Source organism: Microbacterium hydrothermale, assembly GCF_004854025.1.
Taxonomy (GTDB): domain Bacteria; phylum Actinomycetota; class Actinomycetes; order Actinomycetales; family Microbacteriaceae; genus Microbacterium; species Microbacterium hydrothermale.
In genome coordinates this window covers 341,701-399,252 of sequence record NZ_STGM01000002.1, presented here as the reverse complement: position 1 = coordinate 399,252, position 57,552 = coordinate 341,701, and the positions used below count along the sequence as shown (strand labels likewise).

Annotated in this window: 53 protein-coding genes (2 of these 53 cut by a window edge); 22 read left to right on the top strand and 31 right to left on the bottom strand. The window is 71.1% G+C overall.

Features of this window, described 5'->3' with window-relative positions:
* The 7 genes from FB047_RS05515 to FB047_RS05485 form a co-directional block, all read right to left on the bottom strand.
* Positions 1-332, bottom strand: the 5' portion of a protein-coding gene (locus tag FB047_RS05515; RefSeq protein ID WP_136586189.1) for an ABC transporter substrate-binding protein. The gene continues 670 nt to the left of window position 1, outside the view; only the first 332 of its 1,002 coding nucleotides appear in the window; the start codon lies at positions 330-332; its stop codon lies beyond the left edge, outside the window.
* A 109-nt stretch (positions 333-441) separates the two neighbouring features.
* Positions 442-1,227: an amino acid ABC transporter ATP-binding protein gene (locus tag FB047_RS05510; protein ID WP_136586188.1), complete on the bottom strand. Its 786-nt coding sequence runs from the start codon at positions 1,225-1,227 to the stop codon at positions 442-444.
* Complete coding sequence (locus FB047_RS05505) at positions 1,224-2,252, bottom strand: amino acid ABC transporter permease (protein ID WP_136586187.1); 1,029 nt, start codon at positions 2,250-2,252, stop codon at positions 1,224-1,226. The genes FB047_RS05510 and FB047_RS05505 overlap by 4 nt, the downstream gene beginning before the upstream one ends.
* Positions 2,253-3,082: 830 nt before the next feature.
* Entirely contained in the window at positions 3,083-4,360 is a 1,278-nt protein-coding gene (locus FB047_RS05500) for a M20/M25/M40 family metallo-hydrolase (RefSeq protein ID WP_136586186.1), read from the bottom strand.
* Positions 4,361-4,363: 3 nt separating this feature from the next.
* A complete protein-coding gene (locus FB047_RS05495) occupies positions 4,364-4,714 on the bottom strand; it encodes a carboxymuconolactone decarboxylase family protein (protein ID WP_136586185.1) in 351 nt (116 codons plus the stop codon).
* A gap of 265 nt (positions 4,715-4,979) precedes the next feature.
* Positions 4,980-5,687, bottom strand: coding sequence for an SDR family NAD(P)-dependent oxidoreductase (locus FB047_RS05490; protein WP_136586184.1), 708 nt, complete (start codon positions 5,685-5,687; stop codon positions 4,980-4,982).
* 97 nt (positions 5,688-5,784) lie between these two features.
* The gene (locus FB047_RS05485; protein ID WP_136586183.1) at positions 5,785-6,267 is read right to left on the bottom strand and encodes a pyridoxamine 5'-phosphate oxidase family protein; all 483 of its coding nucleotides are present in this window, start codon (positions 6,265-6,267) and stop codon (positions 5,785-5,787) included.
* A gap of 146 nt (positions 6,268-6,413) precedes the next feature.
* Here FB047_RS05485 and FB047_RS17060 point away from each other — a divergent pair, with 146 nt between their 5' ends.
* The gene (locus FB047_RS17060; protein ID WP_205822672.1) at positions 6,414-7,487 is read left to right on the top strand and encodes an alpha/beta hydrolase fold domain-containing protein; all 1,074 of its coding nucleotides are present in this window, start codon (positions 6,414-6,416) and stop codon (positions 7,485-7,487) included.
* 285 nt (positions 7,488-7,772) lie between these two features.
* Entirely contained in the window at positions 7,773-9,149 is a 1,377-nt protein-coding gene (locus tag FB047_RS05475; protein ID WP_136586181.1) for an amidohydrolase family protein, read from the top strand.
* Positions 9,150-9,173: 24 nt separating this feature from the next.
* Here FB047_RS05475 and FB047_RS17055 read toward each other — a convergent pair whose 3' ends face one another.
* The 12 genes from FB047_RS17055 to FB047_RS05410 all read right to left on the bottom strand — a co-directional run bounded on the left by FB047_RS17055 (position 9,174) and on the right by FB047_RS05410 (position 22,554).
* Positions 9,174-10,016, bottom strand: coding sequence for a hypothetical protein (locus tag FB047_RS17055; RefSeq protein WP_205822670.1), 843 nt, complete (start codon positions 10,014-10,016; stop codon positions 9,174-9,176).
* 236 nt (positions 10,017-10,252) lie between these two features.
* Positions 10,253-11,473, bottom strand: a complete 1,221-nt coding sequence (locus FB047_RS05460) for an MFS transporter (protein ID WP_167494160.1) — start codon at positions 11,471-11,473, stop codon at positions 10,253-10,255.
* A 265-nt stretch (positions 11,474-11,738) separates the two neighbouring features.
* A complete protein-coding gene (locus FB047_RS05455; RefSeq protein ID WP_136586177.1) occupies positions 11,739-12,518 on the bottom strand; it encodes a creatininase family protein in 780 nt (259 codons plus the stop codon).
* Positions 12,515-13,846 carry an FAD-binding oxidoreductase gene (locus tag FB047_RS05450; protein WP_136586176.1) on the bottom strand — a complete coding sequence of 444 codons (1,332 nt, stop codon included), beginning with the start codon at positions 13,844-13,846 and terminating at the stop codon, positions 12,515-12,517. The genes FB047_RS05455 and FB047_RS05450 overlap by 4 nt, the downstream gene beginning before the upstream one ends.
* Positions 13,847-14,036: 190 nt before the next feature.
* Positions 14,037-15,215, bottom strand: coding sequence for an ABC transporter substrate-binding protein (locus tag FB047_RS05445; protein WP_136586175.1), 1,179 nt, complete (start codon positions 15,213-15,215; stop codon positions 14,037-14,039).
* A 126-nt stretch (positions 15,216-15,341) separates the two neighbouring features.
* On the bottom strand, positions 15,342-16,232 hold the full coding sequence (locus FB047_RS05440; RefSeq protein WP_136586174.1) for an ABC transporter permease: 891 nt from the start codon (positions 16,230-16,232) through the stop codon (positions 15,342-15,344).
* Positions 16,229-17,005: an ABC transporter ATP-binding protein gene (locus FB047_RS05435; protein WP_167494159.1), complete on the bottom strand. Its 777-nt coding sequence runs from the start codon at positions 17,003-17,005 to the stop codon at positions 16,229-16,231. The genes FB047_RS05440 and FB047_RS05435 overlap by 4 nt, the downstream gene beginning before the upstream one ends.
* A gap of 27 nt (positions 17,006-17,032) precedes the next feature.
* The gene (locus FB047_RS05430) at positions 17,033-18,289 is read right to left on the bottom strand and encodes an amidohydrolase family protein (protein WP_136586173.1); all 1,257 of its coding nucleotides are present in this window, start codon (positions 18,287-18,289) and stop codon (positions 17,033-17,035) included.
* A 375-nt stretch (positions 18,290-18,664) separates the two neighbouring features.
* Positions 18,665-19,612: a PDR/VanB family oxidoreductase gene (locus FB047_RS05425; RefSeq protein ID WP_136586172.1), complete on the bottom strand. Its 948-nt coding sequence runs from the start codon at positions 19,610-19,612 to the stop codon at positions 18,665-18,667.
* 16 nt (positions 19,613-19,628) lie between these two features.
* A complete protein-coding gene (locus tag FB047_RS05420) occupies positions 19,629-20,285 on the bottom strand; it encodes a helix-turn-helix domain-containing protein (RefSeq protein WP_240752639.1) in 657 nt (218 codons plus the stop codon).
* On the bottom strand, positions 20,282-21,580 hold the full coding sequence (locus FB047_RS05415; RefSeq protein ID WP_136586171.1) for an amidohydrolase family protein: 1,299 nt from the start codon (positions 21,578-21,580) through the stop codon (positions 20,282-20,284). The genes FB047_RS05420 and FB047_RS05415 overlap by 4 nt, the downstream gene beginning before the upstream one ends.
* Positions 21,577-22,554 carry an XdhC family protein gene (locus FB047_RS05410; RefSeq protein WP_136586170.1) on the bottom strand — a complete coding sequence of 326 codons (978 nt, stop codon included), beginning with the start codon at positions 22,552-22,554 and terminating at the stop codon, positions 21,577-21,579. The genes FB047_RS05415 and FB047_RS05410 overlap by 4 nt, the downstream gene beginning before the upstream one ends.
* Before the next feature lie 51 nt (positions 22,555-22,605).
* Here FB047_RS05410 and FB047_RS05405 point away from each other — a divergent pair, with 51 nt between their 5' ends.
* The 12 genes from FB047_RS05405 to FB047_RS17200 all read left to right on the top strand — a co-directional run bounded on the left by FB047_RS05405 (position 22,606) and on the right by FB047_RS17200 (position 36,879).
* Entirely contained in the window at positions 22,606-23,175 is a 570-nt protein-coding gene (locus FB047_RS05405; RefSeq protein ID WP_136586455.1) for a nucleotidyltransferase family protein, read from the top strand.
* A gap of 122 nt (positions 23,176-23,297) precedes the next feature.
* Positions 23,298-24,767 carry a family 43 glycosylhydrolase gene (locus FB047_RS05400; RefSeq protein WP_136586169.1) on the top strand — a complete coding sequence of 490 codons (1,470 nt, stop codon included), beginning with the start codon at positions 23,298-23,300 and terminating at the stop codon, positions 24,765-24,767.
* A 43-nt stretch (positions 24,768-24,810) separates the two neighbouring features.
* Positions 24,811-26,148, top strand: a complete 1,338-nt coding sequence (locus FB047_RS05395) for an ABC transporter substrate-binding protein (protein ID WP_136586168.1) — start codon at positions 24,811-24,813, stop codon at positions 26,146-26,148.
* 76 nt (positions 26,149-26,224) lie between these two features.
* Positions 26,225-27,103 carry a carbohydrate ABC transporter permease gene (locus FB047_RS05390; RefSeq protein ID WP_136586454.1) on the top strand — a complete coding sequence of 293 codons (879 nt, stop codon included), beginning with the start codon at positions 26,225-26,227 and terminating at the stop codon, positions 27,101-27,103.
* Entirely contained in the window at positions 27,103-28,014 is a 912-nt protein-coding gene (locus tag FB047_RS05385) for a carbohydrate ABC transporter permease (RefSeq protein ID WP_136586167.1), read from the top strand. The genes FB047_RS05390 and FB047_RS05385 overlap by 1 nt, the downstream gene beginning before the upstream one ends.
* Positions 28,011-29,000: a LacI family DNA-binding transcriptional regulator gene (locus FB047_RS05380; protein ID WP_136586166.1), complete on the top strand. Its 990-nt coding sequence runs from the start codon at positions 28,011-28,013 to the stop codon at positions 28,998-29,000. Before FB047_RS05385 ends, FB047_RS05380 begins: the two co-directional genes overlap by 4 nt.
* A complete protein-coding gene (locus FB047_RS05375) occupies positions 28,997-30,388 on the top strand; it encodes a glycoside hydrolase family 32 protein (protein ID WP_276606267.1) in 1,392 nt (463 codons plus the stop codon). The genes FB047_RS05380 and FB047_RS05375 overlap by 4 nt, the downstream gene beginning before the upstream one ends.
* 236 nt (positions 30,389-30,624) lie before the next feature.
* Complete coding sequence (gene chvE, locus FB047_RS05370; RefSeq protein ID WP_136586164.1) at positions 30,625-31,743, top strand: multiple monosaccharide ABC transporter substrate-binding protein; 1,119 nt, start codon at positions 30,625-30,627, stop codon at positions 31,741-31,743.
* A 117-nt stretch (positions 31,744-31,860) separates the two neighbouring features.
* Entirely contained in the window at positions 31,861-33,390 is a 1,530-nt protein-coding gene (gene mmsA / locus FB047_RS05365) for a multiple monosaccharide ABC transporter ATP-binding protein (RefSeq protein WP_136586163.1), read from the top strand.
* A gap of 5 nt (positions 33,391-33,395) precedes the next feature.
* Positions 33,396-34,616: a multiple monosaccharide ABC transporter permease gene (gene mmsB / locus FB047_RS05360; RefSeq protein ID WP_136586162.1), complete on the top strand. Its 1,221-nt coding sequence runs from the start codon at positions 33,396-33,398 to the stop codon at positions 34,614-34,616.
* 99 nt (positions 34,617-34,715) lie between these two features.
* Complete coding sequence (locus FB047_RS05355; protein ID WP_136586161.1) at positions 34,716-35,927, top strand: ROK family transcriptional regulator; 1,212 nt, start codon at positions 34,716-34,718, stop codon at positions 35,925-35,927.
* Positions 35,928-36,042: 115 nt separating this feature from the next.
* Positions 36,043-36,879 carry a lytic transglycosylase domain-containing protein gene (locus FB047_RS17200; RefSeq protein WP_240752638.1) on the top strand — a complete coding sequence of 279 codons (837 nt, stop codon included), beginning with the start codon at positions 36,043-36,045 and terminating at the stop codon, positions 36,877-36,879.
* 88 nt (positions 36,880-36,967) lie between these two features.
* Here FB047_RS17200 and FB047_RS05345 read toward each other — a convergent pair whose 3' ends face one another.
* The 6 genes from FB047_RS05345 to purS all read right to left on the bottom strand — a co-directional run bounded on the left by FB047_RS05345 (position 36,968) and on the right by purS (position 41,793).
* Positions 36,968-37,897, bottom strand: coding sequence for a 2-hydroxyacid dehydrogenase (locus FB047_RS05345; protein WP_167494158.1), 930 nt, complete (start codon positions 37,895-37,897; stop codon positions 36,968-36,970).
* A 143-nt stretch (positions 37,898-38,040) separates the two neighbouring features.
* Positions 38,041-39,495: an FAD-dependent oxidoreductase gene (locus FB047_RS05340; protein WP_136586160.1), complete on the bottom strand. Its 1,455-nt coding sequence runs from the start codon at positions 39,493-39,495 to the stop codon at positions 38,041-38,043.
* Positions 39,492-39,986, bottom strand: a complete 495-nt coding sequence (locus FB047_RS05335) for an ureidoglycolate lyase (RefSeq protein WP_136586159.1) — start codon at positions 39,984-39,986, stop codon at positions 39,492-39,494. Before FB047_RS05335 ends, FB047_RS05340 begins: the two co-directional genes overlap by 4 nt.
* Before the next feature lie 124 nt (positions 39,987-40,110).
* Complete coding sequence (locus FB047_RS05330; protein ID WP_136586158.1) at positions 40,111-40,824, bottom strand: GntR family transcriptional regulator; 714 nt, start codon at positions 40,822-40,824, stop codon at positions 40,111-40,113.
* Between the two features lie 13 nt (positions 40,825-40,837).
* Positions 40,838-41,545: a phosphoribosylformylglycinamidine synthase subunit PurQ gene (purQ, locus tag FB047_RS05325; RefSeq protein WP_136586157.1), complete on the bottom strand. Its 708-nt coding sequence runs from the start codon at positions 41,543-41,545 to the stop codon at positions 40,838-40,840.
* Positions 41,542-41,793 carry a phosphoribosylformylglycinamidine synthase subunit PurS gene (gene purS, locus FB047_RS05320; protein WP_136586156.1) on the bottom strand — a complete coding sequence of 84 codons (252 nt, stop codon included), beginning with the start codon at positions 41,791-41,793 and terminating at the stop codon, positions 41,542-41,544. Before purS ends, purQ begins: the two co-directional genes overlap by 4 nt.
* A 270-nt stretch (positions 41,794-42,063) precedes the next feature.
* On the opposite strand from purS, the gene FB047_RS05315 reads away from it, so the two are divergent.
* From FB047_RS05315 to FB047_RS05295, 5 genes are all read left to right on the top strand, one after another.
* Positions 42,064-43,341 (top strand): ABC transporter substrate-binding protein, encoded by a 1,278-nt coding sequence (locus FB047_RS05315; protein WP_136586155.1) that lies wholly within the window; start codon positions 42,064-42,066, stop codon positions 43,339-43,341.
* A 99-nt stretch (positions 43,342-43,440) separates the two neighbouring features.
* Positions 43,441-44,529 (top strand): carbohydrate ABC transporter permease, encoded by a 1,089-nt coding sequence (locus tag FB047_RS05310; RefSeq protein WP_136586154.1) that lies wholly within the window; start codon positions 43,441-43,443, stop codon positions 44,527-44,529.
* A complete protein-coding gene (locus FB047_RS05305) occupies positions 44,526-45,431 on the top strand; it encodes a carbohydrate ABC transporter permease (RefSeq protein ID WP_136586153.1) in 906 nt (301 codons plus the stop codon). Before FB047_RS05310 ends, FB047_RS05305 begins: the two co-directional genes overlap by 4 nt.
* A gap of 29 nt (positions 45,432-45,460) precedes the next feature.
* Positions 45,461-46,915 carry a glycoside hydrolase family 1 protein gene (locus tag FB047_RS05300; protein ID WP_136586152.1) on the top strand — a complete coding sequence of 485 codons (1,455 nt, stop codon included), beginning with the start codon at positions 45,461-45,463 and terminating at the stop codon, positions 46,913-46,915.
* A gap of 34 nt (positions 46,916-46,949) precedes the next feature.
* A complete protein-coding gene (locus FB047_RS05295; RefSeq protein WP_205822668.1) occupies positions 46,950-47,963 on the top strand; it encodes a LacI family DNA-binding transcriptional regulator in 1,014 nt (337 codons plus the stop codon).
* 25 nt (positions 47,964-47,988) lie between these two features.
* On the opposite strand, the gene nhaA is transcribed toward FB047_RS05295, so the two are convergent.
* The 3 genes from nhaA to FB047_RS05280 form a co-directional block, all read right to left on the bottom strand.
* Positions 47,989-49,320 (bottom strand): Na+/H+ antiporter NhaA, encoded by a 1,332-nt coding sequence (gene nhaA / locus FB047_RS05290; RefSeq protein WP_136586151.1) that lies wholly within the window; start codon positions 49,318-49,320, stop codon positions 47,989-47,991.
* A 217-nt stretch (positions 49,321-49,537) separates the two neighbouring features.
* Entirely contained in the window at positions 49,538-50,875 is a 1,338-nt protein-coding gene (locus FB047_RS05285; protein WP_136586150.1) for a uracil-xanthine permease family protein, read from the bottom strand.
* Between the two features lie 106 nt (positions 50,876-50,981).
* Complete coding sequence (locus FB047_RS05280) at positions 50,982-51,914, bottom strand: phosphoribosylaminoimidazolesuccinocarboxamide synthase (RefSeq protein ID WP_136586149.1); 933 nt, start codon at positions 51,912-51,914, stop codon at positions 50,982-50,984.
* Positions 51,915-52,024: 110 nt separating this feature from the next.
* On the opposite strand from FB047_RS05280, the gene FB047_RS05275 reads away from it, so the two are divergent.
* The 3 genes from FB047_RS05275 (at position 52,025) to FB047_RS05265 (ending at position 56,291) form a co-directional block, all read left to right on the top strand.
* Positions 52,025-53,797, top strand: coding sequence for a BCCT family transporter (locus tag FB047_RS05275; protein ID WP_136586148.1), 1,773 nt, complete (start codon positions 52,025-52,027; stop codon positions 53,795-53,797).
* 293 nt (positions 53,798-54,090) lie between these two features.
* The gene (locus tag FB047_RS05270) at positions 54,091-54,711 is read left to right on the top strand and encodes a PadR family transcriptional regulator (RefSeq protein ID WP_136586147.1); all 621 of its coding nucleotides are present in this window, start codon (positions 54,091-54,093) and stop codon (positions 54,709-54,711) included.
* Positions 54,708-56,291, top strand: coding sequence for an MFS transporter (locus tag FB047_RS05265; protein WP_136586146.1), 1,584 nt, complete (start codon positions 54,708-54,710; stop codon positions 56,289-56,291). Before FB047_RS05270 ends, FB047_RS05265 begins: the two co-directional genes overlap by 4 nt.
* 82 nt (positions 56,292-56,373) lie before the next feature.
* Here the strand turns inward: FB047_RS05265 and FB047_RS05260 are convergent, their stop codons facing one another.
* The 3 genes from FB047_RS05260 to FB047_RS05250 all read right to left on the bottom strand — a co-directional run.
* Complete coding sequence (locus FB047_RS05260) at positions 56,374-56,913, bottom strand: DUF6611 family protein (protein ID WP_136586145.1); 540 nt, start codon at positions 56,911-56,913, stop codon at positions 56,374-56,376.
* A 107-nt stretch (positions 56,914-57,020) separates the two neighbouring features.
* Entirely contained in the window at positions 57,021-57,263 is a 243-nt protein-coding gene (locus FB047_RS05255) for a hypothetical protein (RefSeq protein WP_136586144.1), read from the bottom strand.
* Positions 57,260-57,552: the 3' end of a class I SAM-dependent methyltransferase gene (locus tag FB047_RS05250; protein WP_240752637.1), read on the bottom strand. The gene runs 301 nt beyond the window's last position; only the last 293 of its 594 coding nucleotides appear in the window; the start codon falls outside the window, past its right edge; it ends in the stop codon at positions 57,260-57,262. Before FB047_RS05250 ends, FB047_RS05255 begins: the two co-directional genes overlap by 4 nt.

Here is a 57,552-nt window from a genome sequence, read left to right as displayed (position 1 = left end):
TCGGTGCCCGCGACGTCGGTCGCGGCGGTGGTGCCCTCGGGCTGGTAGCTGAGCGGCGGGACGAACGCGCCGACCGCCACCGTCAGCTTGCCGGGCTCGATCGGGGTGAAGCCGCTCGCCTTCAGGGCGGCGACGGCCTCGGGTACGGCTTCTCCGGTGATGCGGGGGATGTCGCCGGTGTCGGGGTTCGCCGACGCGGTGGTGTCCGGGGCGGCCGCGGCCTCCGCCTCGGCGGGGCGGTTGAAGATCGCGAGCGAGCCGATGCCGACGATCGCGGCCACCGCGACGACGGCGACGCCGATTGCGATGCCCTGTTTCTTGCTGAGTGCCATTGCTGTGTCTCCTTGAGGGGTGCGGTCGTGCCGCGTTTCGGGTGAGTGGGGGAGTTCGTCGGACGGAGCCCGAAGGGAGGGGGTGGGGTCGGCGCGAGGCGGACGCGCCTCAGCCGAGCACCTTCGCGAGGAACTCGCGGGTGCGCGGATGCTGCGGACGACCCAGCACCTCGTCGGGCGAGCCCTGCTCGATGACGCGGCCGTCGTCGAGGAACACCACGCGGTCGGCGACCTCGCGGGCGAAGCCGATCTCGTGCGTGACGATCACGAGCGTCGTCCCGAGCTTCGCCAGGTCGCGGATGACGTCGAGCACCTCGCCGACCAGTTCGGGGTCGAGTGCGCTCGTCGGCTCGTCGAACAGCAGCACCTTGGGCTGCAGAGCCAGTGCGCGGGCGATCGCGACGCGCTGCTGCTGGCCGCCCGACAGCTGCCGCGGGTACGCCTCCGCCTTGTGCGCGAGTCCGACGCGGTCGAGCAGACCGCGGGCGAGCTCGGCGGCGTCGTCCTTGCTCAGCCGCTTGAGGGCGAGCGGTGCCTCGACGACGTTCTCGAGGGCCGTCAGGTGCGGGAAGAGGTGGAAGTTCTGGAACACGATCCCCACCTGCGTGCGCCGACGCAGGATCTCGCGCTCGCGCAGCTCGTGCAGCTTGCCGTGGCGCAGTTCGTAGCCGATGAACTCCCCGTCGACGGTGACCGATCCGGCATCCACGGTCTCGAGGTGGTTGATTGTGCGCAACAGGGTCGACTTCCCCGAGCCGCTGGGACCGAGCAGCGCGACGACCTCGCCGGGTTCGACGGTCAGGTCGATGCCCTTCAGCACCTCGGTGCCATGGAACGCTTTGTGGACGTTGTGGATCTCGACGAGACCCCGGGTGGCGGTGGTGGTGGCGCTCATGCGCGGACTCCCTTCTCGGGCGCCGGGCGCGCGGCATCCGTCGCCCCCGGCGGTGCGTCGCCCAGGCGCGCCCACTGCGCGCTCACCCACCGGCGGGCCCGCTGCACGGGCGTCGGGGGCAGGGCGCGGGCTGAGCCGCGGGCGTAGTGGCGCTCGATGTAGTACTGGGCGATGCTCAGAATCGTGGTGATGAGCGTGTACCAGACCACCGCGACCAGCAGCAGCGGGATGACGCGGCTGTTGCGGTTGTAGATGACCTGCACGGCGTAGAACAGCTCGGGGATGGCGATCACGAACACCACCGAGGCGCCCTTCACCAGACCGATCACCTCGTTCGTCGCGTTGGGCACGATCGAGCGCATCGCCTGCGGCAGGATGATGCGGAACAGGCGACGGGATGCCGGGATGCCGAGGGCCGCAGCCGCCTCGTGCTGGCCGGGGTCGACCGAGACGAGCCCACCGCGGATGATCTCAGCCGAATACGCCGCCTGGTGCAGCCCGAGGCCCAGGATCGCGGCGGCGAAGGCGCTGACCAGCTGCACCGTGGGGAACTCCACGATCCAGAAGTCGGTGGTGAACGGCGTCCCCAGGCCCAGGGTCGGGTAGAGGTAGCCGAGGTTGTACCAGACGATGATCTGCACCACGAGCGGCACCGAGCGGAAGAACCAGATGTAGCCCCACGCGACGGCGTTCAGCAGCGGCGAGGCCGACAGGCGCCCGAGGGCGAGCACCGTGCCGAGGGTGAAGCCGACGACCGCCGAGATCGCGGTGAGGCTGAGGGTGTACCCGATGCCGATGAGCACCGGCTCGGAGAAGAAGTACTGCGCGAAGGTGCCCCACATGTAGCGGTCGTTCGTGACGAGGCTCCAGACGAACTGGGCGACGACGAACAGCAGCAGGGCGCTGAGGATCCAGCGCCACCAGTGACGGGTGGGGACCACGGCGATCGTGCCGAGGTCGACCTTGTCGGTCGACCCGGCGCGCGGGGCCGTGCGGTCGGCGGGGGCCGGCGCGGTGGTGGTCATGACGTGCTCCTCGGAAGGGCGGTGACGGCGCGGGGCGCCGGTGGGTTGCGTCACGGTACGACGGCGTCGGAGGAGGCCGCGAGACGGCCATTCACACGTCGAAACGACTTGTCGCGCATCGCAATGCGACGCCTCGGGCGGTAACACGCTGGACAGCGCCCGAGGATTCGGGGTAGGCGCGGCGCGGCGGCGGGGATGCTGCGCGGGGCCCTGCGGCGTCGGGTACGTCCGGCTCACGCCGCGGGGCCGCGCCCGCAGCACGGGGCGGCGCACAACTCCTGCATTACCGGTGCCGCGAGTGGTTGCGGGGCGCTGCACCCGCGGTTCTGCAGGAGTTATGCGCGCGTGCCCGGCGCCGCGTGCTGCGTGCCGGGCGTCGGCTCACGCTCCGCGCGGAATCAGCGCGGTCACGGGCGGCCGGCGGGTCGAGGCGGTCTGGGCCGCGCACAACTCCTGCATTACCGGTGCCGCGAGCGGTTGCGGGGCGCTGCACCCGCGGTTCTGCAGGAGTTATGCGCGCGTGCCCGGCGCCGCGTGCTGCGTGCCGGGCACCGGGCGTCGGCTCACCCTCCGCGCGGAACGCGCGCGGTCACCCGTGGCCGGGTGGCCGGCGGGCCGGGTGGCCGGCCGGTCAGGCCGGTCGGTGCCGCGCACAACTCCTGCATTACCTGCGCCGCGAGTGGTTGCGGGGCGCTGGATCCGCGGTTCTGCAGGAGTTCTGCGCACCGGCTCACCCCTCGCCGCGCCGCCCGCCGCCTCAGGCTCCGCGCCGCGCCGGCCGCCGGCTCAGGCTCCGCGCCGTCACCCGCGGGCCTGCCCCGCCCGCCGCCTCACGCTTCGCGCAGGATCCGCGCCGTCACCCGCGTGCCGAACGCGAGCGCCTCCACCGGCACGCGTTCGTCGGCGGCGTGGAACTGCCCGAACACGTCGAAGTTCGCGGGCACGCGCAGCGGCACGAAGCCGTAGCCGCGGATGCCGAGCCGGCTGAGGTGCTTGTTGTCGGTGCTCGCCGGCAGCAGATACGGCACGACCACCCCGTCGGCATCCTCCGCGGTGATCGCCCGCTGCAGCACCTCGACCAGGGGCGCATCGACCGGTGCCTCGATCGCGGCGATGTCGCGCGCCCACGTCACCTCGATGTCATCGCCGACCACGGCGGCGAGCTCCGCGCGTACCGCGTCGTGCTGCCCGGGCACGATCCGCACGTCGAGCGTCGCGCTCGCCGCCGCGGGGATGACGTTGGCCTTCCCTCCCGCCGCGAGCACCGTGGGCGAGGCGGTGTTGCGCATGCCCGCGTCGATGAGGGATGCCGCGAACCCCAGGTCGTCGAGACGCCCGCCCGCGCGCTCCCAGGTGTCGACGAACCGCTCGAGCGCGGCCGTGCGGACCACGGGGAACGCGTGCGCGCCGACCGCGGCGACGGCCTGCGCGAGGCGCACGACGGCGTTGTCGGCGGTGGGACGGGACCCGTGCGCGGCGCGGCCGCGGGCGGTGAGCGTCGCGGTCGAGACGCCCTTCTCGGCCGTGGCGACGAGGTAGGCGCGCCGGTCGCCGGGAAGCGGCAGCGAGAACCCGCCCACCTCGCTGATGGCCTCGGTCGCACCGGCGAACAGCTCGGGGCGGTGCTGCACGATCCAGCGTGCGCCCCACACGCCCCCGGCCTCCTCGTCGGCGAAGAACGCGAAGACGAGGTCGCGCCGGGGCACGATCCCCTCGCGCCGGAACGACCGCGCGATCGCCAGTAGCATCCCGGCGAAGTCCTTCATGTCGACCGCGCCGCGTCCGTACAGGATGCCGTCGTGGATCTCCGCCCCGAAGGGCGGGTGGGTCCAGTCGGCGGCGTCGACCGGCACGACGTCGAGGTGCGCGTGGGCGACGAGGGCACCGGCATCCGGATCCGAACCCGCCAAGCGGGCGATCACGCTCGCGCGTCCCGGAACGGGCTCGACCAGGGCGGTCTCGTATCCCGCGTCCTCGAGCTGCGCCTGCACGAACCGCGCCGCCCGGGTCTCGCCGTCGCCGATCGTGGCGGGATCTCCGGTGTTGACGCTGTCGATGCGGATCAGGGCGCGGATGAAGTCCAGCGCCTCCGTCTCGAGGGGCGACACGGGTCAGTGCTCGTGGGGGCGGGCGTCCTCGCCGAGCTTGAACGCGAGGCGTCCGTGCGCGTAGCCGCCGCCCGCGCGGATCGCGGTGGCGACCCAGGCGGCCTCGGCGAGCTCGGCCTCGGTGGCTCCGGCCTTGACCGCGTTCTGCGAGTGCCCGTCGATGCAGTAGACGCACTGCGTCGTGATGCCGACGGCGAGGGCGATGAGCTCGCGGTACTTCAGCGGGATCTCGCGGCCCTCGGGGGCGAAGACGGCCTGGTCGAACGCGGCGAACGCGGCGAGGATGTCGGGCGTCTCGTTCTTGTAGACCTTCGTGTAGGTCTTGTCGGCAGTGCGGTCGAAGTATTCGGACATGGGCTCTCCAGGTCGAAGGGGTGGGGCGGATGCCACGCCCCACCGTAACCACCGCGTTCCGGCGCCGAGCGGTGCCGTCGTCACGCGCGGTCACACGCCGCCGCGTCGCATCATCCGCACCCGCACCCGTACCCGTGCGGAACTTCTGAGCGATCGCTCGGTCGCGGTCCGGTGCGGGGCCGCCCGGCCCGGATGCCCCGAGATCTCCGGAGTTCCGCACGCGCCGGAGCCGGAACCCGCGCGGGAACCGGCACCGGCCCGGGCGTCAGTGCATGATCATGCCGCCGGTGACGTTGATCGCCTGGCCGGTCAGATAACCGCCCGCCGGGGAGGCCAGGAAGTGCGTCACCCCGGCGACGTCCTCCGGGATGCCCAGGCGACCCAGCGGCGATTTCGCGCTCCACGCGGCCACGTCGGCCTCCGATCGGGTGTCGGCGCCCATCTCGGTGAGCACGTACCCGGGGCACACCGCGTTGACGGTGACGCCGTGGCATCCCCATTCCTGCGCTCCGGCGCGCGTGAGGGCGACGACCGCGGCTTTCGAGGCGGCGTAGTGGGCCTCGCCTCCGCCGCCGTGCTTGGCGGCCATGCTCGCGATGTTGACGATCGAGCCGCGACGGGCCTCGAGCATCGTCGGGGCGACGGCCTGCATCGTGATCAGGGTGGCGCGCGCGTTGATGTCGATCACGCGGTCCCAGTCGTCGACGCTGATGTCGAGCAGCGCGGTGTGCTGGAAGATCCCGGCGCAGTTCACGAGCACGTCGATCCCGCCGAGGGCCTCGACCGCCTCGCCGACCGCGCGTCGCGTGTCGAGGGGGTCGCGCAGGTCGACGGCGATGAAGGCGGATGCCGCGGGGCCGGCCGGAGCGCGACGGTCGAGCACCGCGACCCGGGCCCCGTCGTCGACGAAGCGCTGGACGATCGCGGCGCCGATGCCGCCGGAGCCTCCCGTGACGATGACGCGCTGCGACATGATGCTCCTCCCGCGGGCGTCGGGTCGCCCTGGCGGTCACGGTACGCCCGGGGGCGAACGCGGCGGCGACGGCGCTGTTTCGCGGGCGTAACGCTCCTCAGGCGAGCAGTGCCCACACCGCCGCGGCATCCACCTCGAGCCGCGCGTCGGTGCCGCGCGAACGCCACGCATCGCGATCGAACACGAACGCCCGCTCGACCTCGAGCACGTACAGGCGCTTGGTGGGCACCCCCAGCACGGGGGACGGATCGTCGTCGCCGGCGTCGCGGGGGAGTCGCGCGGCCAGCACGTCCCGCACCGCCGAGGCCTCGGCATCCACTTCCCGAGCCGCGAAAGCCAGCTGCACGCCGTCGGCGTCGGCGAGGGTCGCCGCCGGGTCGAATACGACCCCGGATGCCACGCCCGACGCCGCGATCGCCCGCGCGTGCCGCGACGAGACGTCGGACTCGACGTACAGGCCGCGGGGGAGGAGTCGGTACTGCGCGGCCGCCGTCCACGGGCCGTCGGCGTCGGCGGTTCCGATCACGACGAACCGCTGGGCGGCGAGGATCGCCGCGGCGCGCTGCACGGGGGAGTCCATGCGGCCATCGTCGGGGGCGCGCGCGACGCGGGTGTTTCCACGCCGTAACGCTTGCGATGCGCGCGTCGTGTCGCCCCTCGGGCGCGCCTACGCTCGCTCTCGGCGGTCCGTCCGGCGCCGCGCCGAAGCGACCAGTGAGGAAACCCGTGAGCGACGACGTCCACCCGGCCATCACCGACCCCGACGTGCGCGCGCACCTGGCGCGGCTCGCCGCGCAGGCCGGCACGATCCCCTCGGGGGCGACGGATGCCGACGGCGACGACGCCGCACGCCTCGCCGAGCTCCGCGCCAATCCGTCGTGGGTGCGGTCGCCCGACGACGACACCGTCGAGTCGATCGACCTGGATGCCGACGGCCTCGCCCTGCGCCTGTACCGCCCGCGTGCGGGGCACCGGGGAACCCTCGTCTTCGCGCACGGCGGAGGCTGGGTCGCCGGCGACCTCGACAACAACGACGCCCTCTGCCGCGCGCTCGCGACCGCGACCGCCACGCAGGTGCTGAGCGCCGACTACCGCCTGGCGCCCGAGCACCCCTTCCCCGCCGGTCTCGACGATCTCGACCGCGTCCTGCGTTTCGCCGCCTCCGGGGCGGGCGGTCTGACCGACCCCGCCCTGCTCGGCGTGGCCGGGCACAGCGCGGGAGGGAACCTCGCCGCAGCCCTCGCCCTGCGCTCGCGCGAGGGTCGGGCTCCCGGCATCCGGGTGCAGGTGCTGCTGTGTCCGGTGCTCGACGCGCCCGATCCCGATCGCCCCAGCTACCGCGCGCACACCGCGAACCTGCCGCTGACGGCGAAGGGGATGCAGTGGTACTGGGGGCTGTACCTCGGCGGCGCCGCGGATGCTGCGCCGGGTGTGGAGGCTTCGCCGGGAACGGATGCTGTGCGGACGGGCGCCGGTGCTTCGCCGCGGCCGAATGCTGTGCGGACGGGCGCCGGTGCGCCGCCGCGGCCGGATACCGCGGGCTCGGTGCCCGTCGAAGCGGCGCCGCTGCGCGCCGCCGCTGTCGACGCGGCGGCGCCGGCCGTGCTCGTCGCGGCCGAGGTCGACCCGCTGTCGGACGAGGCGGAGGAGTACGCCGATCGCCTCGCGGCATCCGGGGTCCCCGTCACGTTCGTGCGGAGGGCGGGTGTTCCGCATCTGTTCCTGGTGTTCCCGTCGACGCCCGCGCGCGACGAGGTGCTCGCGCAGATCGCGCCGGCGGTGCGGGCGGCGTTCGCCTGAGCTCTGCGCACCCTCGTCCCACTTGTGGGGGGTTGGGCGGCGCTGCACCGGCCACTTCTGGGACACGCATTGCTAGAAGTGGGACGAGGCCTCGAGGGGGCGTGGCTCTCGCGCGGCCTCCGCGCCCCCTTGTCCCACTTGTGGTGGGTTGGGCGGCGCTGCACCGGCCATTTCTGGGACATGCACCGTCAGAAGGGGGACAACCACCACCACGACCACCCTCCGCAAAACCCCCGCCCCACGCCCGGAACACCGCGGAAACACGCCATTGTTACCGTCATCAACATGTCGCTCCTGGTCACGAATGCACGTCTCATCACGGTCCCCGCGGGCACCGACGACCCCGGCTACATCGAGCGCGGATACATGCTCGTCCGCGACGGCCGCATCGCGGCGATCGGCGCCGGCGACCCCGACCCGGGCGTCACCGCCGACGAGATCCTCGACGTCGACGGCAAGTTCGTCGCCCCCGGTTTCGTGTCGAGCCACAGCCACCTCTTCACGAGCGGCTCGCGCGGGCTCGGCGTCGACCAGACGCTCTACGGCTGGTGCACGTCGATGTTCAGCGTGCTCAACAACGCCTCACCCGACCAGATCTACTGGGCGACGCTGCACGGCTCGCTCGACTTCCTCGCTAACGGCGTGACCACGGCGTACAACTTCACCGACCCACTCCTGCCCTGGGAGCCGATGGTCGACGGCAAGCGCGCCGACGGCGGCGGCATTCTGCGCGATCACGCCTGGCACACCCGGCAGGCCGACGGATGCCACGACGCCGGGCTCCGCTTCGTCGACTCGATCGCCCTGGATGCCACCGTCGGCACCGACGAGGAGATCTTCGCGCGCTTCGAGGCTTCCCTCGATCACGTTCTCGCGATGGACCCCGACATCGCCCTCGGTGCCTCGATCATGGGGCAGGTGCAGTGGTCGACCCGGCCGGATGCCGCCGAGATCGAGGTCGCGGTCATGGACCGCTTCGGCGTCACGAACCAGGCGCACTTCCTCGAGACGTACGAGGCGATCGAGCACCAGCAGACGAAGTTCCAGCTGTACAAGAACGCCGGAGCCCTCCGTCCCGGCATGATGTTCGGCCACTTCATCCAGACGACGCCCGAGATCATCGCGGATGCCGCTGCCGGCGGCGCCAGCATGTCGTGGCAGCCGGCATCGAACGGGCGTCTCGCATCCGGGATCGCGCACGTGCCCGAGATGCTCGATCAGGGCATGAAGGTCGGCATGGGCCTCGACGATCAGGCCTGCACCGATGTCGCCGACCCGTGGCAGAACATGCGCATGGGCATGTTCATGCAGCGCGCTCGCACCCACGACCCGCTGTCGATGATGCCGGAGCGCGTGCTGCGCCTGCACACGCTCGGGGGCGCGGAGATCATGGGCGTCGACGACCGCGTCGGCAGCCTCGAGGTGGGCAAGTTCGCCGACTTCGTGGTGGTCGACCCGCGTCTCCCCGACGTCGGTCCGCTGTGGAACCCCGTCCGCAGCTACGTGCTCGCGTGCGGCCTGCGCAACCTGAAGCAGGTGTACGTCGGCGGGAAGCTGGTGAACGAGGACGGCGTCTCGACGAACCCTCTCGCCGCGGAGGCCTCGGCCGTTCTGCACGAGCAGCTGCCCGCCCTGGCGGAGGAGTTCGGCGTCATCCTCTGAGGGGGAATTGCCGCGAGGGGCCGGTCAGAGCTCGATGATGACCGGGATGATGTTCGACCAGGCGGTGTTGTTCGTCGGGTCGTCGTCGCGGCCGGTGCCGTCATCGAGGGCGGCTTTCAACCGGCAGGTGATGTTCGAGGGATCGTCGAAGGCGTACGTGAAGGTGAAGGTGAAGGCGACGGTCGTCGTCTCTCCGGCGGCGAGCGGACCCGCGTGCACGAAGACCGTGGCGTCGGGGTCGGACGTGGTGTCGATGGTCCACCCCGTGGCCGACGCCAGGGCGAAGTCGGTGGCTTCGTCGACATGGGGGATGCGGAACGTGACGTCGCCGCCGGACAGGCCGCTGCCTGAGAGGTTCTGCACGTCGACCCGCCCGGTGAGCCGGGTCGGGACGTTCTGGGGTACGGCGTAACCGGGAACCTCGATGGAGAAGGCGAGGGCCAGGTCGATCGTCGGTCTGGGCGTCGGGGTCGGGGTGCGCGTGGGTGTCGGCTCGGGCGCCGGGGTCGTCGTCGGCGTCGTCGTCGGCGTCGGCGCGGGTGTGGACGTCGAGGCCGGTGTGGGCGTCGGGGTCGGCGCGGGAACCGCTGATGCGCTCGGTGCCACGGGGGAAGCGGCGAGGCAGTGCGCGGTGTCGGCGTGCGCGGGCGAGGAGGCGGTGGCGCCGGCGACCAGAGTGACGGCGACGACGAGAAGTGACGCGCTCGCAGCGCGGTGCGCCGCGCGCCCCCGCGTCCGGCGGGTGAGCACCGCCGCACCCAGGACGAGAAGGGCGATGCCGATGACGAGTGTCCCCGCGTCGACCCCGATGCCGGTCGCCGCGAGAAGGCAATCGCCGGTTCGGTCCGTGATCGCGGCGTGGTCCATGGTCGGGGTCCTCGGGTTCGGGGCGTCGGTGCGGTGTCGATCCGAACTGACAACTCTGCCCGGGGGTGGTCACGGTCTGCACCCGCGCCGAAAGGCTCCTCGCTATCCTTCGCGCTCAGCGAGAGGAGAGCACGGCCGGGAGGTCCTCTCGAAGATCGGTCGAGTTCACCCGGTGGGTGACCCTGGGGGCCTGGAGCCCTCCCCCTCTTGAGTGCGCGGAACGAGGGCGGCGGTGCTCACGCGCCCTCCCGCCTCCCGACCCGCAGCACCGCCTCGCCCGCCGCGGCGATCGCCGCGGCCAGAGCCAGCGACACCGCGATCGTGACCAGGGCCGCGGCCGGGCCCGTGGCATCCAGTGCCGCTCCCGCGATCACGCCGCCGATCGGAACGCCGAGCGACATCGCGGCGGTGGGATACGCGAGGGTCTCGGTCACGCGCCCCTCGGGAGCGCGGCCGGATGCCACCAGGATCCCCGACACCATCACCGGCGACACCGCGAGCCCGAGCAGCAGGATCACCCCGAACAGCACGAGAGCCGACCCCTGCGCGAACGGCAGGGCGAGGGCGACCGCGCAGGCGAGCGCCGCGAAGAGGATGTAGCGCGCGGCGGGGGAGAGTCTCCAGGTCCGCGCTCCGGTGACGACCGACCCGATCGCGATCGCGACGGCCAGCGCGCTGAACGCGGGGCCCGCGAGCCACGGCCGCTCGCTCATCTCCGCCCAGCCGACCAGGCTGACGTCGAAGGATCCGAACACGCCGCCGAGGGCGATGCACGCGATCGCGATCGGGATCACTCCCGCGGGCGGCAGCACCAACCCGCGCCGGGGACCGCGCGGCGTCGGCGCCGGTTGCGTGCCGCGCTGCGCGGCGAGCCACACCCCGCCGATCACTCCGAGCCCGAGCGAGCCGAGCATCGCCACGGCGGGATCGATCGCGGCGGCCACCGCGGTGATGGCCGGCGGCCCCGAGATGAACACCATCTGATCGGCGATCGTCTCGAGCGCGAGAGCGGGGGTGCGCTGCGACTCCGGCGCGAGCACCGTCCACCGCGCGCGGACGGCCGAGGTCAGGTCGGGAGTCGCCGCCCCCGTGACGAACGCGGCCGCGAGCCACGTCCAGAACGGCGCCCCCGTGAGCACGAGGGCGAGGAACCCGGATGCCGCGAGCACGAGGCATGCGAGCGAGATCAGGATGACGCGGGCCTGGCCGTGCCGGTCCATGCGAGACGACCACAGGGGAGCGGCGACCGCCATCCCGCCGACGAGCGGGGCCACGACGAGTCCGGCGGAGGCGAAGCTGCCGGTCGCGGAGGAGACCAGCAGGATGATGCCGAGCGACAGCGTCGCCCGCGGGAAACGCGCGAGGATGCCCGCGGCGACGAAGCTCCGCGCCCCGGGCAGGCGCAGCACCTGCCCGTAGGCTCGGACGCCCCGTGCCGGTTCGGCGGACACGCTCACGCGCGCGCCGCCCGCTCGGCGGCATCCGGTACCGGCCCCGTGTCGACGCCTGCACAACTCCTGCGATATCCGGGTCTCGCGGGATCCAGACGCGCCCCCGACCGGCTCGTGCAGGAGTTGTGCCGCACGGGCCGGAGGCCAGCCGCCACGCGCAGGGCGGCGGGCTCGCGCCTCGCGGACGCACAACTCCTGCAGAACGCGCGCCGCGAAGCCGTTCCGAGGCTCGCGGGCCGGATCTGCAGGAGTCGTGCCCGCCCCGAACCCCTCACGCCGTGTAGTCGAATCGGCTGATCTCCTCGAGCGCCTCGACGACGAACGAGACGCTGTCCTCGAACAGCTGCGCTCCGTGCGCGGCGTTCGCGCCCGTGGGATCGCCGAGGACGCCGGTCGGGCCGAAGTCGTTCGACAGCCACCCGAACGTGACGGGCTTGCCGTTGAACCCGATGTGCCGGAAGTCGCCGATGTGCGCGGGCACGGTCGCCTCGAATTTCGACGCGTCCACGAGCTCGGGCCGCAGGTGCATGATCATGCTCGTCTCGCCGTGTCCGGCGTGGATGCCCGTGCCGTGCTCGTTCGGACCCCCGTCGGTGCCGTCGAACGAGGGAACGCGCGCGGCCGGCATGAAGAACGTGCGCAGGCCGAAGCGGCGGCGGAGCTCCCGGTTCGCGACGTTCAGCAGGGCGACGTTGCCGCCGTGCCCGTTGAGGAAGACGAGCGTGCGGGCGCGGGTCGTCAGCAGCGAACGGCCGATGTCGACGATCGTCTGCATCATCGTCTCGGGCGTGAGCCACAGCGTCCCGGGCGCCCACGAGTGCTCGTCCGACTTCGTGATCGACAGGGCCGGCAGCTGCCAGACGTCCAGGCCCTGCGCGGCGGCCCGTGCGACGGCGGCCGTCGCGGAGGCCTCGGCGACGATGGCATCCGTCGCCAGGGGCAGATGCGGCCCGTGGTGCTCGATCGCTCCGGTGGGCAGGACCACGATCGACTTCTCGGTGAGGGCCTCGGCGGCGGCGGGTCCGCTCAGCTCGGCCAGCAGACGGGTCATGAGATGATCGCTCCCTTGCGCGCGCCGGCGTAGTCGGGGTCGAGCTTGCCGGGGTTCAGCAGCCCGTTCGGGTCGGTCGAGCGCGCGGTCTCGACGGTCTGCTCGACGTTGAAGTCGACGTTCCATTGGTGCGGGTTGTGCACGCCCACGCCGATCGCGTTCAGCTCGGCGATGCCGCGGTACACGTCCTCCTCGCTGACGTAGGGCGCGGCGAGCATGCCGATCGGGAACGCCTTGGTCGACTCGATGTGCAGGTGCGAGCCGGGGAACACGGCCTCGACCGCGGCGATGTCGTCGGCGAGCGGCGCCCCAGCCACCTCGAGGTGGAACACTTCGTGCGGCTGGCTCTTCTGGTACCACTCGATCGGGTGGTTGTAGCTGAGCATCGACAGGCGGATGCTGGCCTGCGGCCCCTCGCGCACCGCCTCGACGCGGCCGCCCGCGCCCTCGATGATCCCGGTCACGGTCTCGATCTGGTCGGCATCCAGGATCACGCGCAGACTCGACCGACCCTCCGGAATCGCCTCGTCGGAGGGGAGGGATGCCGAGATCTCGGGCCCGTCGCCCGACACCAGCCGGGGCGAGGGGTCGAGGTTGCCGATCGTCTGCACGACCGAGAGGGTCCCCGCGAAGTCGGGGAAGCTCGCCCACAGCCCGCGCCATTCGCGCAGCGGCTCGAGACGGACGGTCGCGCGCACGATGACGCCGGCGGTGCCGTAGTTGTGCACGTACTTCTGGGCCTCGTCGCCCTCGACGTGGTGGATCTCGTCGCTGCCGTCGGCGTGCACGACGTCGAGGGCGGCGACGAAGCCGCGGTCGTTGGATCCGTGCTCGATCGAGCCGGTGCCGCCCGAGCCTCCGGAGAGGAAGCCGCCGAGGGTCGACTGCGCGGTGGAGGGGTACATCCACAGCGCCTGTCCCGCGGCCCACGCGGCCTGCTCGAGCAGGACCATCGGGGTGCCGGCCTCCGCGGTGATGTAGCCGTCGCCGACCTCGACGATGGCCTTGGCGCGCGTGGTGTCGACGACGAGGCCGCCGTGCATCGGGATGGCCTGGCCGTAGTTGCCGGTGCCCTTGCCTCGCACGGTCACGGGGACGCCGTGGCGGGCGGCCGCGGCGACCGCGGTGGCGATCTGCTCGGCGTTCTCGGCGAAGACCACGAGGTCGGCGAGGCCGAGGGGGAGTTTGGCGGCGATGATCGGCGACATCGGCGATCCGTCGACGCTGGCGCGTTCGCGCACGCGCGGTTCGGTGCTGACGGCGGCGGGGCCGAGCAGGTCGAGCAGGTCGTCCTCGAGGGAGAGGACGCGGGTGGCGGTGTCGCTCATGGGTGGTTCTCCGGGTGGAACGGATGCCGCGATGCGGCGTGCGGGAGGAGTCTGTGTCGCAGGTGACTCGCGAAACGGCATCGCGCTGACGAGTCGGTTGCAGGCTGTCGCCGAGGTGTCAGCGCGGTGCGGTCTCGCGAGGGAGCCCGCCGAGCGGCCCGGCCCGCGCGAGGCGGACCGGGCCGTCGGGTCAGAACGAGATCGAGGTGTCGATGAACTCGTTCGTGTAGAGGTCGGCCGGGGTGTAGCCCGACGCCGGCGGGGTGCCGAGGTCGGTGTAGACCTTGCTCGCCTTGTCGAAGAAGTCCGCGAAGCGGTCGTCGTCGAAGTTGCCGTAGGTCGAGTCGGGGCCGTCGCCGACCAGGCCGAGGTCGATCTGCGTCTTGACCGAGTAGTCGGCCACACCCTGGGTGTAGGTCCAGCCGGTGGCGTACTCGTCGACGAGCTTCAGGATGAGGTCGTTCGTCGCGGACGGGTCCTTGTAGTACGCGACGCCGGCCTTCTGCAGCACGGGGACGAGCTTCGACAGGCAGGGCGAGAGCTTGTCGAAGTCAGCGGCCTTCACCGACATCGACGACTGGTAGGTCTGCCATCCGGCGTCGTGGATCAGCGCGAAGTCGACGGGCTTGCCCCACGCCGAGACCTCGTTCTGGTACACGTACGGCTCGGCCGAGGCGAAGCCCTGCTGCATGTCCTTGCCGCCCGCGGCGACGAAGTTCGAGGGCGTGCCGTCGTACGAGCCGTCGAGGATGGACGCGTCGGCGAGACCCGCGCTCTTGAGGTACTCGATGTAAGCCGACCCGTCGAAGTAGCGCCACACGCCGCCCTTCGCCGACAGGGCGCCCTTGACGTCGTCGATGGTCTTGACGTCGGGGTAGGTCGCGGGGTCCCACATCACCATGGTCGGGCTGATGTCGAGCGGGGCGAAGACGGCCTTGGTGGGCGTGGTCGACGAGAGCTGGATCGCCTCGTCGGTGCTGACGTAGCCGAGGGTGATCTTGTCGTCCTGGTACATCTGCGCCGAGACCGTCTGGAAGCCGATCGCGGGTCCTCCGGCGCGGATCTCGAGGTTGACGCCGGTGTACTCGCCGTCCGACATCAGGGGGCCGGTGACGGCCTTGGTGTTGGCGTCGATCGTGTAGTCGTCCTTGATCATCTCGTAGAGGTGACCGTGCTCGGACTCGGGGTTCCAGTCGGTCTGCACGACGATCGTCGAGGGGCAGTCCGCCGACAGGTCGACGGCGCCGATCGGCATGTCGGTGGCCGGGGCGGCCTGCTCGGCGGCGCTTCCGGCGCACGAGGTCAGGGTCAGGGCGATCGCGACGGCGCCGGTGACGGCGGTGCCGCGGAGGAGGGTGGAGCGCTGCATGCTGGTTCGCTTTCTGTGACGAGGTGGAGCTCGGGTGCGGGAGATGAAGCTGCGGGTTTTCGGGTACGCCGGATGCCGCCTCCCGCACGTGCGTGCGGGAGGAGCTGCGCTGCGGCATCCGGGGGTCTAGAGGGCGCTCTCGTACCAGCGGCCGACGGCCACCTTCGACAGCCAGCCGAAGAACGCGAAGATCGCGACACCGAGGAGGCAGGCCGCGAGGATGGCGGCGAACAGCTCGGCGCTCTGCAGGCGCGACTGGTAGTTGGCGATGAGCGAGCCGATGCCCGGCTCGCCGCGGCGGAAGAAGTAGTCGCCGACGATCGCGCCGATGACCGAGAGGCCCGCCGAGGTGCGCATGCCGACGAAGATCGAGGGCAGGGCGGCCGGCAGGGTGAGCTTGGTGAGCACGGTCCACTTGTTCGCCTTCTGCAGGCGGAACAGCTCGCGCTGCGACTTGTCGACCGACTGCAGGCCGAACAGCGTGTTCGACACCATCGGGAACAGGGCGATCAGGACGCAGACGATGACGCGCGCCGTGAACTCGTAGCCGAACCAGAAGCCGACGAGGGGCACGAGGGCGAGGATCGGGATGCACTGCAGCATCACCGCGTAGGCGTACGTCGAGCGCTCGACCCAGCGCGCCAGAGACATCGCGATGGCCCAGCCGATGCCGAGGATCATCGCCACGGCGAGGCCCGTGAGCGCGACCCCGGTGGTGCGGAACAGGGCGACCCAGATGTCGGCGCCGACCTGCGGGTCGAAGAACCCGAGCGTGAACATCTCGTGGGGCATCGGCATGAGGAAGCCCTTGCCCGACGCGGCCAGGGCGATCGACACGGCGTACCACCCGCCGAGGAGCACGACGAGAACCGCGAGCGGGGGTCCGATGACGGCGGCGCGGGCTCCGAAGCCGCGTCGGCGGCGGGCGGTGCGGGGGCGGGGCGGCTCGATCGGAGGGATGGATGCCGGGGGTACGGTCGCCTGGTCGACGACCGGCTCAGCGGAGGTGGTGCTCATGAGTGTCCTTCCCGGAGGGCGTGGGAGACCTCGCCGACGAGCTTCGCGAACTCGGCGGTGTAGCGGATCTCGGGGTCGCGCGGCATGTCGAAGGGGACCTCGAAGGTGTCGACGAGGTGGCCGGGGCGTCCCGACATCACCACGACCTTCGTGGAGAGGTAGATGGCCTCCGAGACCGAGTGGGTGATGAAGAGCCCCCCGAACTTCTGCTCGACGAAGATCTTGATGAGTTCGTCGTTCAGGCGCTCGCGGGTGATCTCGTCGAGCGCTCCGAAGGGCTCGTCGAAAAGGAAGAGCTCGGGGTCGAGGGTGAGCGAGCGGGCGAGCGAGGCGCGCATCTTCATGCCGCCCGACATCTGCTTCGGCAGGTGCTTCTCGAAGCCTTTGAGGCCGACGAGGTCGATCGCCCACTGGGCCTTCGGGGTGCGCACGCGCTTGGGCTGCCAGTTGAGCTCGGCGAGCAGTTCGACGTTGGCCTGCACGTCGCGCCAGGGCAGCAGGGTCGCGTCCTGGAAGACGTAGCCGATGCGATCGGTGTTGACCGTCGCAGTGCCCTCGCTGGCGGACTCGAGGCCCGAGGCGATGCGCAGGAGCGTCGACTTGCCGCAGCCCGAGGGGCCGACGACGCTGACGAACTCGCCGCGCTCGACGGTGAGGTCGACGCCCGAGAGGGCGGTGGTGCCGTTGGGGAACGTCATGGCGACGTTGCGGAAGTCCAGGATCGGCGCGGTGGGATCCGCGACGGATGCCGGGGCGGGAGAGGCCAGGGTCACGGGGCGCTCACTTTCCGTGGGGTCGGGTCAGGACGCCGTCGCGGGTGCGGCGGTGCGGGTGGGGACGGATGCCGCGGTCTCGGTCGAGACGGTCGTGCGGCTGACGAGGCGACCGCGGTGGATCACCACGCGGTCGGCGCTGGCGAACGCGACGGCGTCCCCCAGCGAGGCGGCTTTCACCGCGACGAGGTCGGCGCGGGCGCCGGCGACGGGCCCCGCGAACGGCAGGCCCATCACGTCTCGCGCGCCGGTCGTGACGGCCTCGAGAGCGTCCTCGGGGGCGAGGTGTCCGGCGCTGACGAGCAGCGACGCGGTCTCGAGGTGGTCGCAGCGACCGACCGGATTGAACGGGTCGCGCACGTTGTCGGCGCCGGCGGCGACGCGCACTCCGGCGGCCTTGAGGCGGCCGATCGGCGCGATGCCGCGGGGGACGGCGTGGTCGGTGTCCCACCCCTGAAGGTAGAGGTTGGTGATGGGCAGGGCGATCACGCCGATGTCGGCCGCGCGCACGTCGGCGGCGAGGGCGACGAGGTCGGTCGCGGGCATCATGCTCAGACGCACGCAGTGTCCGGCGGAGCGCGGACGGTGCCACCCGGTGACGGCCCGCGCGTAGGCGGCCAGGGTGTCGGCGCCGGCGAGGCTCTCGTCGGTGTGCAGGTCGAGGCCCACGTCGCGACGTCGCGCGAGGGCGATGAGGCGCTCGAGGTCGGCGATCGGGTCGTCGGCGAGGTGCGGGGCGCCGCCGACGAGGTCGACGCCGGCGTCGAGCGCGGCCTCGAACACCTCGTCGGCGATCGTGGGTCCGCCGAGGGCGACGAGCTCGATGTCCATGAGCCCGTCGAGTTCGTCGCGCAGGCGCACGAGGGCGCGCACACCGGCCAGCGCGTCGTCGCCGCGCAGCAGGTCGACGTGCGTGCGCACGGAGGTGATCCCGGATGCCAGCATCCGCAGCGCCGTGGAACGGGCCCGGCGCAGCGTGTCGTCTTCGTCGAGGGTGAGGGCGTAGGCGTGCCAGCTCTCGATCGCGCGTTCGAGGTCGCCGAACGGGGGGCGGATGGCATCCCACGACTGGGACTTGTCGAGGTGCGCGTGCGGTTCGGCGGCGGCCGCCGTGATGAGGTAGCCGGTCAGGTCGAGGACGACGCCGTCGGTGTCGGGGAGCGGGCTGCCGGCCGGAACCACCGCGACGACCTCGTCGCCGTCGAGCGCGATGTCGACGGTCGCGCCGGAGGCGAGGCGCGCGCCGCGCAGGGCGGCGATGGTGACGGGTGGAGCGGCAGACACGGGGGCCTCCGGGGGACTCGGGAAGACAGACGTCGAGAGGGGAGCCACGGCAGTGGGGCGCGCCGTCTGAGCGGCGGTTCCAGTGTTGGTGTGACCAACATCCGGCGTTGATCCGATGCTAGGAAGCGTGCGTTTCCGCCGTATTTCTCCCGCGTGACCCTCGTGACAAACATGTCGGACAGGCTGTGCGGCCCCTCGCCCGCGCCTGCGCGCCCCGCCGCCTGCACTCCGCGCCGCGTCCTTCGCGCCGCCCGCGAGAACAGGTGATCGTGCGGGAACAGGATGCGACGACGCGGTTCCGTCCTGCTCCGGGACGATCCCCTGGGTCGGACCGCACGCGCCGGGTGCCCGGCAACCGGCGGGCCCCCGCCGAGCTCAGAGCTCCAGCGTGATCCGCTCGCACGCCGCGCGCGAGACGCACGGCATCATCGTGCGGTTGGCATCCTGTTCCTCCGGAGAGAGCACCGAATCGCGGTGCTCGATCTCGCCGTCGACGACGGCGACCTCGCACGTTCCGCAGGTTCCCACCCGGCAACTCGAGGGCACCACGATGCCGTTCTCCTCGAGGACGTCGAGGATCGACCGCTCCGGCGGCACCGTGACCGTCAGCCCCGACATCATGAGGTCGACCTCGAAGGGCTCCGACCACACGGGCGGGCCGAGAACCTTCGCCTCGAACCGCTCGACGTGCAGGCTGCCGCGGGGCCAGACCGACATCGTGGCGTCGAGGGCGTCGAGCAGCCGGGTGGGACCGCACGCGTACACGACCGTGCGCGCGACGGGCGTGCCCAGTCGGTCGTCGATGTGGAGTCGGCGCCCCTCGTCGCCGGCGAACACCTCGACGCGCTCGCCGTACCGCGTCTCGAGCTCGTCGACGAACGCCATCGTCGAGCGCGATCGTCCCACGTAGAGCAGCGTCCAGGCGACGCCCGCGGCCTCGGCGGCCTCGACCATCGGCAGGATCGGCGTGATCCCGATACCGCCCGCGACGAACACGTACGACCGGCCCGCGGTGGGGGCGAAGAGGAAGTGGTTCGCGGGTCCCCGCACGCGCAGCGTCTCTCCGACGTGCGCGTTCTCGTGCAGCCACACCGAGCCCTCGCGCTCGCGCAGGACGCCGATGCGCCAGGTTCCGCGCGCCGACGGCGATCCGCACAGCGAGTACTGCCGCTCGATCCCCCCGGGCAGCACGACGTCGATGTGCGCCCCGGGCGACCAGTGCGGCAGCGTGCCGGTCGTGCGCTCGAGGTCGAGCACGACGATTCCGTCGGCGGCATCCCGTCGCTCGCGGACCACGGCCTCGAAGCTCACCCCTGCACTCACGCGTTCTCCTTCTCGGTCAGACGTCGGTCGGGTCGTCGGCGCCGTCGCCGTGCACGACCTCTTTCACGATCAGCAGGCGGTAGGGCGTGCCGTCGGGGGAGTGCCAGCGGTGCGGCGTGCCGGAGCGGCAGTAGACGGAGTCGCCCACGTGCAGCGTGCGCTCGCCGAAGGGACCGAACGAGATGACGACGGAGCCCTCCAGGACGGTGAGGAACTCGTCTTCGTCGTGCACGTAGTGATCGCCCGGCTGGGGGTTGGAGCCGGTGAACTCGAGCGGCTCGAAGCGACGCGGCCCCTCCGCGAGCAGGCGCGCGGTGCCTTCGGCGTACGGCCCGCTCACGCCCTGTCCGGCCGCGACGAATGACGGCTGCGCGTCGGCGTCGGCGCGCGGGGGCTCGGAGCCCGCGATCAGTTCGACACGGCTCGTGCCCAGGGCGCGCGCGAGTCGCTCGAGGCTCGCCATGCTCGGCCGGGCGAGTCCGCGTTCGAGCTGGCTGAGGAACGGATGCGACAGCTCGGCGGCCTCGGCGAGCTGGGTGAGCGTGAGGCCGCGCGCTTTGCGCAGGCCGCGCAGGTGCGCGCCCAGGCGCTCGTCGCTGGTGAGGGGGTCGTCCGCGGGGGAGGACGGGTCCGTGGAAGAGAAGGGGACCGCCGGTGGTGCCATGGACGTCATCGTGCCACCCTCTCGAAGAGATCGGCGACGACCGCGTGCTCGTCGGCGGTGAGCAGTCGGCCCTCGTCGACCACGACCCGTCCGGCGACGACGACGGTGTGCGGGCGGCGTCCGGGAGAGGCCCACAGCAGCCCGGCGACGGGGTCTGCGACTCCCGCGTCGGCGACGCCCGTGACGTCCCACAGGCACAGGTCCGCGGCCGATCCCGGCGTCAGTCGTCCGAGTTCGGGGCGCCCGAGACCGTCGGCGGAGCCCGCCGTGGCCATCGCGAGCACCTCGGATGCCGCCAGCTGAGGCCCCACGAGCGCCGAGACCTGCAGGGCCAGGCGCGCGTCGGCGAGCAGGTGCCCCGCGTCGTTGCTGCCGCCGCCGCTGGTGCCGAGCCCGACCGCGAGCCCCGCGTCGAGGAGCCGCCGCACGGGGGCGACGCCCCATCCCATCGGCACGTCGCAGCCGGGTGCATGGGTGGCGGTGACCCCGGATGCCGCGAGGCGGGCGATCTCGTCGTCGGTGACGTCGCAGAGGTGGGCGAGGGTGACGTCGGGGGCGAGCCAGCCCCACTCCTCCAGCAGCTCGAGGGGTCGCCGACCGTACCGCTCGCGGGCGATCTCGACGTCGACGACCTCGTTCGCCTGCGTGCGCCGCCGGAGTCCGTGCGCGCGCGCGACCTCGCCGAGCAGCTCGAACGTCTCGCGGGGGTCGCTGTGCACGCCCGCCGGACCGACGGCGACCTGCAGCATCCCGTCGTCCGACACGCCGCCGTGGGCGTCCGGCAGTAGGGCGCGCACGATCTCGTCGGCCGAGGCGGCGGCCTCCTGGGGGTCGTCGCGCGCGGCTCCCCGCACGAACGCCAGGCGTGCGCCGAGCCCGGCGGCGGCGTCCGCCGCGGCCCTCGCCATTCCCACCGTGTCGGCCCCGCTCGGCCAGGTCAGATGGTGATCGGCGACGGTGGTCACCCCGCTCAGCAGGGCCTCGGCGAGGCCCGCGCGCGCGGCGAGGAGCGTCAGCTCCGGGTCGACGACGGCCTCGGCGTACGCGGCCGCCATCGCGGGGAGCCAGTCGCGCATCGGGATGCCGCGGGTTCCGGGCAGTGTCCGGAATGCCGTCTGCAGGAGGTGGTGGTGGGCGTTGACGAGGCCCGGCGTGACGACGCATCCGCTCGCGTCGACGACGCGCGCGTCGGCGGTGTCGGCCGTGTCGTCGACGCGCCCGTCGACGATCACGACGTCGCCCGTGCGCGTGCGGCCCGCCTCCTCGACGACGGCGACCGCGCCGCGCACCACGACGACGCTCATGCGCTCCTCGCGGCGCACGAAGCGGCGGCATCCGTCGACGACGCCTCGCCGCGGTGCAGGCGACCGGCGGAGCCCTCGCGCAGCGGCCGCGCATCGGCCGCGTGACGGGATGCCACGATCTCGGCGACCACCGACAGGGCGGTCTCTTCGGGCGATGCGCCGCCCAGGTCGAGGCCGAGGGGGGAGTGCAGGCGCGCGAGCTCGGCATCCGTCACCCCCGCGTGGCGCAGCAGCTGCGCGCGACGGGCGACGGTGGCCCGCGCGCCCATGGCGCCGACGAATCCGACCGGCATCCGTAGGGCCGCGCGCAGGGCGGGCACGTCGAGGCGCTCGTCGTGCGTCAGCACGCACACCGCCGTGCGCTCGTCGGCGTCGTCGAGCGTGGCCAGGTAGTCGTGGGGGGCGGCGACGACGACCTCGGCGGCGTCGGGGAACCGCTCGCGCGTAGCCAGCAGCGCCCAGTCGTCGCACACCGTGACGCGGAATCCGGCGGCCGCGCCGAGCCGGCAGAGCGCCGCCGCGTGCTCGCCGGCGCCGAGGATGATCAGCCGCGGCGCGGCGACCCTCTCGAGCACGAGCGGCTCGCCGTCGAGGTCGAGGCGGACGCGCGCGCGGCGCCCCTCCCGCGCGGCGTCGAGCGCCGGTCGCACGCTCTCGTCGAGCGGATAGGCGACCACGTCGACCGCGCCCCCGCACGCGAGGCCTGCGGCGATCGGGGTCACGGCGCCGTCGTCGGTGAAGCCGAACCGGGCGCGGCGCACGGCACCGGTGCGCAGGGCGTCGAGCCCGAGCATGACGGCGTCGTTCTCGACGCACCCTCCCGAGATCGATCCGATGACCCGCGCGTCGCGGGTGACGACGAGGCTCGCGCCCACGCCGCGCGGTGCGCTGCGCACGACGGCGGTGACCGTGACGGCCGCGAGGGGGACCCCGGCGTCCAGGAGCGGCACCAGGTCGGCGGCCAGATCGAGCATGGGGACGACGGTAATCGGGGCGTGTTTCGCGCACGCTACGCTGTCGTGACCATGCCCGCCGAGCCCGCCGTCGCCGTCTCGGGACTCGTCCTCGCCGCGGGTGCGGGTCGCCGTTTCGGCGGCCCCAAGGCCCTCGCCCGCACCCCCGCCGGGACGCCGTGGCTCGCCCTCGCCGTGCGCGCGTTGCGAGAGGGCGGATGCCGCGACGTCACCGTCGCGCTCGGAGCCGGGGCCGACGCGGCCGAGGAGCTCGTGCCCGACGGGGTCGCGATCGTGCGCGTCGCCGACTGGGAGTCGGGGATGGCGGCGTCGCTGCGCGCGGGGCTCGGGGCGCTCGATTCCGGGCCGGGGGTCGCGGCGGTCGTCGTCCCCGTCGACACCCCGGAGCTGGTGCCGGCGGCGGTGGCGCGGCTGATCCGGCACGCCGGTGCCGACGCGCTGGCGCAGGCCGTGTACGACGGCGTCCCCGGTCATCCGGTGCTGCTCGGTCGCGCGCACTGGTCCGCTCTGGCGTCGGCGGTGCGCGGCGACGTGGGCGCGCGGCCGTACCTGATCGCCCAGGACGCGACGCTCGTCGAGTGCGCCGACCTGTGGTCGGGCGCGGATCACGACGTGCGCTGACCTGTTCCGATCCGCCGCGAAACGCGATGATTAACCGCTTGACCATCGTTGTATCTCCTTGCTACCGTCTGCCTAACCGATTAACCATCCGGTCGGATCGGATCTCGACGAGGAGCGACGCCATGAACCAGCGAGGGTTCTACCAACCGCACGGAGCCTGGGTCGGCGACGTCATCCCGTACGCGGAGGACGGTCGGCTGCACTTGTTCTACCTGCACGAGACCCGGCAGACCCCGAAGATCGGGATGCCCTGGTACCGCGTGGTGACCGACGACCTGATCACCTTCATCGAGGCCGGTTCGGCCCTCGCATCCGGCGGCCCGGATGCCGACGACCACAACGTCTACACCGGCAGCGTCGTCGAGGCCGACGGCATCCACCACGTGTTCTACACCGGGCAGAACCCCGACAAGCGCGGACCCGACGGCCTGCCTCTCCAGGTCGTCCTGCACGCCACGAGCGCCGACGGGATGAACACCTGGGTGCGGCATCCCGAGCACACCTTCGGCGCGACGCCGGGCTATGAGACGGCGGACTGGCGCGATCCCTTCGTCTTCCGCGACGCGGAGGCCGGCCTGTGGCGCATGCTCATCACCGCTCGCCACGCGGAAGGACCGGCACGCCGACGCGGGGTGATCGCGCAGTGCGTGTCGCGCGATCTGGAGTCCTGGCAGCCCGTGGAGCCGTTCTGGGACCCGCGGCGGTACGTGGCCCACGAGTGCCCCGAGGTCTTCGAGTGGAACGGGTGGTGGTACCTCGTGTACTCGGAGTTCAGCGAGTCGTTCACCACCCGCTATCGCATGGCGCGGAGCCTGCACGGTCCGTGGATCGTCCCCGAGGTGGACACCCTCGACGGGCGGGCCTACTACGCGTCGAAATCGGCGGAGCTCGACGGGCGCCGGTTCTTCTTCGGCTGGATCGCCACTCGCGACGGAGAGGCCGACGACGGCGCATGGCAGTGGGCGGGGACGCTGTCGGTCCTCGAGGCCACGCAGCGCGCCGACGGCTCGCTGCGGGTGCACCCGCCCCGGGAACGCGTCGCGGGTTTCGACGAACCCGTGGGAAGCGCGGAGCCCGGGACCGTGCTGTCCGCCCCGGAGGGATACGCCGATCTCGTCCTCCCCGTCGACGTTCCGGACGTCGCGCGCGTCGAAGCGGTGTTCGACGTCGCCGCGGGCACCACGGAGTGCGGCCTCCTCCTGCGTGCCGACGACGACGGTGACGAGGCGTACGTCCTCCGCCTCGAGCCGCGTCGCGGACGCCTCGTGTTCGACCGGTGGCCGCGGCAGCGCACGGGCGGCGAGCAGTGGCAGATCTCGGGCGACGTCCCGCATGCGGTCGAACTCGAGCGCCCGGTGGATCTGGCCCCCGGACGCCATGTGCTCGACGTGCTCATCGAGGGGGATCTCTGCGTCGCGACCGTCGACGGTGCGGTCACCCTCAGCACCCGCCTCTACGACCGACGCGCGGGACGCGTCGGCGCCTTCGTGGGTGAGGGGAGCGTCGTCCTGTTGTCGCTGGACGTGACCTCTCCGTCCGCGACGACCTCTTCCTCCGCTCCCCGCGAGGACCTCCTGCTCGCGCAGTTCTGATCCGACACCCGCCCACCTGAACCACACATCAACGGAGATTCACATGGTCCACTTCACCCGCACGGCCTCCTGGGTCGCCCTCGCCGCTGCCACCGCGATCGTCCTGTCCGGTTGCGCCGGCACGGGCGGCGGCGGCGACCCGACCGACGTCGACCCGGAGGGCGCGATCACGCCCCGCCAGATCTCGTGGCTGCTGTCGCGTCCCGCCGACGGCGGCGTCATCACTGCGATGCAGAAGATCGCCGACGAATACGCCGCCGACCACCCCGGCTTCTCGCTCAACCTCATCACCACGCCCGATCGCCCGAGCTACATCCAGAAGTACGAGACGCTCGCGGCCGCGAACAAGCTCCCCGAGCTCTTCGACACGGATGCCACCCCCTTCGCGCAGAAGCTCGCCGAGCAGGGACGCATGGTCGATGTCGACCTGCTGCTCGACGACCTCGGACTGTCCGGCGAGTATCGGGAGGCGGCACTGAACTACCAGCGCTTCGACGACGGGTCGTTGTACATGGTTCCGTTCGAGTTCCAGCTGGAGTTCTTCTGGTACAACAAGGACCTGCTCGCGCAGGCCGGCGTGTCGGTCCCCGCGACGCTCGACGACTTCGCCCCGATGTGCCGGGCGCTGCGCGCGAAGGGCATCACGCCCATCGCCCTCGACGGGTCCGACGGCTGGCCGCTCGAGCGCTACATGGCGTACTACCCGTTCCGCCAGGCCGGTCCCGAGTACGTGCAGAAGCTGAAGACCGGCGAGGCGAAGTTCTCCGACGCTCCCGGACGCGCCGCCGCCGACTGGCTGTACGGCCTCGGCCAGGCGGGCTGCTTCCAGGAGGGCTTCTCGGCCACCGGTTACGCCGACGCGCAGGCCCAGTTCACCTCCGGCAAGGCGGCGGTGTACAACATCGGCACGTGGGAGCTGGCGAACCTCGCCACCGACAAGCTCGACGCGGGGGTGCGCGACGACGTGGACTACTTCACCTTGCCGACGCTGCCCGGAGCCGTGACCGCCGACAACGAGTACGTGACGCCGTCGGGCATCGGCATGGCCGTGAACTCCGCGACCTACGACCCACTGGTGCGCGACTTCCTGCGCTTCGCCCTCGAGCGCTACCCCGCCGAGGTCGCCGCCTCCGGCGCCCTCTCCCCGACCGCCGGCGTGGAGACGACCATCCCCGCGAACGCGACCCCGCTGTACACGCGGGCGATCGAGCAGGCCGGCGATGTGGGCACGAAGATCGCGATGCCCTGGGACACGCAGCTCGACCCGGCGACCAACACCCGGCTCCAGCAGGAGCTGACCCTTCTGGTGCAGGGCGACATCACGCCCGACGAGTTCGTCACCACGATGGACTCCGCGCTGACGGAGAACGTCGGTGGCTGACACCCTCGCCCAGAGCCGGCCCCGGGGTACCGGGGCCGGCTCGCCCGCCCGGCGTCGGGCGCCGATGCGGTCCTCGATGCTGCCGCGACGCTCCGGTCTGGCCGTCGCCGTCTTCCTCGTCCCTCCGCTGCTGCTGTACGGCGCGGCCGTCCTGCTTCCCATCGTCCAGTCGTTGGTTCTGAGCCTGTTCTCCTGGGACGGCATCACGGACCTCGCGTTCGTCGGCTTCGACAACTACGTGAAGATGTTCACGCGTGACGACGTCTTCTGGACCGCGTTCGGAAACGCACTCGGCTACCTCGCGATCTGCCTGGTCCTCCAGCTCGGCGGCGCCCTGGCGGTCGCGGGACTGCTCACCGCACTGCCGCGGGCGCGCGAACTGGTCAAGACGCTCTACCTCCTGCCCGCGGTGATCTCGACCGTGGCCATCGCGTTCCTCTTCGTCCGCATCTACTCGCTCGAACCCGTGGGCCTGCTCAATCAGCTGTTGGCGTGGGTGGGGCTCGACGGCCTTCAGACGGCGTGGCTCTCGAACGTGCAGACGGTGCTGGCGGCGGTGTCCGTCCCCGAGGGGTGGCGCTTCACCGGCCTCTACATGCTCATCATCTACGCGGCGCTCATCGCGGTGCCGAAGGAGCTGGAGGAGGCCGCCCGCCTGGACGGCGCGTCGTGGTGGCAGACGTTCTGGCGCATCCGCTTCCCGTACATCCGACCCGTGTGGATCACCACGACCGTGATGGCGACGACCTTCGCCCTCCGCGGCTTCGACATCCCCTACCTGTTGACCAACGGCGGACCCGGACAGGCGTCGGAGCTGCTGACGACGTACATGTACAAGACGGCCTTCGTCCACACCGACTACGGCTACGCCAGCGCCATCTCGGTCTTCATCGTGGTCGAGTGCCTGGTCGCGGTGGGCCTCATCTTCCTGCTGCTGCGTCGGAAGGACGCGTGATGAGTACGACACTGACCCCGCCCCCGGTGGCATCCGCCCCGCGTTCCTCCGCGATCGAGCCCCGGCCCGTCCACCGGTCGTCGCGTTCGCGCGTGCAGAAGACGTTGCTGACGGTGACGGTGATCCTCATCGTCGTCGTGCAGGTCTACCCCCTCCTGTGGTTGTTCCTGACGAGCTTCCGCACGGCCGGCGACTTCGCCGGGGGAGACCCCTTCGCGCTGCCGACCGAATGGACGCTCGAGAACTACTCCCGCGCCTTCGCGACCGGAAACCTGTGGCTGAACATCGCCAACAGCTTCTTCGTCACCCTCGGCGCGAGCGTCCTGATCGTCATCGCCGGAATGATGGCCGCCTACGCCCTGCAGGTGCTCGGCTTCCGCTTCAGCGGGTTCGTCCGTGCGCTGTTCCTGCTCGGCATCATCGTCCCGGTGCAGATCGCGCTCGTGCCGTTGTTCATCGACTACTCGCAGGTCGGCCTGCTCGACAGGCACCTGTCGATGATCCTGCCGCTCGCCGCCTTCTCGTTGCCGATGGGCGTCTACCTGTTCTCGTCGTTCTACGAGTACATCCCGCGCGAGCTGTACGAGGCGGCGTCCCTCGACGGTGCGGGGCCGTACCGGATCTTCGCGCAGATCACGGCGCCCCTTTCGGTCAACACGATCATCACGGTCGTGCTGGTCAACAGCATCTTCATCTGGAACGACTTCATCTTCGCGAATACGTTCGTTCTGTCCGATGGGCTCAAGACGATCCCGCTCGGGCTGCAGAATTACATCGGAGCGATGGGCAACACCGACTGGACGGCGACGTTCGCCGCAGTGTGCGTCACGGTGACGCCGCTGCTGCTGGTGTTCCTCGTGCTGAACAAGGCGATGATCGCCGGCCTCGAGAGCGGAGCCACCAAAGGATGAGCACGACCATGCGCGACGTGGCGCGGGCGGCAGGAGTGTCGGTGGCGACGGTGTCGCACGTCGTCAACGACAAGCCGGGGGCGCGCATCGGCGACGATGCCCGTCGCCGGGTGCACGAGGCGGTCGAGGCGCTCGGTTATCGACCGAACGCGCTGGCCAAGACCCTGTCGGAGGGCAGTTCGCGCTTCATCGGTCTGGTGGCGGATGCCATCGCCACGACCCCCTTCGCCGGGCAGATCATCCACGGCGCCCAGGACGAGGCCTGGCGGCACGGCTTCGTGCTGCTCGTGGCCAACACCGAGGGCAACGACGAGGTCGAGAACGACGCGATCGCGATGATGCTGGAGCATCAGGTGCGCGGCATCCTGTACTCCACCTGGTATCACCGCGAGATCACCGTGCCGTCGACGCTCCAGCAGAGCGAGACCGTCCTGGTGAACTGCTTCACGGCGGACGATTCCTTTCCCGCGGTGGTTCCGGACGAGGAGCAGGGCGGGCGCACCGCGACCGCCGAGCTGATCGCGGCGGGTCACCGCCGGATCGCCTTCGTCAACACGACCACCCCGTCCCCCGCGAGGGATGGGCGTCGAGCCGGCTATCGGGCGGCTCTCGTCGAGGCCGGGATCGCCGTCGACGAGGCACTCGAGTTCGACGCCGACCCGGCGCAAGAGGGCGGATACGACGTCGCCGCCGCTGTGGTGGATTCCGGGGCGACGGGTGTGTTCTGCCATAACGACCGCGTGGCGATGGGTCTCTACGACGGTCTGCGCGAGCGCGGGGTCCGCATCCCCGAGGACATCGCGGTGATCGGCTTCGACAATCAGGACGTGATCGCGGCGCACCTGCGACCTCCCCTCTCGACGGTGGCACTGCCGCACTACGAACTGGGGGCCGCGGGAGTGCGGACGCTGCTCGGCCTGGAGGCACCCCCCGTCGGCGGGCGTCGTCTCATCGACTGCCCGTCCGTGCCGCGGCAGTCGCTGTGAGCCTTCCGCGTCCGCGCTTCCATCTCGCGCCGTCGCGGAACTGGATGAACGACCCGAACGGCCTGATCCACGCCGACGGACGGTGGCACGCGTTCTTCCAGTACAACCCGGAGGGGAACGACTGGGGGAACATGAGCTGGGGCCACGCGTCCAGCACCGACCTGATGAGGTGGGACGAGCACCCGGTCGCCCTCTCGCACCGTCCGGGCGAGCAGATCTTCTCCGGCTCGGTGATCTGCGCGTCCGAGGGCGTCCTGACCGCGTTCTACACGAGCGCCTACGACCACGGCATCCAAGCGCAGTCGCGGGCGACCAGCGTCGACGGCGGCTACACCTGGACCCCGGATGCCGCCAACCCCGTGCTCGACCGCGGGAGCAGCGACTTCCGTGATCCCAAGGTCGTCCCCCTCCCCGGCGGGGGGTGGATGATGCTGACGGTCGAGGCGGTCGAGCGTCGCGTCGTCTTCTATGTCTCCGACGACCTCGACCGCTGGCGCGAGACGGGCTCGTTCGGTCCGCTGGGACCCGGCGATGTGGTATGGGAATGCCCCGATCTCGTGCGTCTCCCGGTCCACGGGTCGTCCGCGCCGCAGTGGGTCCTCTTGCTGAGCACCAATCCCGTCGGGGAGCACGCCGACCCGGGCGGATCCGCGATGCACTACGTCGTCGGTGACGTGCGCGACGGGGTGTTCCGCTCCGACGCCGCGGATCTCTCGCGTCTCGATTACGGGCGCGACTGCTACGCCGGCGTGACGTTCGCCGACGCTCCCGGGGGTGTGGCCGTGATGGTGGCGTGGATGGGCAACTGGCGCTACGCCCACGACGTGCCGACCGCACCCTGGCGAGGCGCGATGTCCCTGCCGCGGACGCTGACCGTTCGCCGCGTCGACGGGGAGAGGCGTCTCGTGCAGCGACCGACGACTCTCCCGCCGATGCGAGCCGTTCCGTTGGCGGGCGGGAGCCCCGTCCTCGTCGAGCCCCACGGCGTGCTGACGCTGGGCCGGCAGCCGCATTCGGCGGGCCCGATGCGGGTGCTGCTGCGAGGAGAGAGCGATGCGACGGTCGAGATCGTGCACGATCCGCGCGCGAGGGTCATGTCGGTGACGCGCTCGGGCTCCGCTGCGGCCGCGCTGCATCCGGATTTCGCCGGGACGAGCGCGGCTCCGCTCCCGGTCGAGGACGACGGAGAGGTGACGATCGTCGTCGACGGCCCGCTCCTCGAGGTCTTCGCCGCCGGGGGAGCGGTCGTCCTCTCGCATCTCGTGACGCTCGGAGCCGGGCCGGTCGCCGTCTCGATCGAGGCGGATGCGGCTCGTCCGCCCGCGGCGCGTTTCGACGCGTTCGAGGACATCGCGCTGCGGGACGACGAGGTCGCCGAAGCGGTCTGAGGCGCTACCGCCCCGGCAGGAGCCAGCTGCTCCCGACCGTTCGATCACGGTCCGATCACGGGCGTCGGCAATTTTGACGTGCCTATAGACAAAACCCTCGGCGATGGATATTTTTTCGGAGCCGTCATAATTCGACGGACCAGAGTGCCGGGACGACGACGTACCCGATCCGACGCCGGGGAGGGCGCGGGTACGGACCACACGGTCCCTGCTGTTCAGAGAGGAACGCAGATCACATGCTGAAGAAAATCCTGACCGGTGCGGCCATCGCCGCACTCGCGGTGGGCCTCGGAGCCTGCAGCTCGACGCGCCCCGCCGACGGCGGCGGAGACGCTGGCGGCGCGAGCGGCGACTGCAACGTCGGCATCGCGATGCCGACCCGCAGCCTGGAGCGCTGGATCAACGACGGCGAGCAGCTGCAGAAGAAGCTCCAGGACGCCGGCTGCACCGTCGACCTGCAGTACGCCGACAACAAGACCGACCAGCAGATCAGCCAGATCCAGAATCAGATCTCGGGTGGCGCGAAGATCCTCGTCATCGCCGCGATCGACGGTTCGACCCTCGGCCCCGTGCTGCAGGAGGCCAAGGCGCAGAACGCCACGGTCATCGCCTACGACCGCCTGATCAACGGCAGCGAGAACGTCGACTACTACGCCACGTTCGACAACTACAAGGTCGGCACCCTGCAGGGCCAGTACATCGAGACGCAGCTCGGCCTGAAGGACGGCAAGGGCCCGTACAACCTCGAGCCCTTCGCCGGCAGCCCCGACGACAACAACGCGAAGTTCTTCTTCGCCGGCGCGTGGGACGTCCTGAAGCCGTACGTCGACAAGGGTCAGCTGGTCGTGCCCAGCGGCAAGTCGCCCGCCAACGACGACGCCTGGGCCTCGATCGGCATCCAGGGCTGGGCCTCCGACAAGGCGCAGGCCGAGATGGACAACCGCCTCTCGTCGTTCTACGGCGACGGCAAGAAGGTCAACGTCGTGCTCTCGCCCAACGACAGCCTCGCCATCGGTATCGAGGCGTCGCTGAAGTCGGCCGGCTACACCGCTGGAGCGGACTACCCGATCATCACGGGTCAGGATGCCGACAAGGCCAACGTCAAGGCGATCCTCGACGGGCTGCAGGCCATGACGGTCTGGAAGGACACCCGTGCCCTCGGCGACCGCGTCTTCACGATGATCCAGGAGATCAAGGACGGCAAGACGGTCGAGGTCAACGACACCAAGACCTACGACAACGGCAAGAAGGTCGTGCCCTCGTACCTGCTGACCCCCGAGGTCGTCGTCAAGGACGACGTGCAGTCCAAGCTCATCGACTCGGGCTTCCTGAAGGCCTCCGACGTCGGGCTCTGAGCCCCACCGGCCGGGGCGGGTCCGCCCGCCCCGGCTCACTCGCGGCGGGGCGGGTTCGCCCGCCCCGCCGCTCGATCCTCGCCGCCTCGGCGAGCGAGTTGACGGAGGAAACACACCATGACCGAACCGATCCTGCGCATGGCGGGGATCTCGAAGTCGTTCAACGGCGTGCCGGCCCTGGCCGACGTGTCGATCGACGTGTACCGCGGTGAGGTGCACGCGATCTGCGGCGAGAACGGCGCCGGGAAGTCGACGCTGATGAAGGTGCTCAGCGGGGTCTACCCGGCCGGCACGTTCGACGGCACGATCACCCTCGAGGGCGAGCAGATGGCGTTCCGCTCGATCAACGACAGCGAGGCCGCCGGAATCGTCATCATCCACCAAGAGCTTGCGCTCAGCCCCTACCTGTCGATCGCCGAGAACATCTTCCTCGGCAACGAGAAGTCCAAGCGCGGCGTCATCGACTGGAACGCCACCAACACCGCCGCCGCCGACCTGCTCAAGCGCGTGGGGCTGCGCGAGAACCCCGCGACGAAGATCTACGAGCTCGGCGTCGGCAAGCAGCAGCTCGTCGAGATCGCGAAGGCGCTCGCGAAGGAGGTCAAGCTCCTCATCCTCGACGAGCCCACCGCCGCGCTCAACGACGACGACTCCGCTCACCTGCTCGATCTCATCGACCAGCTGCGCACGCAGGGCATCACCTGCATCATCATCAGCCACAAGCTCAAAGAGGTGCTGCGCATCTCCGACCGCATCACGATCATCCGCGACGGACGCACGATCGAGACGATGCACCGCTCCGACCCCGAGACCGACGAGGGGCGCATCATCCGCGCCATGGTCGGCCGCGACCTCAACAGCCTCTTCCCGCCGCGCGAACCCGACATCGGCGACGAGCTGTTCCGCGTCGAGAACTGGACCGTGCACCACCCCGTCGACACCGAGCGCGTCGTCATCCAGGACGCGTCGTTCATGGTGCGCGCCGGAGAGATCGTCGGCTTCGCCGGGCTCATGGGCGCCGGTCGCACGGAGCTCGCGATGAGCATCTTCGGTCGCATGTACGGCACCGGTATCTCGGGCGAGGTGTACAAGAACGGCCGGCAGATCGACGTGCGCACCGTCGACGCCGCGATCAAGCACGGCATCGCCTACGCCACCGAGGACCGCAAGAAGTACGGTCTCAACCTCATCGGCGACATCCAGGTCAACGTCTCGGCATCCGCCCTGGCCCGGCTCGCCCGCCTCGGCGTGGTCGACCGGTACCGCGAGTACAAGGTCGCGGACTCGTACCGCTACAAGATGAACATCAAGGCGCCCAGCGTCGCGGCGATCACCGGTCGTCTCTCCGGAGGCAACCAGCAGAAGGTGGTCCTGTCGAAGTGGATGTTCACCGGACCCGACGTGCTGATCCTCGACGAGCCCACCCGCGGCATCGACGTCGGGGCCAAGTACGAGATCTACGGGATCATCAACGAACTCGCGGCCCAGGGCAAGGCCGTCATCGTCATCTCGTCGGAGCTGCCCGAGGTCATCGGCCTCTCCGACCGCATCTACACGATCTCCGAGGGACGCATCACGGCCGAGGTCAGCCGCGACGACGCCACCCAGGAGACCCTCATGCGGCACATGACCGCCGGAAGGAACTGACTCACATGGCCACCGCATCCACCCAGACGGTCGACGCGCCGACGCAACCCGGACCGCGGCGTCGCGGCCTGCTCGCGCGCATCAACTTCCGTCAGTTCGGCATCCTCGCCGCGCTCGTCATCATCATCGTGCTGTTCCAGGTGCTCACGGGCGGCCGCCTGCTCATGCCGGGCAACGTCAACAACCTGATCCAGCAGAACGCCTACGTGCTGATCCTCGCGATCGGCATGGTCATGGTCATCATCGCCGGGCACATCGACCTGTCGGTCGGCTCGGTGGTCGCCATGGTCGGAGCCATCGCGGCGATCGCGATGAACCAGTGGGGCCTGCCCTGGTTCGTCGCGGTGCTGCTCTCGCTCGTCGTCGGTGCCGTGGTCGGCGCGTGGCAGGGCTTCTGGGTCGCCTTCGTCGGCATCCCGGCGTTCATCGTCACCCTCGCGGGCATGCTGCTCTTCCGCGGGCTCACGCTCGTGCTGCTCACCGGCGGTACGATCAGCGGTCTGCCCGACGGCTTCACCGCGATCGGTGCGGGCTGGCTGCCGCCCTTCCTCGGCTACCTCGGCAACTGGGACAGCCTCACCCTCGTCCTCGGTGCGATCGCGTGCGTGCTGCTCGTCGTGCAGCAGTTGCGCACCCGCGCGACGCTGCGCCGTCTCGAGCTGCCCCGCGAGCTGGCCTGGTCGTTCTGGCTGAAGAACGCGATCGCGGTCGTCGCGATCATGGCGGTCGCCTTCACCATCGCCGCCTACAACGGCACCCCGATCGTGCTGATCATCCTCGCGGTGCTCGTGCTGGCGTACACCTTCGTGCTCAACCGCACGACCTTCGGCCGTCACATCTACGCGATGGGCGGCAACCTGTTCGCCGCGGTGATGAGCGGTGTGAAGACGAAGTGGGTCAACTTCTTCATCTTCGTGAACATGGGCGTGTTGGCGGGTCTGGCCGCGGTGGTCAGCACCGCGCGCGCCGGTGGTGCCGTGGCATCCGCCGGTCAGAACTACGAGCTGGATGCCATCGCGGCGGTGTTCATCGGAGGCGCGGCCGTGCAGGGCGGTATCGGCACGGTCGTCGGCGCGGTCGTCGGCGGTCTGGTCATGGGCGTGCTCAACATGGGTCTGTCGATCCTGAGCGTCGACGCCGCCTGGCAGATGGCGATCAAGGGCATCGTGCTCCTGCTGGCCGTCGCGTTCGACATCTTCAACAAGCGCCGCAACGGCGGTGTCTGACCGGATGGGGAGCGCGGCCCCGGGGCCCGCTCCCCATCCGCGTCACCGCGATTCCCGCCCGCATCGCTCCGATGGGATGATGGGGGAGGTGCTCCCCTCATGACCCCTGCCGTGTTCGAGCCCGCGACCCCGCTCGCGCCCCCGGCCGGTCGTACGACGAACGACCTGATCCGGCAGCAGAACCTCGCGTCGGTGCTGTCGCTGCTGCATTCGCGGGGAGCGCTCTCACGCGCGCAGCTGGGTGCGACGACCGGCCTCAACCGGTCGACCGTGACCGGCCTGATCATGGAGCTCACCGAGCTCGGGCTCGTGCGCGAGGCCCCGAGCGGAGAGCGCACCGGCAAGGTCGGACGCCCGACCCTCGACCTCGAGCCCGAAGACCACGTCGCCGCCCTGAGCGTCCGCGCCGAGCCCCACGCGGTCACCGTGGCCCTCGTCGGCCTCGGCGGAGTGGTGCACGCGCGCCTGCGGCACGACACCGCGTCGGCGCCGTCGCCCCGCCGCTTCGTGCAGATCGTCGCGTCGTCGGTCGAGGCGATGCGCGCCGACATCGACCGCCACTACCGCGTGGTCGGGGCGGGCCTGGCGGTTCCGGGCCTGGTCAACGCCAACGGCTCCGTGCTGGTGTCGCCGACCCTCGGCTGGAAGCGCGACCCGGTCTCCGCGCGCCTGAGCGACGAGCTCGGGATGCCGGTGACCGCGGGCAACGACGCGAGCATCGGCGCCCTCGCCGAGTCGCGTTTCGGCGTCGGGGTGGGCGTCGGCAACCTGCTCTACCTCGGCGGGGCGATGCACAGCATCGGCGGCGGGCTCATCATCGACGGAACGCTCCTGCGCGGCACCTCCGGCTACGCCGGCGAGCTCGGCCACACGGTCGTCGATCCGCGCGGCCGCGGGTGCGTGTGCGGGCGGCGCGGATGCCTCGAGGCCGAGGTCAGCCTCGACATCCTCGAGCCCCTCCTGGGTCGCCGCAAGCTCGACGAGGACGAGCTCGACGTCGAGCTCGGCGTGGCCCGCAACCCGCGGGTGATGACCGAGGTCACGCGCCAGGTCGAGATGCTGTCCCTCGCGCTGACCAACTTCGTCAACGCCTTCGCACCCGAGACCGTCGTGCTCTCGGGCTATCTCGGGGCGCTCCTGTCGGTGAGCAGGGAGCGGCTCGCCGACGCGGTCCGCGTGCACCCCCTGGGCGCCGAGGGGCGCACGATCCGCCTCGAGCGCGCCCACCTGCGCTCGCGGCTCATGCTCATTGGCCCCGCCGAGCTCGCGTTCGCCGACCTGCTGTCGAATCCGGCGGGCTTCCGGGGCTGACCCGAGGCCGGGGCGAGCCGCGTCGGATGCCGTATCCCGCTCGTTCAACAGCGCGCACCCGGCGGCGCCTACGGTGGCCCCCGAGCGCCCGGCCCGAGGGCGCCGGGAGGTGTCCGTGGACCCCGACAGCGTCGTGCGCCGGCCGATCTGGCCGTGGCTGATCGCCCTCGTCGGCGCCGTGCTCGGCATATGCATCCTGTGCACGCACGCGCAGGCGATGGCGCGCGATGCCGAGCGGCGAACGACTCCCGTCGTCGCTCGGCCGGCCGCGATCGCGGTGTCCGGGGACCATGCCGGGGCGGCGGCGAGCGTCGGGGAGTCGGGTGCGCTGCCCGGGGGAGCGGGGGAGACGAGCGCGCCGGCCGTCGCCGATCCCCACCCCGGGGCGACGATCGTCGTCGCCGACGCGACCTGGACCTCGACCACCGCCGCGCGCACCGGCATCCCCGCCCGCGCCCTGCGCGCGTACGCCTCGGCCGCGCTCACGCTCCAGGTCGAGCAGCCGGGGTGCGGCCTCGGCTGGAACACGCTCGCCGGCCTCGGAGCGATCGAATCCGGACACGGCGGGCACGCGGGCGGAGTCCTGCGCGAAGACGGCTACCCGGATCCGCCCATCCGGGGGATCGCCCTCGACGGTTCTGCGAGCGCCGCGATACCCGATACGGACGGGGGTCGTTTCGACGGGGATGCCGTGTGGGACCGCGCGGTGGGACCCCTGCAGTTCATCCCGTCGACGTGGGAGCAGTGGGGTGCCGACGCGAACGGCGACGGCGTGGCCGATCCGAACCAGATCGACGATGCGGCCCTCGCCGCGGCCCGCTACCTGTGCGCCGCGGGAGAGATGACGAGCCCCGCGGGCTGGCGCCGGGCGGTGTTCTCGTACAACCACCTCGACAGCTACGTCGACGACGTCGCGGCCGTCGCGAACTCCTCCGCGCGCCTCGCGGGCTGAACGCCCTCGCCTCCGGTGAAGCCGCCGTGCGTCCGGGACGCCGTCCGCCGTCCGTCCCCGACGGCGCGCGTCGAACGATCGACGGGGATCAGCCGCCGATCACGACGTTGAGGGGTCCCTCCCCGGCGACAAGGCGCTCGATCTGCTGCCGCACGAGACGAGCGATGCGGGGGCGCATGGCATCCGTCGCCCCTCCCACGTGCGGGGCGATGAGCACGCCCGGGAGGCTCCACAGCGGGTGCCCCGCGGGGAGCGGCTCGGGGTCGGTGACGTCGAGCGCCGCACGGATGCGTCCGCGGCGGACGTGGTCGACCAGGGCGTCGGTGTCGATGAGCGGACCGCGACCGACGTTCACGACGAGCGCTCCGTCGGGGAGGGCGGCGAGGGCCCCGTCATCGATGAGGTGGCGCGTGGCGTCGCCGCCGGGCAGCGACGCGATGAGGATGTCGGTGTCGGCGAGCACCTCGGCGAGCTTCCCGAGCGGGAACACCTCGACGTCGTCCTGGAGGCGGCCGTGCGAGGCGATCGCGCGCAGGCGCACCTCGAAGGGCTTCAGGCGCGCGGCGATCGCCCGACCGACGCCGCCGAACCCGAGGAGCGTGACGCGGGAGTCGGCCAGCCCGGGCGCCCCGCCGCCGGTCCACTCGCCGCGGTCCTGGGCGCGGACGATGTCGGGCAGGCGCCGCTGGGCGGCCAGCGCGAGGGTGACGGCGAGCTCCGAGGTGGCGGTCTCGTGCACGCTCGAGGCGTTGGCGAAGACGAGGCCGTCGGGGAGGCGCCCCTCGACGTCGTCGTAGCCGATCGACTGGCCCTGCACGAGGCCGACTTCGATCTCGCTCAGCCGTTCGACCACGCCGTCCATCGACATGTACGGCGGCACGACCATGTCGAAGCGCTCTCGGGGCGCGGCATCCTGCATGTCCCACACCACCACCTCGACGCCGTCGGGCAGCTCGCCCAGGTCGTCGCGCAGCTGGGCGGTGGGAACGGACACGAGCAGGGGGGTCGAGGTCGTCACGCGATCGACGCTACCCGCGTGGCCGGGACGTCGGCGCGGGTGGACACGACGCAGGAGATGTGCGCGCTACCCGCCTCAGGAGCGGCCGGCGGCGGTGTGCGTGCGCCGGAGATCCTGCATCGTGTCGCCTCGTGGGGGCGCGATCACCCCACGGCGACCGGTGCCTGCGGGCGGCGACCGATCTGCACCCCCACCGGCACGTCGTACGCGAGGTACTCCGCGAGCAGCGCCTCGGAGTCGCGCTGGAACAGCCGCCGCGACAGGGCGGCGGCGAGTTTCGTCGCGCCGCCGACGAGGCCGGGGATCTGATGGCTCAGCATGCCCTGGCTGATCCGGGCGCCGTGGTTGAACATGTGGATGCGCGAGAGCGCCGACGCGTCGGGGGCGCTGCGGCTGACGAGGCCGAAGTCGTCGTCGAGGTAGGGGAAGGCGGCCAGGCCCGGGTTCCGCGCGGCCTCGGCGGGTGACAGGCGATCGCTCCACAGTGCGGCGTCCGCGGCGACGCCCGCGAGCTCCGGGCGTCGGGCGAGGTCGGCCGCGATGCCGGTCGCGGCGAGCACGACGTCGTAGTGGTGGATGCCGTGCGGCGTGGTCACCGCGATGTCGCGCCCCGTCCACGAGACGCTCTTCCACGGCGACGAGGTGAGGAAGCGGAAGGAATCAAACGCGTGCGCGCGCCACAGCGCGTTCTGGGTCGCCGGCTGGTCGACGGCGGACAGGTGCACGTTGAACTCCCACTTCTGCGCGTCGGTGAAGGAGCCGTAGTTCTCGATGAGCCCGGCGAACTCCATCCAGCGGTAGGGGCTCACCTGGGGCATCGCGGGCCGCCGCATGTGCACGTCGACGCTCGCGGCCCCGTGCTCGAGGGCCGTGGCGGCGTTGTCGAACGCCCCGGTGCCCGCGCCCAGGACGCCGATGCGCCGGCCCGCGAGGGCGGTGAAGTCGATGTCGTCGTGCGTGTGGTGCACCGTCCCGGCAGGGAGCCCCTCAAGCAGCGCGGGGACGTGGCGACCGCCCGCGCCCTCGATGCCCGTGGCGAGCACGACGTGCCGGGCGGGCAGCATCCACGCGCCGTCGGGTCCCTCGAGGTGCAGCTCGAGGGGGTCGTCGGCCCCGGCGGCGGTGAGGGAGCGCACGCGCGTCGAGGCGACGGGGGTGACGGCCGAGGCGTCGCGGTACCAGCGCAGGAACCCCTGCCACGCGGCCGTCGGGAAGTACTCGATGTCCCGCCAGGCCTCGACGCCGTAGACGGCCTCGAACCATGCCCGGGGACTCACCGCCGGGGTGCCCCAGGTGGGCCAGGCGATGTCCTTCGGCGTGCGCAGGGTGTGCATGCGCGCGTAGGTCGTCCAGGGCCCCGCCGCGTCGGCGGGCGCCGCGTCGACGACGACCACGTCGTCGATGCCGCGCCGGCGCAGGCCCCGGGCGAGCACGAGCCCCGCCTGCCCCGCGCCGACGATGACCACCGGGCGGATGCCGTCTTTCGCGCCGGCCCAGGATCGTCCGTCTCCCGCGCTCACCTCCGCCTGGTGGGCCGCCTCGCGTTCGAGGGCGGCGAGCCGGGCGGCGGCGTCGGGCAGGGGGCTCGGCACGCTCACTCCGCGACGATCTCGACGCGCACGCCGAAGGCGTCGTCGAGGCGGTGGTTGTGGTGGTCCGAGACGTTGGTGTCGTCGAGTTCGAGGTTGACGAAGTCCATGCTCGGGTCGGCGAAGAAGGGGCCGGCGTGCCAGGTGCCCTTGCGCATCGTGATGGCGGTGCGCGGGGGGATGCGGAAGGCGCGCAGATCGTCGAGACCGGGCTCGTCGATGCCGGGGGCGGCGACGGCGATGGTCCACTCCACGTCGCCGACGGCCATGAGCGTCTGGGTCGTCTCGAGGTGGCGGGTGACCCGCACGAACGCGGCCGGCTTGTCGTCGAGGTGCATGAGGTAGAAGCGCGGGATGCCGCCGGAGACGTCGAGCACGGCCTCTTCGGCGGTGAACGGGGTGCCGTCCTCCATGGGCGTCAGGACGACGCCGAACGGGTCGAAGGCGTCGGCCGAGACGACCTCGGATCGCAGGGTGTGGACGGTCAGGGTGTCGGTCATGGCGGCTCGCTTTCGTCGGGTGACGCCGACGATACGCTTGTCCAACAAGCGTTGAGCCCACTTGTCGGACATGTTCACGACGCCGTTACGCCGCCGAAATCCACTCCGACCGGTCGCCCGCCGTTCAGGACCGCACGCGGCGGATCAGCGCGTTGCGCAGGCCCGGGGGAGCGGGCAGCTGCACCTCGCGCGACCAGTAGCCGATCGCGTCGTCGGCGCCGTACCCGCAGTAGGTCATCTCGATGACCGGCGTCGCGGCCTCGGCCGACAGCAGGGCCGCCCGCTCGGCATCCAACCCGGTCGCCTCGATCCACATCGTCTCCCAGGCGACCCGCACGCCGTTGGCGGCCTCGGCGAGGTCGAAGACAGGGCGGTGCGGGTCGAGCTCGACCTCGTGCACGAGGGGGACGAGGTCTTCGGCGAGGGCGTAGGGAGCGCCGTCGACCCGCCACATCTTCACCGTGCGCAGCACGCTCGTGCCGTCGGGCAGGTCGTCGAAGCGATGGATGCCGGGAACCAGGCTCGTTCGCTCCGAGCGGACCAGGTCGAGGGTCGCGTCGTAGCCCGCCGCGCGGATCGACAGCGAGTGGTCGAACTGCTGGTCGATGCGGCGGCCCACGCCCGGGAGGCGGCGGTTCGGAGACGTGCGCGCTCCCTGCGTGCGGTGCACGTACCCGCGCTCTTCGAGGCGGATCAGCGCCTCGCGCACTGAATTGCGGCTCGCGCCGGTGAGCTCGGCCAGGCGAGGCTCGGACGGCAGGGTGTCGGCATCCGCTCGCCAGAGGTGCAGGATGCGATCGATGAGCGCGTCCTGGTCGGGAGCGCGCTTCTCGGTCACGGAGGGCGCCGGGTCAGGCGGCGGCGTTCACCGCGGCGGCGATCGCCGACGTGAAGAAGCCGAGTCCGTCGACGCCCGAGCGCATGGCCGCCGCCGTGCCCGGACCGAAGCCCGGCTCGACCGCGTGCTCGGGGTGGGGCATGAGGCCCACGACGTTGCCGCGCTCGTTGGTGAGGCCGGCGATGTCGTCGAGCGAGCCGTTCGGGTTCACGCCCAGGTAGCGGAAGGCCACGAGGCCCTCGCCGTTCACGCGGGCCAGGGTCTCGGCGTCGGCGATGTAGCCGCCGTCGGCGTTCTTCAGCGGGATGACGATCTCGTCGCCCTCGGTGAAGTCGCTCGTCCAGGCGGTCGAGGCGTTCTCGACGCGCAGGCGCTGGTCGCGGCGGATGAACTGCTGGTGGGCGTTGCGGATCAGGCCGCCGGGCAGCAGGTGCGCCTCGACGAGCATCTGGAAGCCGTTGCAGATGCCGAGCACGGGCATGCCCTTGGCGGCGGCGTCCTTGACCTCGGCCATGATCGGCGCGAAGGCGGCGATCGCGCCGGCGCGGAGGTAGTCGCCGTAGCTGAATCCGCCGGGGAGCACGAGGGCGTCGACGCCCTGCAGGTCGTGCTCGCCGTGCCAGAGGGCCACGGGCTCTCCGCCGGCGAGGCGGATCGCGCGCTGCGCGTCGCGGTCGTCGAGGGAGCCGGGGAAGGTGATGACCCCGATGCGCGCGGTCACCGGTCGATGACCTCGATGTTGACGACGTCTTCGATGACGGCGTTCGAGAGCATCTCGTCGGCGAGCTCACGGGCCCGGGCGAGAGTGGCCTCGTCGACCTCGCCTTCGACGGTGAGCTCGAAGCGCTTGCCGATGCGGACGTCGGAGAAGCGGTTCTCGCCGAGCCGCGACAGGGCGCCGGCGACGGCCTTCCCCTGCGGGTCGAGAAGCTCGGCCTTGGGCATGACGTCGACGACGATGGTGGGCACTGCAGCTCCAGAAGTCGGGTGGCGTTGTGCGAGTCATCTTACGCGAGCGCCCGACGCGCCGTGGTGCGCGGGCGCGGCCGCCAGCGTGACGGGCGCGGCGGCCGAGGGTGCGCCTCGGCGGCGGGAGGCTGTCGGGTCTCGAGCGGGTAACGGTGTGGGAGCGCTCTCTTGACGTCGTGGGAGCGATCCCATACTGTCGACCTCGATCGGTGAGAGCGCTCCCACACCGGAGGCTCACGCCGTTCCGCACCCACCACAAAGGAGTGATCTGTGAACACCCATGCCCTGCGCCGGACCGCGCTCGTCGCCGCGGTCGCGTCCACCTCCGCCCTCGTCCTCGCCGGATGCTCCGGCGCCGGGGGCTCCGCCTCGGGCGGTTCCGACGGCGAGGTCACCCTGACCATCGCCACCTTCAACGACTTCGGCTACACCGACGCACTCCTGCAGGAGTACATGGACGCGCACCCGAACGTGAAGATCGTGCACAACAAGGCCGCGACCAGCAACGAAGCCCGCGAGAACTACTTCCAGAAGCTCGGCAAGACCGGCCTCGCCGACATCGAGGCGATCGAGGTCGACTGGCTGCCCGAGGTCATGGAGTACGCCGACCTGCTGGCCCCCGTGCCCGACGACCTGAAGAGCCGCTGGCTCGACTACAAGGTCGAGGCCGCGACCAGCTCCGACGGCAAGCTCGTCGGCTACGGCACCGACATCGGCCCCGAGGGCGTCTGCTACCGCTCCGACCTCTTCGCCGCGGCGGGACTCCCCACCGATCGCGCCGAGGTCGCCAAGATGCTCGAGGGCGACTGGTCGACGTACTTCGCCGCGGGTGACAAGTACGTCGCCGCGACCGGCAAGGCCTTCTTCGACTCCGCCGGCGGCACCTACCAGGGCGCGATCAACCAGGTCGAGGCCGCGTACGAGAACCCCGACGACGGCTCGATCACCGCCACGAGCAACCCCGACGTCAAGAAGATCTACGACCAGGTGCTCGCCGCCAGCGCCACCCAGTCCGCGCACCTGGGCCAGTGGTCCGACGACTGGTTCGCCGGTCTGTCGAACGGCGCCTTCGCCACGATGCTCTGCCCCGGCTGGATGCTCGGCGTCATCGAGGGCAACGCCCCCGAGGTCACGGGCTGGGACATCGCCAACGTCTTCCCCGGCGGCGCGGGCAACTGGGGCGGGTCGTACCTGACCGTCCCCGGCAACGGCAAGAACGTCGAGGCCGCCCAGGAGCTGGCCGACTGGCTGACCGACCCCGAGACCCAGGTCAAGGCGTTCGAGAACGCGGGAACCTTCCCGAGCCAGACCGACGCGCTCAAGGCCGACGCTCTCACCGGCAGCGTCAACGCGTACTTCAACGACGCCCCCGTCGGCGAGATGCTCTCGGAGCGCGCGCAGGCCGTGAAGGTCTCGCCCTTCAAGGGGCAGTTCTACTTCCAGATCAACGACGCGATGCAGAAGGCCCTGACCCGTGTCGAGGACGGCACGCAGAGCGCCGCCGACTCATGGAAGCAGTGGGCGACCGAGGTCGACGCCCTGTCCTGACCCCCGCCCTCCCCGCGTGAGGTGCCAAGAAACGTCGCTTCGCGGCGTCGCGAAGCGACAGTTTCTGGCACCTCACGCGTTCGGAAAAGGAGACGACCCGTGACAAGCACACTCGAGCGACCCACGCGGGGCGCGGCGCCGGAGGCGCGCGCCCGCGAACCGCGCCGACTCGGCTTCGGCCGGAGCCGCCGCAGCGCGTGGGACCTCAAGCTCTCGCCCTACCTCTACATCTCGCCGTTCTTCATCCTGTTCGCGATCACGGGGCTGTTCCCCATCGCGTACACGGCCGTCATCTCGTTCATGGACTGGGATCTCGTCCGCAACTCCGGCGAGTTCATCGGCTTCGACCAGTACGCGTGGGTGCTCTCGCAGCCCAAATTCTGGATCGCCCTGCGCAACACCTTCAGCATCTTCCTGCTCTCCAGCGTCCCGCAGCTGATCGTCGCGATCTTCATCGCCGCGATGCTCGACCAGAACATCCGCGCGAAGACGTTCTGGCGCATGAGCGTGCTCATCCCCTACGTCATGGCCCCCGTGGCCGTGGCCCTCATCTTCAGCAACATGTTCGGCGACCAGTACGGCGTCGTGAACACCACGCTGCAGAACCTGGGCCTGCCCGCCGTTCCGTGGCACTCCGACGCCTTCGCGAGCCACATCGCCATCGCGACGATGGTCAACTTCCGCTGGACCGGCTACAACACCCTCATCCTGCTCGCCGCGATGCAGGCGATCCCGCGCGAGTACTACGAGGCCGCGACGGTGGACGGCGCGGGCAAGATCCGCCAGTTCTTCTCGATCACGCTGCCGAGCCTGAAGCCGACGCTCATCTTCGTCATCATCACCGCGACGATCGGGGGCTTGCAGATCTTCGACGAGCCGCGCATGTACGACCAGTACGGCACCGGCGGCGCCGACAACCAGTGGCTGACGGTGACGCTCTGGCTCTACAACGTCGGCTGGGGCGAGTGGAACTTCGGCCGCGCCGCCGCCCTCGCGTGGATCCTCTTCCTGATCATCCTCGCCATCGGCGCGATCAACATGGTCGTCACGCGCTCGCTCGTGCGCGACGACGGCACCCGCGACCCCCGCACCCGCCGCGAGCGTCGCGCGCAGGCGCGGGCCGCGAAGGAACGAATGATGGCGGATGCCGCGCCTGCGGGCGTCCGCGGAGAGGAGACGGGTCGATGACCGCCGTCAACGCCGCCCCCGTCCCGATCGTGGAGCGCGACGCCCCCTCGCCCGCGCGCCGCCGCCCCCGCCCCGTGCGCGGATCGCGCCCCGGCTGGATCGTGTACGCCAGCCTCGGCGCGGTGCTGCTGGCCAGCGTGTTCCCCTTCTACTGGTCGTTGCTGATCGGTTCGGGCGACTCCTCGACCATCCGCGACGCGAACCGCTCCTGGATCCCCGGCGGCAACTTCTTCACCAACGCCGCCGCGGTGATCGGCGACCCGGCGGTGAACTTCTGGCCCGCGCTGCTCAACTCGATCATCAGCTCCGGCCTGATCGCGGCATCCGTCGTCTTCTTCTCCACCCTCGCGGGCTGGGCGTTCGCGAAGCTGCGCTTCCGCGGGGGCCCGTGGCTCCTGGTCTTCGTCGTCGGGACCATGGCGGTGCCGATGCAGCTGGGCGTGGTGCCGCTGTACATCCTGTTCAGCGAGCTCGGCTGGACCGGCCAGCTCGGCGCGATCATCATCCCCGCCCTCACGAGCGCCTTCGGGGTGTTCTGGATGACGCAGTACCTGCGCCAGGCCGTCCCCGACGAGCTCATCGAGGCCGCCCGCGTCGACGGGGCGAGTTCGTTCCGCACGTTCCTCACGGTCGGCGCGCCGGCCGCGCGCCCCGCGGCGGCGATGCTCGGCCTGTTCACCTTCGTCAGCGCGTGGAACAACTTCTTCTGGCCGTTCATCGTGCTCGACCGGCAGAACCCGACCCTGCCGGTGGCGCTGTCGCTGCTGCAGTCGAACTACTTCGTCGACTACTCCATCGTGCTCGCCGGGGTGCTGCTGTCGACGATCCCGCTGCTGCTGCTGTTCGTCTTCGCGGGCAAGCAGTTGGTCAGTGGCATCATGCAAGGGGCGGTCAAGGGATGACCCTCGCGCCCACGGAAGGAACCCGATCCATGTCCACCACCCGCTCGTTCCCCGACGGCTTCCTCTTCGGCGCGGCGACCGCGGCCTACCAGATCGAGGGAGCGGCCTTCGAAGACGGCCGCACCGCGTCGATCTGGGACGCGTTCAGCCGCGTGCCGGACGCCGTCATCAACGCCGACAACGGCGACGTGGCCTGCGACCACTACCACCGCTACGCGGGCGACGTGCAGCTGATGAAGCAGCTCGGCCTGCAGACGTACCGCTTCTCGACCTCGTGGTCGCGCGTGCGTCCCGACGGCGGAGCGCTGAACGCGAAGGGCGTCGATTTCTACAAGCGTCTCGTCGACGAGCTGCTGGATGCCGGCATCCTGCCCTGGCTGACCCTGTACCACTGGGACCTCCCGCAGGCTCTGCAGGATCGCGGCGGGTGGACCGTGCGCGAGACCAGCGACCGTTTCACCGAGTACGCGCTCGACATGCACGACGCCCTCGGCGACCGCGTCGACGTGTGGACGACGCTGAACGAGCCGTGGTGCTCGTCGTTCCTGAGCTACACCGCGGGCGCCCACGCCCCCGGCCACTACTCGCAGGCCGAGGGCATGCTCGCGGCGCACCACCTGCTGCTCGGTCACGGCCAGACCGTGCGGGAGCTGCGGGCGCGCGACTCCGCGCTCAACCTCGGCATCACCCTGAACCTCACGGTCGCCGAGGCCGTCGACCCCTCCGCTCCGGCGGACCTCGACGCCGCGCGCCGCGTGGACGGGCAGTTCAACCGGTGGTTCCTCGACCCGATCTTCCGCGGGACCTACCCCGCCGACATCATCAAGGACTTCCGCGACACCGACGCCGAGGCGGTCGCGCGCTGGCAGGATGCCGTGCACCCGGGCGACCTCGAGATCATCTCGACCCCGATCGACTCGCTGGGCGTGAACTACTACCACGGCGAGTTCGTCGGCGGGACGCCGCCCGAGGTGGATCCCCCCGCGGGCGACGCCCCCACCACGCGACCGATCGGCGTGCCCTTCCCGGCGCACGAGAAGCTGTACTGGCACGACCGGGGCCTGCCGCGCACCAACATGGGCTGGGAGGTGCAGCCCGAGGGGCTGACGCGCCTGCTCGAGCGGGTGAGCGAGGAGTACTCGTCGGAGGCCGGCGTCGCGTTGTACGTCACCGAGAACGGTGCGGCGTACGACGACGAGGTCGTCGTCGAGGCGGGCGAGACCCGGGTGCACGACACGGCGCGCGTCGAGTTCGTCGAGGCGCACCTCGGTGCGGTCCTCGACGCCGCCGAGCTCGGCGTCGACGTGCGCGGGTACTTCTACTGGTCGCTCATGGACAACTTCGAGTGGGCCTGGGGGTACGCGAAGCGGTTCGGGATCGTGCACGTCGATTACCAGACGCAGGAGCGCACCCTCAAGGACTCGGGCCGGCAGTACGCTCGCATCATCGCCGAACGCGCCCTGGCCACCGCACCCGCGGTTTAGAGCGCGTCCGCGGGTTTCGCCAGGAGGCAGGGTTATGGAGATCGCACCCGTGCGCGGTACCGCCACGATCGAAGAGGTCGCGGCCCGAGCGGGGGTCTCCCGCTCGACGGTCTCCCGTGTCGTGAACGGGTCCACGGCGGTCTCGCCCTCGGCCCTCGAGGCGGTGCGCCGCGCGATCGACGAACTGCAGTACGTTCCCAATCGCGCGGCGCGCTCGCTCGCGAGCCGTCAGACCCGGGCGATCGCCCTGGTCATCCCCGAGCAGACCGACCGCTTCTTCGGCGACCCGTTCTTCGCCTCGATCGTCGCCGGCATCGGCGAGGTCATCGGCGAGAGCGACTACATCATGAACATGCTGATCGCCAGCGACGACGCCAGCGCCAAGGCCCTCGGCTATCTGCGCGGCGGCAGCGTCGACGGGGCGATCGTGGCCTCGCACCACACCAGCGACACGTTCCTCGACCGCGTGGCGGACGTGGTGCCCGTGGTCTACGGCGGCCGCCCCGCGCGCGTGCGCGCCGACGACTACTACGTCGACGTCGACAACGTCGAGGGGGGCCGGGTCGCCACCGCCTACCTGCTGGCGCGCGGACACCGCCGCATCGCCACGATCTCGGGCCCCACCGACATGCCCGCCGGCATCGACCGCCTGCAGGGCTTCCGCGACGCGATGGCCGACGCGGGTCTCGAGCCGGTGGCCGTCGAGAACGGCGACTTCACCGAGATGGGCGGGGCGCTGGCGATGACCCGCGTCCTCGCCTCGGGGGAGCGTCCCGACGCGATCTTCGTCGCGAGCGACCTCATGGCGCGCGGCGCGTACACGGTGCTGCGCGAGAAGGGCCTCGAGCCGGGGCGCGACATCGCGGTGATGGGCTTCGACGACTCCGCGGTGTCCACGGCCCTCAGCCCCGCCCTGACCACGGTGCGCCAGCCCTCGCTCACGCAGGGTCGGCACATGGCATCCGTGCTCCTCGACATCCTCGCCGGGCGCCCGGCGGCGCACGCCACGATCCTGCCGACCGAGGTCATCGAGCGCGGATCGGCCTGATCGGGTCCTCGGCGTCGCCGCGCGCTCAGCGTCCCTCGGGGTGCGGCTGCTGGTACACGTCCGGGATGTCGTCGCCGTCGGCATCCACCTCTTCGGCGAGGGCCAGCTGCTTGTAGCGGCGGTTGCGCACGAGCAGCACGGCCGAGGCGAGGACGGATGCCAGCAGCGACGCCGCCATGATCGCGATCTTCGCGTCGTCGGTGTGCGGGGAACCGTCCGGGAAGCTGAGCTCGGCGATCAGCAGCGAGACCGTGAAGCCGATGCCCGCGAGCAGTCCCACCCCGGCGAGATCGACCCACGTCAGGGCGGGATCGAGCCGCACCTTCGTCACGAGGGTGAGGACGCGCACCCCGAGCAGGATGCCGAGCGGCTTGCCGAGCACCAGACCGGAGACGACGCCGATGGTCACGGGGTCCATCAGCGCACGCGCGATGCCCTCGCCGCCGCCGACCGCGACACCCGCCGCGAAGAACGCGAAGATCGGCACCGCGATGCCGCTGGAGAGCGGACGGAAGCGGTGCTCGAACTGCTCGGCGAGGTCCATGCCGTGGTGCTCGGGTTGCCGCTTCGACGCCGCGACCGGGATGGTGAAGGCCAGCGCCACACCGGCGATCGTGGCGTGCACGCCCGAGGCGTGCAGGAACGCCCACGCGGCGAAGCCGATCGGCAGCAGCACGACCCACGCGCCCCACGCGTGGCGCGAGAACCAGGCGCGGGCGCGGTGCGCGATCACGCCGTATACGACGACGAGGACCGCGAACACGGCGAGCGGCACGAGCGAGATGTCGCTGGTGTAGAAGATCGCGATGATCGCGATCGCGATGAGGTCGTCGACCACGGCGAGGGTCAGCAGGAAGATGCGCAGCGGACCGGGCAGGTGCGAGCCGACGAGGGCGAGCACGGCGACGGCGAACGCGATGTCGGTCGCGGTCGGGATCGCCCATCCGGCGAGAAGGCTCGGCTGCGTGTGCACGATCGCGACGTAGATGAGCGCGGGCACGGCGACACCGGCGAAGGCCGCGGTCACCGGGACGATCGCGGTCTGGAAGCGGCGCAGGCTCCCCACGACGATCTCACGCTTGAGTTCGAGGCCGACCATGAAGAAGAAGACGGCCAGCAGGCCGTCGGCCGCCCACGATCCGACGCTCAACTCGAGGTGCCACGGCTCGTATCCGAAGCGGAAGTCGCGCAGCGCGAAGTAGGCGTCGGACGCGGGGGAGTTCGCCCAGATGATCGCGATGATCGCGGCGACCACGAGCAGCATCCCGCCGACGGATTCGCGGCGCAGCAGCGTGGTGACGCGGTGGACTTCGCGGTAGCCGGGCCAGCTCGGCGCGCGCGTGTGGGTCTCGGTCATGAAGAGTGTCCCTTCCGGGGTCGATCGACAGATCGTCGACCAGACTTCCCGACACGCCGCTCCCCATTCTACCGGCGAGGCGAGCGGACACCGCGCCCGCCCGGAACGCGCGCGAGATCACACGAACGGCTCGAGCGCACACGCTCCGCGGCCTGCGGAACGGGTGCGCTCGAGCCGATCGTGTGATCTCGGCACCGGATGCCGCGACCCCGGCGACTCAGCTCGGGTCGCCGCCCAGCGGGCCCACCGCGGGGATCGGACCGCCGTCGTCGGCGCCGGTCCTGCGGGCGCGGGCGATCGCGTTGCCCAGGTGGTAGATGACCAGGGCGGCGACGGAGCCGAGCACGATCGCGCCGAGCTGGAAGTCTCCCCACTGCATCGTGAAACCGGCGATCGCGAGCACGAGCGCCACGGCTCCCGTGTACTGGTTGACGGGGCGCGAGAAGTCGACGCGGTTGTCGACCCAGATCTTGATGCCGATGATGCCGATCAGGCCGTACAGCGCGGTGGTCACGCCGCCGAGCACCCCCGGCGGAATGGTGTTGAACACCGCGCCGACCTTGGGCGAGAGGCTCAGCACGATCGCGGTGAGACCGGCGATCCAGTACACCGCGGTCGAGTACACGCGGGTCGCGGCCATCACGCCGATGTTCTCGCCGTAGGTCGTCGTGCCCGAACCGCCGAACGTACCGGCGAGCGTGGTGGCGACGCCGTCGGCGATCAGCGCGCGTCCGGTGGAGCGGTTGGCCGTGGCATCCGTCATCGCCGCCACGCCGCGCACGTGACCGACGTTCTCGGCCACGAGCACCAGGACGACGGGGAGGAACATCGCGATGACCGACCACGTCGCGGGGGAGGCGAAGTCGGCGATCTGGAAGGTGGGGAGGCCCACCCAGGGGGCCTGCTCCACGACCGAGAAGTCGATGAGGACCTCACCCGTCGTCAGCTGGATGATCACCGTCGCGACGTATCCCACGATCACGCCGAGGAAGATCGAGATGCGCCCGAGGAATCCGCGGAACAGCACGCTGAAGAGGATCACCGCGGCCAGCGTGATGGTGCCGGGCAGCGGCTGCAGCTGGAAGTTCGACCACGCCACGGGGGCGAGGTTGAACCCGATCAGGGCGACGATCGCTCCCGCGACGACGGGAGGCATGACCTTGTCGACCCAGCCGAGCCCGGCGAACTGCACGATGAAGCCGACCGCCATGAGGAGCACGCCGACGGCGACGATGCCCGCGAGGGCCGAGCCCGTTCCGGCGGTGGTGGTCGCGGCGGTGATCGGGGCGATGAACGCGAACGACGACCCGAGGTAGCTGGGGAGGCGGTTCTTCGTGACGAGCAGGAACAGCAGGGTGCCCACACCGGAGAACAGCAGCGTCGTCGACACCGGGAATCCGGTCAGCACCGGCACGAGGAAGGTCGCGCCGAACATCGCGATGACGTGCTGCAGGCCGATCGCGATCGTCGCGCCCCAGTTCAGACGCTCGCCCGGGGCGACGACCGCGCCCGGTGCGACGGTGCGCCCATCTCCGTGCAGCTTCCAGCGGAACATGTGTCTCCTTGGGGTGGGGGATGCCGAGGTCACACCCTCGGCTCGAGATCACACGGCTCCGCGGGGCGCGGGTGTGCGATCTCGAGCCGAACGTGTGTTCTCGTGGTCAGGATGCCGTGAGCAGGCGCAGCAGGGTCGCGTAGCGCTCGCGCGTGCGGTCGACGATCTCGGCGGGGAGGGCGGGGGGCTCGCCCTGCTTGTCCCAGTGCGCGGCGAGCCAGTCGCGGACGATCTGCTTGTCGAAGCTCGCCATGCGCTCGGCGGGGGTGGTGCCGGTGCGCCAGGCCTCGGCATCCCAGTAGCGGGACGAGTCGGAGGTCAGCACCTCGTCGGCCAGGGTCAGCGCGCCGTCGGCGTCGAAGCCGAACTCGAACTTCGTGTCGGCGAGGATCAGGCCGTGCGCCTCGGCGATCGCGGAGGCGCGGCGGTAGATCTCGAGCGACAGGTCGCGCAGCGCCCCCGCGGTGTCGGCGCCGACGAGCTCGACGGAGCGCTCGAACGTGATGTTCTCGTCGTGCTCGCCCATCGGGGCCTTCCAGGCCGGCGTGTACAGCGGTTCGGGAAGGCGGTCGCCGTCGTTGAGGCCCTCGGGGAGAGGGATGCCGCAGACCGTGCCCTGCGCGCGGTATTCGGCCCATCCCGAGCCGGTGAGGTAGCCGCGGACGACGCACTCGATCGGCTGCATGTCGAGCGAACGGACGAGCATCGCGCGCCCCCGCACGGCATCCGGGATGAGGCTCACCGTGTCATCGCCCTCGAGGCGGTGATCGGGGACGAGGTGGTTCGGGATCGACGACCCGCCGTCGGCGCCGGCGAGCTGATCGAACCACCACAGGCTCAGGGTCGTCAGCAGTTCCCCCTTGTCGGGGATGCCGGGTTCGAGCACGTGGTCGAAGGCGCTCACCCGGTCGCTCGCGACGACGAGGAGGTGCGCGGGAGCGGCGTCGGGGGCCGTCTCGGCGGGCACGTAGAGATCGCGCACCTTGCCGGAGTAGACGTGGCGCCAGCCGGCGAGCTCGAGGGGAGGGGCGGAGGTCACCCGCTCATTATTGCGGGTGTGCGCGGAACGCACCCGTGCGGATTGTTCCACACCGGCGCGCGCGGCGCCTGCCCCCGCGGCGGCGGGAGGCCCCTGGCTAGCCTGGAAAGATGACCGATGCAGCCTCCGACAACGCGGTGTCCGTCGACCCTCACCTGGGGAGCAGTCACAAGACGATCCGCGGGTGGGTGTTCTGGCCCGCCGCGGCCATCGCCTTGGCGTTCATCGCGTTCGCGCTGTTCTTCCCGGCAGCGGCGGAGGCCACCTTCACCAGCGTCCAGACCGCGATCGTCTCGACCTTCAACTGGTACTACGTGCTCATCGCGGCCTTCTTCGTGGTGTTCGCCCTGGCGATGGGCTTCAGCCGCTTCGGCAACATCAAGCTGGGTCAGGACGACGACGAGCCCGAGTTCTCGACCATGTCGTGGTTCGCGCTGCTCTTCGCCGCCGGCATGGGGATCGGCCTCGTCTTCTACGGCGTGAGCGAGCCGCTCACCCACTTCGTCTCGCCGCGGCCCGGGGTGACCGGCACGCCCGCGCAGCTCGCGCAGCAGGCGATGTCGCAGACGTTCCTGCACTGGGGCGTGCACGCGTGGTCGATCTACGTCGTGCTGGGCCTCGCCCTGGCCTACGCCTTCCACCGTCGTCGCCGCCCCCGCACGATCCGCTGGGCCCTGGAGCCGATCCTCGGTGCGCGTCTCGTGCAGGGCGGCTGGGGCAACGCGATCGACGTGGCGGCCCTCGTCGGCACGCTGTTCGGCGTGGCGACGTCGCTCGGCCTCGGCGTCATCCAGATCAGCGCGGGCCTGGACTTCCTCGGAGTCGTGCCGACGACGATCGTCAGCCAGGCCGTGATCATCGGCATCATCACGGGGCTGGTGCTCTTCTCTGTGCTCTCCGGTGTCGGCAAGGGCATGAAGTGGCTCTCGAACATCAACCTCGTCCTCGCCGGCGTCCTGATGCTCTTCCTCCTCTTCGTCGGCCCCACCGAGTTCCTCCTGCGCGACGTCGTGCAGTCGATCGGCAACTACATCCAGAGCTTCGTCGGCCTCTCCTTCACCGTCAGCGCCTACGCGGGTGACGACGGCGTCGCCTGGCAGGGCGCGTGGACGGCCTTCTACTGGGGCTGGTGGATCTCGTGGGCCCCCTTCGTCGGCATCTTCATCGCGCGCATCTCGCGCGGTCGCACCGTGCGCGAGTTCGTCGTCGGCGTGATCCTGGTGCCCACGCTCGTCGGCATCCTGTGGTTCACGGTCCTCGGCGGGACCGCGATCTACGGGGAGCTGACCGGTACGGCCTCCTACACGGGGGCGGACGGATCGGTCGACGTCTCGACGGCGCTGTTCCAGATGCTCGAGGGCATCCCGGGCTCGGTGGTGCTCATCGTGGGCTTCCTGATCCTCATCGCGGTGTTCTTCGTGACCTCGGCCGACTCCGGCGCGCTCGTGATGAGCATGATCGCGACCGGCGGCGAAGAGGAGCCGAAGAACTGGGTGCGCGTCTTCTTCGCCCTCGCCACCGCCGTGATCGCTTTCGCGCTGCTCATCGCGGGTGGTCTCACCGCCCTGCAGACGGCCGCGATCAGTATCGCGCTGCCCTTCAGCGTCGTGCTGCTCGCGATCTGCTGGGCGACGGTCGTGGCGTTCCGCCGCGAGATGAAGGCGTACGACAAGGCGGAGCGCGCGCAGCTGCGCGACTCGATCGGACAGCACTACGGCCTCGAGGTGGAAGAGCCCAACCAGCGCGGCATCTTCGGCTTCGTGGCCCCCTGGCGCCGCCCGCGGGTCGGCACGCCCGCGGCCGCACCCGCGGACACGCGCGCCGGGTCACCGGCCGCCGCCCCGTCGGACCACGAGGTGACGACGCCGCCGAGCGCGACGTAGTCCCGGCTTCCGACGACCCCCGCGTGCCCGTGCGCGCGGGGGTCGTCGTGTGCGCGGCGCGCCCGCCGCCGAGCCCTGGCCCGCCCCAGGACGCACGGCACCCCGTCCCGCGGGCCCGGCGCAAGCCCCCCGTCCGCGCCCTCCGCCGCGCGTTGACTGTCCCCGCTGCGTCGTCGCGCGCGCGGCGCCGTCCGGACACTCGACGTTCATCTCCCGCACTCGCGTGGCCGGCCGAAGCAGCGTATAGTCCATGTGGACTAGTCGAAACGGACCATCGATCGGAGGGGAACGGGATGCCGGATGTCACGCGCCTCACGCCGGTCGCGGTCATGATCCTCGCCACCCTCCGCGAGGGCGACATGCACACCTACGAGCTCGTGCGCCTGCTGCGCGAGCGAAAGGACGACCGCCTCGTCCCCCTGCAGAAGGGGACGATCTATCACACGGTCGCGCGACTCGAGCGCGACGGCCTGCTCGCCGAGGTGGGCGTCGATCGCGACGGCAACCGCCCCGAACGCACCACCTACACCCTCCTCGAGGCCGGTCGCCGCGCCGTCGAGGAGTGGGTGCGCACCGAACTCCCGCAAATCGAGCGACCCACCGACTTCCGGGTCGCGCTCGCCGAAGCGCACAACCTCGAGCGCGACGACGTGGTCGCTCTGCTCGATCGACGCCGTGCCCTGCTCGTCGCCTCGATGGACGAGCATCGCACCGGCCTGGACGGAGCCGCCCACCGCGGTGTCCCCGCCCAGTTCATGGTCGAGGTGCAGCGTCAGGCTGTGCTGCTCGACGCCGAACTCGCGTGGCAGGACGCCCTGCGCGCGCGCCTCGCCGACGGCTCCCTCGCCTGGGGCCCCGACGAGATCCCGGAACACTTCACGAAAGCACGCGTCTCGAAGGAGACAACCCCATGACCGACTCCCGCGCCGCTTCCACGGCATCCGCATCCCCTTCGACCGGGTCTCTTCGCACCGGTTCGTTCAAGACCCCGGCGAAGAGCCCGTGGCCGGCCCTCTGGGCCCTGGTCATCGGCTTCTTCATGATCCTGGTCGACACCACGATCGTCTCGGTCGCCAACCCCGCGATCAAGGCGGCCCTCGACCCGAACACGAACAACCTCGACAACGTCGTGTGGGTCACCAGCGCCTACCTGCTCACCTACGCGGTTCCGCTGCTGATCACCGGCCGCCTCGGCGACCGCTTCGGCCCGAAGAACATCTACCTCACGGGTCTCGCGATCTTCACGCTCGCCTCCCTCGCGTGCGGTCTCGCGCCCTCTCTCGAGGTGCTGATCGCCGCCCGTGCCGTGCAGGGCCTCGGCGCCGCGCTGATGACGCCGCAGACGATGGCCGTCATCACCCGCACCTTCCCGCCGCAGAACCGCGGCGCGGCCATGGGTCTGTGGGGAGCGACCGCCGGCGTCGCGACGCTCGTCGGCCCCCTCGCCGGTGGTCTGCTCGTCGACGGCCTCGGCTGGGAGTGGATCTTCTTCATCAACATCCCCGTCGGCATCATCGGCTTCGTCGCCGCGGTGATCCTCGTGCCCCAGCTGCCCCGGACGGCGCACAAGTTCGACATCCTGGGCGTCGTCCTCAGCGCGATCGGCCTGTTCCTCATCGTCTTCGGACTCCAGGAGGGCGAGCACTACGCGTGGGCCGCGTGGATCTGGGCGATGGTCGTCGCCGGTGTCGTCGTGATGGGCGTCTTCATCTGGACGCAGGGACGCAGCACGGGGGAACCCCTCGTCCCGCTCGACCTCTTCAAGGACCGCAACTTCTCGGTCGCCAACTTCGCGATCGCGGCCGTCGGCTTCACCGTGACGAGCATGGCGCTGCCGCAGATGTTCTACCTGCAGCTCGCCCGCGGCCTCACGCCCACCGAGTCGGCGCTGCTGCTCGTCCCTCTCGCGATCCTCTCGGGCGTCCTCGCCCCGTTCGCCGGCAAGCTGCTCGACCGCACGGATCCCCGCTTCCTGCTGGTCCCCGGTCTGCTGCTGGTGGGCGGCTCGCTCGGCATCTACGTCGCGCTGATCCTCAACGACGCGCCGATCTGGATGTTCCTCATCCCCTCGGCGCTGATGGGCGTCGGGAACGCGGGCATGTGGGGTCCTCTCGCCACCACCGCCACGCGCAACCTCCCCCCGCGTCAGGCGGGGGCCGGCGCCGGCATCTACAACACCACCCGCACCGTCGGATCGGTCATCGGTTCGGCATCCATCGCCGCCTTCATGCAGGCGCGTCTCGAGGCGAACCTGCCGGGGGCAGCGGATGCCGGGGCGAGCTTCGGCGGCGGTGCGTTGCCGCCGCAGGTGGTCGGCGGGTTCTCGCAGGCCATGGGGCAGTCGCTCGTGCTGCCGATCGTCGTGATCGGAGTGGGCCTGATCGTGGTGCTGTTCATGCGGCGTCCGTCGATGATCCGCCCGCACGGTGCACCGCGCGACGCGGGCGCGGCCCAGAAGGCCGCGCAGGCCGCCCCGGCTGCCGCGGGGGAGTAACGCAGGATCACGGATGCCGTCACCTGAGCGGGTGGCGGCATCCGGCGTTCGTGGGTCGCCCGTCGGCTCGCGACCGGCATCGTCAGCCGTGGAGGAGCCGGTCCCCGACCTCCCCGCGACGGCGCGCGGCGCCCTCGGAGTCGGCGCCCCCCATCTCCGCGTACACGCTGATCCAGACCGGTCGCAGGATCGCATCCCGCTCGGGCGTCCGCTTCCCGCTGCTCGCCGCCATCAGGCGCCTCGCCCGCTCCCGAAGGGGGGAGTCGTCCAGCGCCCAGGATCCTGCGCTGCCGATCCGCCACTCCTCGCGGATCTCACGCGTGAAAGCGCGACTGCTCCACGCCAGCCAGAGCCAGGGTGCGATCCACGCGACGAAGCCGGCCGCGACGCCGACCTCCACCGAGGCGATCCGGTGAGTCGCGACGGACACGGCGATGCCGAGGAAGAAGCCCACGACGGGCCAGATCGCGGTGAGGCTCCACCGCAGGCGGTCGTCGGCCCTCGCGTCGGGCGGCAGCACCCGAAGGTGCTCGACGGTCAGACCGTGCGCGCTGAAGCGCCGCTCGTACGACCCCCACTCGCCGCTCGAGAGGGAGGGAGAAGCGTTGTCGGAGAACTGCACGTCGTCATCGTGGTCTCGCTTCCCCCGCGGTTCGGTTTTCCTCGCGGAAGCCATACGCCCTCGGATTCACGGGGACGGCGTCGTCCGTCGCCCCGTGAGGATGACGCTCAGTTGTAGCCGAGGATCACCCCGGACTCGTTCTCGGCCTCGACGGGGCGGACGGGGGAGAGGTCGCAAAGGTCGGTCTCGATCACGTCTTCATGCTCTCCACCGCCCGCCGTCGGACGGCGGGTCCTGACGGTTCGCATACGGATGAGGCGGTCGCGCTCCCGCCACGCCGCGACCTGGAAGCGGGCGATGGCGGCGGCGTCAGCCGGTCCGGCGCGCACGATGACGACACCTGCGCTCACGCGCGTCGCTCGGCGATCAGGGTGCCGACCGGCCGAGCGTCCCGCGTCGCGCGCGTGTGCGTCTCGACGACGTCGAAGCCCGCGGCATCCGCCCTCTCCGACAGGTCGTCGACCGGCCACCGCCACGCGCGCGTGACGGCGTGATCGAAGGGTTCGAGCACCCTCCCGACGAAGAAGCCGAGAAGCAGACCCCCGCCGGGACGGATCGTGCGTGCGAACTCGCGCAGGGGCGTCGAGACGGCGTCGGGCGCGTGGTGGATCGTCGAGAACCACGACAGGATGCCGCCGA

Coding starts and splice junctions, on each gene's coding strand:
- FB047_RS05390 (WP_136586454.1), top strand. CDS start 26,225: ATGCTGCCGCGACGCTCCGGTCTGGCCGTCGCCGTCTTCCTCGTCCCT.
- FB047_RS05300 (WP_136586152.1), top strand. CDS start 45,461: ATGTCCACCACCCGCTCGTTCCCCGACGGCTTCCTCTTCGGCGCGGCG.
- FB047_RS05420 (WP_240752639.1), bottom strand. CDS start 20,285: ATGACGTCCATGGCACCACCGGCGGTCCCCTTCTCTTCCACGGACCCG.
- FB047_RS05475 (WP_136586181.1), top strand. CDS start 7,773: ATGTCGCTCCTGGTCACGAATGCACGTCTCATCACGGTCCCCGCGGGC.
- FB047_RS05385 (WP_136586167.1), top strand. CDS start 27,103: ATGAGTACGACACTGACCCCGCCCCCGGTGGCATCCGCCCCGCGTTCC.
- FB047_RS05485 (WP_136586183.1), bottom strand. CDS start 6,267: ATGGACTCCCCCGTGCAGCGCGCCGCGGCGATCCTCGCCGCCCAGCGG.
- FB047_RS05450 (WP_136586176.1), bottom strand. CDS start 13,846: ATGAGCGACACCGCCACCCGCGTCCTCTCCCTCGAGGACGACCTGCTC.
- FB047_RS05270 (WP_136586147.1), top strand. CDS start 54,091: ATGCCGGATGTCACGCGCCTCACGCCGGTCGCGGTCATGATCCTCGCC.
- FB047_RS05455 (WP_136586177.1), bottom strand. CDS start 12,518: ATGACCCGTCTGCTGGCCGAGCTGAGCGGACCCGCCGCCGCCGAGGCC.
- FB047_RS05410 (WP_136586170.1), bottom strand. CDS start 22,554: ATGCTCGATCTGGCCGCCGACCTGGTGCCGCTCCTGGACGCCGGGGTC.
- nhaA (WP_136586151.1), bottom strand. CDS start 49,320: ATGACCGAGACCCACACGCGCGCGCCGAGCTGGCCCGGCTACCGCGAA.
- FB047_RS05355 (WP_136586161.1), top strand. CDS start 34,716: ATGACCCCTGCCGTGTTCGAGCCCGCGACCCCGCTCGCGCCCCCGGCC.
- FB047_RS05335 (WP_136586159.1), bottom strand. CDS start 39,986: ATGACCGACACCCTGACCGTCCACACCCTGCGATCCGAGGTCGTCTCG.
- FB047_RS05495 (WP_136586185.1), bottom strand. CDS start 4,714: ATGTCCGAATACTTCGACCGCACTGCCGACAAGACCTACACGAAGGTC.
- FB047_RS05510 (WP_136586188.1), bottom strand. CDS start 1,227: ATGAGCGCCACCACCACCGCCACCCGGGGTCTCGTCGAGATCCACAAC.
- chvE (WP_136586164.1), top strand. CDS start 30,625: ATGCTGAAGAAAATCCTGACCGGTGCGGCCATCGCCGCACTCGCGGTG.
- mmsB (WP_136586162.1), top strand. CDS start 33,396: ATGGCCACCGCATCCACCCAGACGGTCGACGCGCCGACGCAACCCGGA.
- FB047_RS05405 (WP_136586455.1), top strand. CDS start 22,606: ATGCCCGCCGAGCCCGCCGTCGCCGTCTCGGGACTCGTCCTCGCCGCG.
- FB047_RS05395 (WP_136586168.1), top strand. CDS start 24,811: ATGGTCCACTTCACCCGCACGGCCTCCTGGGTCGCCCTCGCCGCTGCC.
- FB047_RS05285 (WP_136586150.1), bottom strand. CDS start 50,875: ATGTTCCGCTGGAAGCTGCACGGAGATGGGCGCACCGTCGCACCGGGC.
- FB047_RS05415 (WP_136586171.1), bottom strand. CDS start 21,580: ATGAGCGTCGTCGTGGTGCGCGGCGCGGTCGCCGTCGTCGAGGAGGCG.
- FB047_RS05380 (WP_136586166.1), top strand. CDS start 28,011: ATGAGCACGACCATGCGCGACGTGGCGCGGGCGGCAGGAGTGTCGGTG.
- FB047_RS05505 (WP_136586187.1), bottom strand. CDS start 2,252: ATGACCACCACCGCGCCGGCCCCCGCCGACCGCACGGCCCCGCGCGCC.
- FB047_RS05265 (WP_136586146.1), top strand. CDS start 54,708: ATGACCGACTCCCGCGCCGCTTCCACGGCATCCGCATCCCCTTCGACC.
- FB047_RS05295 (WP_205822668.1), top strand. CDS start 46,950: ATGGAGATCGCACCCGTGCGCGGTACCGCCACGATCGAAGAGGTCGCG.
- FB047_RS05305 (WP_136586153.1), top strand. CDS start 44,526: ATGACCGCCGTCAACGCCGCCCCCGTCCCGATCGTGGAGCGCGACGCC.
- mmsA (WP_136586163.1), top strand. CDS start 31,861: ATGACCGAACCGATCCTGCGCATGGCGGGGATCTCGAAGTCGTTCAAC.
- FB047_RS05400 (WP_136586169.1), top strand. CDS start 23,298: ATGAACCAGCGAGGGTTCTACCAACCGCACGGAGCCTGGGTCGGCGAC.
- FB047_RS17055 (WP_205822670.1), bottom strand. CDS start 10,016: ATGGACCACGCCGCGATCACGGACCGAACCGGCGATTGCCTTCTCGCG.
- FB047_RS05440 (WP_136586174.1), bottom strand. CDS start 16,232: ATGAGCACCACCTCCGCTGAGCCGGTCGTCGACCAGGCGACCGTACCC.
- FB047_RS05275 (WP_136586148.1), top strand. CDS start 52,025: ATGACCGATGCAGCCTCCGACAACGCGGTGTCCGTCGACCCTCACCTG.
- FB047_RS05490 (WP_136586184.1), bottom strand. CDS start 5,687: ATGTCGCAGCGCGTCATCGTCACGGGAGGCTCCGGCGGCATCGGCGCC.
- FB047_RS05445 (WP_136586175.1), bottom strand. CDS start 15,215: ATGCAGCGCTCCACCCTCCTCCGCGGCACCGCCGTCACCGGCGCCGTC.